Origin of the sequence: Myroides sp. WP-1 (assembly GCF_014145635.1) — a bacterium.
GTDB lineage: Bacteria > Bacteroidota > Bacteroidia > Flavobacteriales > Flavobacteriaceae > Flavobacterium.
On sequence record NZ_JACHTC010000003.1, the window covers coordinates 1 to 56,697 of the forward strand.

The following is a 56,697-nucleotide window of genomic DNA, read 5'->3' on the forward strand; positions in this document are numbered from 1 at the left end:
TTTTTAATATTGTAAAAAGTTAGCTAGTTTATTTCGTGATCCTAAAATCACCTTACTCTCTTTTTTCGTATGCTGTTGTCCAATATGTCTATGATCGTTTCTAATCTCACTTGTTTTTCAAAGCGAGTGCAAAAGTAAAAAACTTTCCTGAATTAGCAAAATGTTTTTGAAAAAATATTTTTTTTCTTTTCGCTAATCCCCAGCCTTTACTGAAGCGGACTGCAAAGATAAGACTCTTTATTCCGATTATCCAAATTTATTTTTTAAAAATATTTTTGAAACAATCTTAAGTCTTTTTCTGTGCTTTTCTATGAACGTCTGCTTGTTTAATGCGGATGCAAAAGTAGTACCTTTTTCGCCACTTCCAAATTATTCTAAACCTTTTTTTTAAAGTATTTTCAAAGTTTTTCGCAACTCGCTTGTAGTACGGGTGTTAGATGTGAAAGTTTTTGTTGGTCGTTCGTTGTTCGTTGTTCGTTGTTCGTTGTTCGTTGAGAAGATTCTCGTTGAAAAAACAATCGTCCTTATTTAGGAATATTCAGTGATTGGTTATCTGCTATCTGTAATCGGTAGTCTTATAATTTTTGTTCGTCGTTTGTTGTTTGTTGTTCGTCGTTTTTGTTTACTGCATCAAGCAAAAGAAAATTACACCTATTATATAAAGAGAAAATAGAATCGATTAACTGTACTTATAGTAGAACGAGATATGTTTATGTTTTATAAGGGGTGAGTCCATAGTGCGTCCATGGTGAGTCCATAGTGTGTCCAATAAAATAGCTGTTTTAATACACGCACTATGGACTCACCATGGATTCATCATTAAGGCACCTCGGAGATAAGCTACACTAAACTCTTATTTAAGGTTATCTTAGATTTTTTGTTTTTTGTCGGTTGTTTGTTGGGAGTTATCAGTGATCTGTTATGAGGTATCGGTAGATTGTCCAGAAATAGAAAGCCCCTTTCTTTAAACGATAATCTTTTACAACCAACGACGAACGACAATCAACATACAACAACCCCCCCCCTTCACAACGAGTAATCACGCAACTTAACAATATATTTCTATCTTTGGATTTCATTTATTTAAACCTTAATTATTATGTATGTGAAAAAAGCTATTGTAGGTACCTTAACGGGGATCACGTTATTCAGTGTTTCATGTAAGCAAAATGCAGATCAAGCGGATGCTAATCCAACTTGGGATGAGAACAATGCATTTTTTGCCGAAAGCACATTACCCTATCAAACTGCAGATTTTGAAAAAATAAAAAACAAAGATTTCAAGCCTGCTATTTTAGAGGGGATGCGTCGTCAAGTGGAATCCATTGACAAAATCACGGCTAATACAGAAGCACCTACTTTTGAAAACACAATTGTGGAGTTAGAAAAATCAAGTGCATTGTTAAATCGTGTTAGTTCTGTATTTCATTTATTAGTTGGAGCACACACTAACGATGAAATCAAGGCGATCAATCAAGAATTATCTCCAAAGTTTGCCGCACATAACGATGCGATCTATTTAAATGATGTTTTATTTCAAAAAGTAAAACAACTACACGATACTCAAGCCACTTTAGGTTTGTCTAGTGAACAAGCACGTGTACTTGATGTGTATTATCAAGAGTTTGTACGATCGGGAGCAAATTTAAAACCGGAGCAAAAAGAAACTTTAAAAGGAATAAACCAAGAACTAGCTTCACTTACGACTAAATTTGGTGATCAACTTTTAGCTGCTACTAAATCGGGGAGTGTTGCATTTACAAAAGAAGAGCTAGATGGAATGAGTGAATCTGAACTAGAAGCTTTCAAACAAGCAGATGGCACTTATTTAATTCCATTAAACAACACAACGCAACAACCTATTGCGGCATCTTTACATAATAAGGAGTCACGTAAAAAACTGTTTGATGCAGGTTGGAGTCGTACAGAAAAAGGAGATGACAACGACACAAGAACAACAGTTATTGCCATTGCTAAGAAAAGAGCAGAAAAAGCAGAATTGTTAGGATATAAAAATTATGCTGAATGGAGTTTACAAGGCAGTATGGCGAACAAACCAGATCAAGCTAAAAAATTAATGGATCAATTAAGTCCTTATGCTGTTGGAGCAGCAAATCAAGAGGCAAAAGAGATTCAAGATTTAATCAATAAAGAGGCGGATCCGTTTACTTTAACGGCAGCTGATTGGGATTATTACGCAGAAAAGATCAGAGAAGAAAAATACGCTTTGAATCTAAATGAGGTAAAACCTTATTTTGAAATGAATGCGGTTTTAGAGCATGGGGTATTCTATATGGCTGAAAAATTATATGGTATTACCTTTCAAGAGCGCAAAGATATTCCTGTTTGGCAAGAAGATGTACGTGTTTTTGAAATTTTCAATGAAGACAAAAGTCCAATTGGTTTATTTTATGTAGATTTTTACGCTCGCGAATCTAAACGCGGTGGTGCATGGATGAGTAATATTGTAACACAATCAAAACTATTAAACCAAGCTCCAGTAGTATACAACGTTTGTAACTATCAAAAACCAGCAGCAGGACAACCTACTCTTTTATCACCTGACGAAGTAATCACAATGTTCCATGAATTTGGACATGGTTTACACGGATTCTTATCTGATGTAACCTATCCTTCTGTTGCAGGAACTAGTGTTTCACGTGATTTTGTTGAACTACCTTCACAGTTTCACGAACATTTTGCCTTTTTACCAGAAGTATTGACCAACTATGCGAAACATTATAAAACAGGAGAAGTTATTCCAGAAAGCTTAATTGCTAAAATGAAAGCTGCTCAAAACTTTAATATCGGGTATGGTTTGACAGAAATTTTAAGTGCTTCTTTATTAGATATGGAGTGGCATACAATTTCGTCAACTACAGAAATTAAAGATGTTGCTGCATTTGAACAACAAGCTTTGACAAAATACGGTATAAATTTAGCTACAGTTCCTCCGAGATATCGTTCTACTTTCTTTAATCACGTATTTGGCGGTGGATATGCGGCAGGTTACTATTCGTACACTTGGGCAGAAACACTAGATAATGACGCATTTCAATGGTTACTTGAAAATGGTGGTATGACACGTAAGAATGGACAAATCTTTAGAGATAAAATTTTGTCGCAAGGGAATACTAAACCTTCAGACGCAATGTATCGCGAGTTTAGAGGAAAAGATGCTACTATCGATGCTTATTTAAAAATGAAAGGGTTTGATCAACAAACTACATTTAAAAACAAGGGAAAACTAGATGCTAAAATCTAAACAAAAAAAGTCTGAGCGAATCGCTCAGACTTTTTTTTATTTCACTTCTTTGAAGCTATTGCTCATTTTATTCATATCTTCTTGATTCTTGTCTTTGTATTCTTTCAAAGTCCAAGTTAATATTTGATAGTAATTTTCTTTTCCTTGAAAAGCAGAGAATTTATAGTAAACATCTAATCCTCCAATTCTCGCTGTAAAGTCGACTGTTTTGGCCGGTAGAGTATGGATTGTGCTTTCTGTTAGTTTTAATTCACTTGGTTCCAACTGATCCAAAGTAGAGGTTAAATACGCTAATGTCGCTTCTGAAAATTGTTGAAATACCTCTCCTCCATCATCTTTTGAATGAAACAGTTGATCAATCTCTTTTTTATTTTCTTTGATCACAATCAAGTAAAGCTCCTCTTGAACGTTTTGTAATTGAAGTGTTGCATCTCCATTTAACCCTCTTGTTTTCTTCATTGTACTAGGCACTTCAACACTAAATGTATTTTCATGCACAATTTCTGTATACGTAGGTTTAGTATTACATCCAACAAGTACAACTAAAAGGAGTAACAAGCTTCCGATTTTTTTCATATCCATTTCTTTAAACAACAAAAATACACACAAAATTACGACTGTCCCAATTCTTTCATTACTTCCGAAAATAATCTCATACTATATTTTCGTTTATCATAATCATAAATTGGTGTTGTAATCATTAATTCATCTACCTCAAGTACTTCACAAAAACGATTAAGCTCGGGTAATACTTCTTCTTTTGTACCAATAAAAGAGCAAGCGGTCATATTGTAAACTGCGGCTTCTTCCTGTACACTCCATATGCCTTGCATGGATTCAATCGGTGGTTGCAGTGGCTTTCTATCATTTCGAATAATTCCCAAGAACATGCGATAAAAAGAAGTAGCCAATTGTTCTGCTTCATGTGTTGAATCAGCTAAGATCGCATTGACACATGGCATAAAATAGGGTTGATCCAACTGAGCAGAAGGTTTAAAATTATTCTTGTATATTTTACCTGCCATCTGAATCTGATCCGGAGCAAAATGACTAGCAAAGGCATAAGGTAGTCCTAGTTCAGCAGCTAAATAAGCACTGTCCGTACTTGAGCCTAAAATCCAAAAAGGAATATCCAAGCCTTCTCCAGGAAAAGCCCTTACTTTTGCTTCTGCATTAGTAGCGCTGAAAAATGTTTTTAGTTCTTGAATCTGTTGTGGAAAAAAACTAGCACTTTGCACATCATTTCTCCTAAGCGCCATAGCTGTTAGTTGATCCGTTCCGGGGGCTCTTCCCAATCCCAAATCAATTCGATTGGGATAAAGTGACTCTAAAGTTCCAAATTGTTCTGCTATAACTAATGGCGGATGATTGGGTAACATAATTCCCCCCGAACCTACGCGAATTTTAGTTGTACCACTAGCGACATATCCAATTAAAACAGCAGTAGCTGAACTGGCAATATGTGGCATATTATGATGTTCAGCTAACCAAAACCGATTATAATCTAAGTCTTCGGCATGTTGAGCTGTAGCCAACACATTATTTAAAGTCTCTTTCGTTGATTTATTTGCTCCAATTACAGCAAGATCCAAGAAAGAATAGTTTATATTTTTAGTCATATTACTTATACTTATAAAACAATTATTATAAGCAATTAAAGTAATCAATAAAAAAAGAAAACACTAATTCTCTAGATATAGTTTAACATTTGAAAAAGTACAGGGTGCTGTATAAAAAAATAGCCCATTCCTTCGAATGGGCTTTATCTTTTATCGTATTGTTATTGTACAATTGGAAAGATCATCAATAATAGCTAAAGACTCTACACGCACGCCTTTTTCTTCTAATAAGTTTCTTCCTTGTTGAAATGCTTTTTCGATAATAAAGCCCATTCCAACTAGATTTGCTCCTGCTTGTTCAATCAAATCTAATACTCCTACAGCTGCATTTCCATACGCCAAGAAGTCATCTACGAATAACACATTGTCTTCTGGTGTTAAGAAATCATTGCTAATCACTACATCATATGTTCTGTCTTTCGTGAACGAATGTATCTGTGTGTGCAACATATTATCCATCGTACTCGGTTTTTTCTTTTTTGCAAATACCACAGGAAGATTGAGTAAATATCCCGTCATAATAGCAGGTGCAATTCCGCTTGCTTCGATAGTCATAATTTTATTGACATTGGTAGCTGCAAAGCGACGAACAAATTCTACGCCAATAGATTTCATTAAAACAGGATCCATTTGGTGATTGATAAAGCTATCTACTTTTAAAATTCCCCCTTCAAAACATCTTCCATCTTGAAGAATACGTTGACGTAATAATTCCATTCTCTTTTGTGTTGTCTATGAATAAATAAAAGGAGATTGTTTAGAATCTCCTTTCTAGTATCTACTGCTGCGAAGGTAAAATAATATCAAGAGGTTTACAAAATTCGCTCCTGTATTCTTTTATAAAATCGGTGAATTGTTTTTATTTCTTTCCTTTTAATACCACGAAAGGTCGAATCACCTTATTTCCCAATTTATCTAATGTATTTTCGATGTATTGCCAACGCTCTATGTGACTGTAACCGATATTCGTCATGATGCGAATCAACCACTCTGTCCTGTAAAAATGAAAGACATCTTCTTTTGCAAAGGGTTGTTGTTGGGCAAAATCTTCACGTATATAAGAAAGAGCTATACTTCCTCCTGGTTTTAAGACGCGATAAATCTCCGTAAAATACTTGACTGGATCACTCCAGAAATAGACTGTATTTACTGAAAAACAATGATTAAAGGCTTTATCTGAATAAGGGAGTGTATTCAATTCTTCTGTAAGTGTAAATTCTATATGCTCATGTTCTAGCGATTCTTTCACTTTAGCAGCCATTTCCATCATCAATGGAGAAATCTCAACTCCGTAATAACTGATGTTTTGAGCTGTGGAAAAAATGTAAGGTAAGTGTTTTGCACTTCCAAAACCAATTTCTAATACGGCATCATTTTGATAAAGCTGCAAACGATCTACTGTTTTGTAAATCATATTGCTATTTGATTTAAACATTATTTCAGCTAACTCCTCGCCTGCTTGTCCTGAAGGACATCGCAATTGATTTGCAACCTCATTTAAATCTAAAATACTCATTCCTTTTAATTTTGCTCAAATATAGCTATTTAGAATAAATCTACATAATATTAAGCTACTTTATTTTCATGTTGTTAGCATAAAAACAAGAACGAAAAACCCCGAAATGCTATTTCGGGGTTTTCCTAACAAAAATAAACTAACAACTCAATAAAGAACAAATACAAAAGCTATTTGCCATTCGATTGAATTCAACATATAGAGTGCGACAACTAATCTCTATATACTTTTAACTATCTTTTATCTCAACAAAGAGTATTCGAATTTTGGATATCCACGATCTCCTTTTTCGTTGAAGAAATCTAACATTCTCATTTTATAATAATGTCCTTTTGCATCTTTGATAACATAGAACACATTTTTATACAGCACTTTTGCATTAGCTACTTCTCTCCATGTCCCGCCAATGATTGTAAAATCGTTAGACAATAAATTTTCTTCTACATTTTGCAAGTTATATGCTTTATAAAAATTCTTATCTCCTGCTGGGATTGTCACTTTATAAGCTTTAACTCCACCATAGCTATTCTGAACAATAAAATCTGAGTACCCGTATGATCCTTTTGGATCTCCAGCTTGATCTACTTTATTTGTGAATACGGTAAAATTTAAATCCCATTTTGTTTTACTTGGTTCTACTTGAACAATCGCATTCGTATTAAAGCTAAAGAAAGTAAAGTTAAAACCTGCTGTTTTAGCAATTAATACTTCTTTGTGTGTCGTGTCATTGATATCGGCGTATTGCAATAAATAACCTCCAGAACGTTTTAAAATTCGGATTTTTTTCCACCCGCGTTCTTTTCCAGTCACTAAAACTGATCCTGGTTCGACTGCATCTGTTCCTGGATCAAAGCCCATATTCACTAGGTATACTTTATTATTGGCATCTACATCAGAAATACTGTGAATCGCAGTTTTATTTGGATCGCCTGATGGATCGTCAATATACTCTAAGTTTAACGGATCGAATGTACCAATCTTTACTAGATTTTTCATTGCTTGAATGGCACTATCGTCGCGAACATCATCAATAGAATTTGCTCCTTTGATTATTCCCGCAGCCATATATACTGAGCCATTTAGACGAACTCTAAATTCATTGCTACTATCAAAAGCTAAATCCCAAGAGTTGCGTTTTACTTCGTACATCGCTTTTCCTCCTAAGTCAACATATACTTGATTGGGTTGTGTAGGCCCTCCTACATTCGGTGTCATAATACCTCCTAGGGAAGTATCAAAACTAATCATCATGACATTATACCCCTGAATTTTTGGAGATTTCACCTCATAATTCACTTTTACAATGGTGAATTGAATTGTTTTATCCATTCGATCATAAGGGAAGATCAAATTCTCAAATGTAAAAGTTGAGCTTTTTGTTCCTTTTACAATTGGAACAATCAATTTGTGCTCCACTGCTGCGGGTACTGTTGCAAAATCAACTCCATATATCGCTTTACTAGGGCTAACTTGTAATTCAATCGTACCATTTCCTTGAGCAATTTCAGAAAAAACTAACTCAACTTCTCTCGTTGTTTCAATCTCTCTATAAGGAATAGACGGATCACTAAAAGCTACAATAAAATCACGAACATCGCTGTTGCCATTATTAGAATCTTTCTCACATGAACTGAAAAAAACAAGTGCAACAATTGCAATCACAAGTTTTCCTAATCTAAAATTCTTCATAATTAAAATCCTAATTTATATTGTAGTTTAAAAAAGATGCTCGTTCCATATCCTATAGGATTTGAAGTAGAACCGCCTGAGTGTCCTGTACCGCTACTAGTTGTTGATCGAATATCTTTAATATCGAATAAATTTCTCACCCCAACAGTTGCGTATAACATATTTTTAAAGAATGGTTGTCTTACGCTAAAATCCAGCCAAGAATAGCTTTCTTGTTTTCCCTTAACATAATACTCCCCAAATTCATCTGATCCTTTTTTATAGCGTTCTTCTTCTCCATTAAACTTATAATACAAAGAGAAGTTGGTACCGGTTTTAGCTAAGCGATAATTAATATTCGCTGTAACTTCAGGAGTATACAAAAACTTATCCGTTCCTTTTGGTGCTTGATAAATTTCTTGAGATACACCTGACATGGTAAAACCAAGACCAAAATCGAAAGAATTCCAACTTAATTGACTCAAGAAAGTTGCTCCAACATTTCTGTACTTATCTGTATTTTCATAAACGAACTTCAATCCTTCAGGATTGATCAATTCGATCAAATCAATTTTATCAGTAACTTCGAGGTAACGTCCTGTTAAGCTATTGCTCAATTCCATATTATCTCCAAGGGTAAATGTTTTTTTAAAGTTTAAAAAAGCAGTTTTTCCCTTTTCTGGATTTAAGTTTTCATTTCCTTGTAGATCGTGATTAACGTCAACAAAATAAGTATATAATTCTTCGTAATTTGGCAAACGAGGAGACGTTCCAACTGTTCCTCTAATTTCATAATCGCCTGGAAGAACGTATTTCAATACTAAACTTAGTGCATGTTGACTCTCAAACGTATTTGAAGTCATTAAACGATACCCTGGACGAACCATTAATCTTGGTAGCACGTTAATTTCAGAAGAAGCATAAAAATCGTAGCTTCCCAATGCTTTTTTCGTTGGGCTTTCTGCTAATTGTTCAGACATCGCAGAATAGCCATTTGTGTAAGCAACTTCATATCCTACTTGAAACTTTGCCTTTTCTAATTTGATAAAGTCACTAAATGTACCTCGAGAAAAGAACACTTCTCTACTTTCGCTTTTAAATGAGCTTCTATCATATTTTTCATCGTACATAATACGATATCTATACTTATCTGTTTCTCTTTCCTGTTTTTGATAAGAAAAGGATAAATCAAATTGAAACAAATCTTCTAACTTTCCAGAAGTATTCAATACATTAGACCAGCGTTTGGTATTCAGAATACGATCATTTGCTACAGGATTAATTGTTTCAAAAACGGGATCTTCATTGATATTAAACAACTTAGCATAGTCTTTCATGCGTTCGTCGAAGAATTCAAACTTGTAATAAACGCGATAAGAATTCTTGTGATAGTTTAAAAAACCTTTGACGTTGTTTTGGTTTTTAGGCAACCATTCATGTCCTCGTTTATTTTCATCTCCATAATAGGTAAATCCTTTTCTTTGATCATACCATCCTTTAAAGTCGGTATGTGTATAGGAAACACTTGCATATAAATTATCATTAATATTGTGTCCCATGGTAATTCCTTGAATATGCTTTCCTTTGTTTTTTAAGTCATATTCATTTCCAACTGTTTCCTCTTGTACAAAAAAGTTTACATTCCAGTCGTTTATATTATTCTTCTTTGTAATGATATTGATGATTCCTGTTACTGCATTAGCACCATAATCCACTCCCATTGCACCTTCAACAATTTCAATTTGTTCAATATCATCTAAATTGATTTGCGTTAAATCGGTATTATTACCAAACCCCTCATCAGAAATCATGGGTACGTTATCAATAAGAATCGTAAAATACTGTGCATCTAAACCAAACATCTTAACGGTAGAACGACCGGTAGTAGCATTGGGTAGAATAGAAATATTCATTACTTGATTTAATGCATCTGCTAAAGTAACCGCTCCTAAGTTTTCAATTCGTTGTCTATTTAGTATGGTAACATTATTAACAGCTTTATTGATTGACTGTGGATTATATTGACCTGAAATAACAATTTCTTCCAATTTTTGTTCCGGCTCTTTGATCGTATCATTTGTTTGAGCAACGACAGTCGAACTTAACGTGAGTAAGGTACCTGTTGCAAGCAGTAGTGAACGTTTCATTTATATGTAAAGTCTTTTATTTAGATAGATTCTTAATTGCAAAGATAAGAAAATATATTATTTAAATTGATTTTAAATAATATATTTTTTATAAAAAAAAGCGAAGTTTTTTACTTCGCTTTTATATTATACGTTGAGCTTCTAGTTTTTAGGTAAAAACACTTCTGCCATCATACATCTTGCACTTCCACCTCCACATGCTTCAATAGTATCCAAACTACTGTGTAGGATTGTTGCATGCTTTTCAAGTGTTTTAATTTGTCCATCAGTCAAGCTATTAAATGCTTGTGTAGACATTACTAGGTATTTTGTATCCTCTGCACCTACTACTTGCAACATATTACCTGCAAAATTATTCACTTGATCTTCTGTGATAAGTACGATCTCTTTTCCAGATTCTTTTAGGCTATTCAAGACAATCTTTCTTTCTTGTTTATCGTCGATTGTATCTGCACAAATAACAGCAAAGGTATCTCCTAAACACATCATTACATTAGTGTGATAGATATTTTTGCGTTCTCCATCCACCGTTTGGAAAGCTTCAAAAATCACAGGATTCATTTCAAAATCTTCACAAAACTCGATAACTAACCCTTCATCTGCACGAGGAGATAAAGCACAGTAAGCGATTTCATTGGTTCTATCCAACAATAAGTTTCCTGTTCCTTCTAAGAATAAGTCATCTTCTTCAGCTGAAGTATAATCCCAAATATCATTGATCACAAAACCTTGCTCTTCAAGAATGTCTAAGATATCTTCTCTACGCTCTAAGCGTCGATTTTCAGCAAACATAGGGTATAAAACCACTTCTCCTGATTCGTGGAAAGAAATCCAGTTGTTTGGGAAGATACTATCTGGAGTATCCGGATCTACGGTATCATCAACTACGGTAACATGTACTCCAACAGCGCGTAATTTTTCGACAAAAGCGTCAAATTCTTGTTGTGCTTTTGCATTTACAGTTGCTGGTGTCAAATTATCTAGTACCTTTTGGTAGTAGTTATTCACTGCAGTTTGCTCATTCATGCGAAAAGCAACCGGACGAATCATCAGAATATTATTTGTTATCTGTTTCATACTATTCAAATTAATCTCTTATTAAAGGTAAAGTAGAGCATCTCAATAGGCCTTCTTGTTTGGCAATTTCGGCATAAGGAATTTCTTCTACTGTTATGTTGTGACTTCTTAACCAATTATTTAAGCGCGTAAAGTTTCTTTCTGAAACTACAACATCTGGCGCAATAGAGAAGATATTCGAATTCATATGATACATTTCTTCTCTAGTAATTTGGAATAAATTAGCTTCACCAAAGATATCAACTAAATATTGATATTCCTTTTCATCATAGAAACCTCCTTTATAAATGATTGCTTTATCCACACCGACTGGTTGAAAGCAACAATCTAGATGTAAAGCATTATCCCTTGGTTCAACTTTTGATTTCACTAAATCAAAACTCTTGATAATTTTATTGGGAAACAACTCTCGAATAAATTCAACACCAAGTTCATTGGTACGAGCAGTAATATAGTTGCGATAATCTGGTCGTTTATAGGATCCAATAAAGATATGATCATTCCACAACATTACATCACCACCTTCGAAATGCATTTCCTCTGGTGCGGATATAATATCGTTTGGATTTATTTGTTCTAAAACGTAGTTAATAGCGGCTAATTCTCTGTCTCGATCCGGAAGTATATTGGCTTTGATAAATTTATTATCGATAACGAATCCAATGTCACGAGTAAAAATTTGATTGTAATCTTCAATGATTTCAGGTCGATATACCTTTACGTCATATTTTTCAAAAACTTGATTAAAGGCATCCATTTCACGTACCATATCAGCTTCAATGGGATACGTTCCTGCTTTTATATGCTCTAATGATTTAGGATCATAGGCTTCTTCGATTGTAGGTGTGGGTCCATTACTAACGGCAGTGCCTAGGACCACAGCCCGCAAGCGAGAGGTTTCATTCTTTACATTTAATTGTAACATATAGTTTCATTTTGTACAAATATAGTAAAACCCCTTTTGATTGGTGTTTGTTTTTCTGGCTTTTTGCTTTTTTGTATCAGGCATTGAAATGGTAGGGCGTTGTGAAGTTCATTCGATTAAAGAAAGAGTAAACTTACATCGAGATTTACTAGCAGATCCCTTTATTTATGATCTATAAAAAAAAGGAAATGAGCCAAACTCATTTCCTTTTATATTTTATACAGACCAGAAAATTACTTTCTTTCGTTCATTGGAACGAATTCTCTTAATGCTTCTCCAACGTATAATTGACGTGGGCGTCCGATAGGTTCTTTATTAATTCTCATTTCTTTCCACTGAGCGATCCATCCTGGTAAACGACCGATAGCGAACATCACGGTAAACATTTCAGTTGGGATACCTAAAGCTCTGTAGATAATTCCAGAGTAGAAGTCTACGTTTGGATATAAGTGACGATCTACGAAGTATGGATCTTTTAATGCTGCTGCTTCTAATTGTTTAGCAATATCAAGAACAGGATCATCTACTCCTAATTTAGCTAATACTTCATCTGCTGCTTTCTTAATGATACGCGCTCTTGGATCAAAGTTTTTGTATACGCGGTGACCGAATCCCATTAAACGGAATGGATCGTCTTTATCTTTTGCTTTGTTAATGTATTTTTCAACGTCTCCACCATCATTTTGGATTGCTTCTAACATTTCTAACACAGCTTGGTTAGCACCACCATGAAGAGGTCCCCAAAGTGCAGAAACACCAGCAGAGATAGACGCGAATAGACCTGCATGAGAAGAACCTACCATTCTTACAGTAGCAGTAGAACAGTTTTGTTCGTGATCTGCGTGTAAGATGAACAATTTATCAATTGCATTCTTGATAATAGGGTCAATTTCATAAGGTTCAGTAGGTAAAGCAAACATCAAGTTCAAGAAATTATCTACATAACTTTTTGTGTTATTGTAGTAATTCAAAGGATATCCTTTTGCTTTTCTGTACGTCCAAGTTGCGATAACTAAGAACTTACTCATTGTTTTACAAACAGCTTCGTATAAACTCTTTTCACATTCTGCATCAACTACTTTTGGATTAAAAGCAGTTAAAGCACTTGTCAAAGATGCTAAAACTCCCATTGGGTGAGCTGTTTTAGGGAAACCATCGATGATATTCTTCATTTCTTCGTTTACCAAAGAATATTTGCGAATATCTTTTTCAAACTGAGTTATTTGCTCTTGCGTTGGTAACTCACCGAAAATAATCAAATAAGAAACTTCTAAAAAGTTAGATTTAGCAGCAAGGTCCTCGATTGAATAGCCTCTATATCTTAAAATTCCTTGTTCCCCATCTAAGAAAGTAATTGCACTTTGGCATGAACCAGAATTTTTATACCCTGGATCTAAAGTGATAGCCCCTGTTAATGCACGTAATTTTAAGATATCAATTGCTACTTCGTTTTCAGTACCAACTAATACTGGTAGTTCGTGTCTTTGACCATCAACTTCTATAAAAGCTGTTTTAGACATATTGTTATTTTTTATTTTTCTTTACTTTTTATTCCTTTAATCAAAACATCGTAAAATGTTTTTTGCAGTTGGAAAGATATGAAATATTATGCTTACATACAAGCTATAAAAGCTAATAATAATCATTGATTCACAACATTTTCAATACAATTTCTATAAAGATATCTTGTTATAAACAATTATATTTCAATCTACAATATACTATTAAAAAAATAATAAATAATCACATTTTTGACAAAAAAAGCCCCAACTTAATAAGTTGGGGCTTTTTTATTAATTTGATAAAATTATCTTACTTTAAATGCTTTCTCTTGTGGATAATAAGCAACATCGCCTAATTCTTCCTCAATACGAAGCAATTGATTGTATTTTGCCATACGATCCGAACGCGAAGCAGAACCTGTTTTAATTTGTCCACAATTCAACGCTACAGCCAAATCAGCAATTGTACTGTCTTCTGTTTCCCCAGAACGGTGTGACATTACAGAAGTATATCCTGCGTTTTTTGCCATATTAACAGCTGCAATTGTCTCTGTTAATGTTCCGATTTGATTTACTTTAATAAGGATAGAGTTACCAATACCTTCGTTGATTCCTCTTTCTAAACGCGTAACATTTGTAACGAATAAATCATCTCCCACTAATTGTACCGTAGTTCCGATTTTATCTGTCAGGTATTTCCAACCTTCCCAGTCATCTTCATGCATACCATCTTCAATAGAGATAATAGGATACTTAGCTGCTAATTCTGCTAAATAATCTGCTTGTTCTTGTGAAGTGCGAACTTTTCCTAAATCACCCTCAAATTTTGTATAATCGTATGAACCGTTTACATAAAATTCAGAAGCTGCGCAGTCTAAAGCAAGCATAATTTCATCACCAAAACGGTATCCCGCGTTTTCAACAGCTACTTTGATTGAATCTAAAGCATCTTCCGTTCCTTTCAACGTTGGAGCAAATCCTCCTTCATCACCAACAGCTGTACTCAACTGTCTGTCGTGTAATACTTTTTTCAAGTGATGGAAAATTTCCGTTCCCATTTGCATTGCATGTGAAAAAGTAATGGCTTTAACAGGCATAATCATAAACTCTTGAAACGCGATAGGCGCGTCAGAGTGAGATCCTCCGTTAATAATATTCATCATTGGAACAGGTAATGTATTAGCCGATACTCCACCTACGTAGCGATATAAAGGCATACCTAATTCTTCAGCTGCTGCTTTTGCTACCGCCAAAGAAACACCCAAAATCGCGTTTGCTCCTAAATTACCTTTATTTGGCGTTCCGTCTAAATCAATCATCAACTGATCGATATAGTTTTGTTCGAATACGCTTAATCCTACAATATTTTCAGCAATTACAGTATTTACGTTCTCAACAGCTTTTAAAACGCCTTTCCCCATAAAAGCTTGTCCTCCATCTCTTAGTTCGACAGCTTCGTGTTCTCCTGTAGATGCTCCTGATGGCACAGCAGCTCTACCTAAACTACCATTACTAGTAATTACATCAACTTCAACAGTTGGATTACCTCTAGAATCTAAAATTTGACGTGCGTGAACGCTTAAAATTGTACTCATAATCAAAGTGTGTGTTATTAATTGGACGATATCTAATGTAGCGTTAGTGTATCGTCCATTGTGTTGTGTATTTATTCTTTTTCAAAGCTTTTTTACTACAGCCAATAAGCTTTTATTTTTTATCCATATTAGCAACGAAATCGTCGAATAGGTATCTTGAATCGTGTGGCCCAGGGCTAGATTCTGGGTGATATTGTACAGAGAAAACTGCTTTGTTCTTCATGCGAACTCCAGCAACAGTCTGATCATTCAAATGTAAATGAGAGATTTCCAACGTTGGATGATTTGTCAATGCTTCTTTAATTACAGCAAATCCGTGGTTTTGAGAGGTGATTTCTCCTTTTCCTGTTAATACATTTAATACAGGGTGGTTTACTCCTCTATGTCCACTAAACATTTTATAAGTACCTACACCTTGGGATAAGCAGATCAATTGATGACCTAAACAAATACCAAATACAGGTAATGTTCCTTCTACCACTTGTTTTACAACGGTTAGAACTCCTTTATCCGCTAAGGCTTGTGGATCTCCAGGTCCATTAGACAAAAAGATACCGTCTGGATTAAAAGAAAGCAAGTCTTCATATGAACTATTATAAGGAAACACTTTCACATAACAATCGCGTTCAGCTAAACAGCGTAAAATATTAGTTTTGATTCCCAAATCTAAAACCGAAACGCGGTATTTACCTTCGGGATTTCCAAAGAAATAAGGTTCTTTTGTAGAAACCACAGATGAAAGCTCTAGTCCTTCCATAGAAGGTACTTCTTTCAATAAAGCTTTTAACTCCTCAACTGTTTTTCCATCCGTACTTAAAACGGCGTTCATCGCACCGTTATCTCTGATATAAGCAGTTAAAGCACGTGTATCAACATCGGAGATTGCTACCAACTGATGCGCTTCAAAATAGTCATATAAGCTACCATCTGCATCTGGGCGAGAGAATTCATAGCTAAAGTTCTTACATACTAATCCAGCGATTTTAATACCATCCGAATCAACTTCATCTGCATTAACCCCATAGTTTCCAATATGTGGATTAGTAGAAAGCATAATTTGTCCGTAGTAAGACGGATCAGTAAATACTTCTTGATACCCTGTCATACCTGTATTAAAGCAGATTTCACCGAAAGCTGTTCCTTTAATACCAATTGATTTCCCATAAAAAACGGTGCCATCTGCTAAAACAATGATACCGTCTTCTTTTCTTTTATATTCCATGTGTAAGTTGTATTGTAGTGATGCAAAAATAAAGCAAAAAAAAGGACATTCTAAAAAGAATGTCCTTTTAATTTTATAATGAAAACATATATAATGAATAAGTATTATTCATTTGTTTCTGTTTCAGTTGTAGTAGCTTCAGCTTGAGGAGCGTCAACAGTTTCAGCTTTCTTCTTCCCTCTACGAGTAGTTTTCTTAGCTTCTTTCTTCGCTACATTGTAGATTTCGTTGAAGTCAACGAATTCAATCATAGCCATATCAGCGTTATCCCCTAAACGGTTACCTAACTTGATGATACGAGTGTATCCTCCTGGACGGTCACCAACTTTTTGAGCAACTTCTCTGAACAATTCAGTAACAGCTTCTTTGCTTCTCAAGTAAGAGAAAACAACACGACGATTATGAGTATCATCAGTTTTAGCTTTAGTTACTAATGGTTCGATATATTGTTTTAATGCTTTTGCTTTAGCTACAGTAGTATTGATACGCTTGTGCTCAATTAAAGAACAAGCCATATTAGCTAACATAGAATTTCTATGTCCAGCTTTTCTACCTAAGTGATTTATTTTTTTTCCGTGTCTCATTGCGTTATCGAATTTAGACTTTAGCGGTCTAGATTATTCTTTATCTAATTTGTATTTTGATAGATCCATACCAAAATTTAATCCTTTCACAGCTACTAATTCTTCTAATTCAGAAAGAGACTTCTTACCGAAGTTTCTGAATTTCATCAAATCGTTTTTGTTAAAAGATACTAAATCTCCTAATGTATCTACTTCAGCCGCCTTTAAACAATTTAACGCTCGAACTGAAAGATCTAAATCTACCAATTTAGTTTTTAGAAGCTGTCTCATATGCAATGATTCTTCATCGTATGATTCAGTTTGAGCAATTTCATCAGCCTCTAAAGTAATTCTCTCGTCTGAGAACAGCATAAAATGATGAATCAATGTTTTAGCTGCTTCTGTTAAGGCGTCTTTTGGATGAATAGAACCGTCTGTGATAATATCAAAAACTAACTTTTCGTAGTCAGTTTTTTGCTCCACACGGTAATTTTCTATAGCATACTTAACGTTCTTAACTGGAGTATAAATCGAGTCTGTGAAGATTGTTCCGATTGGTGCATTAGGTTTTCTATTCTCCTCTGCAGCCACGTAACCTCTACCCTTTTCGATTGTTAAATCCATTGTAATACTTACACTGCTTTCGCAATTGAAGATAACTAACTCCGGATTTAATACTTGGAAATTAGAAATAAACTTCTGGAAATCACCAGCAGTCATTTGTTCTTTCCCTGAAAAAGTGATACTTACAGATTCATTATCTACATCTTCTACCTGACGTTTAAAACGCACTTGCTTAAGGTTAAGGATAATTTCAGTAACATCCTCAACAACACCAGCGATGGTAGAAAACTCGTGATCAACTCCTTCGATACGTACTGAAGTAATAGCATACCCCTCTAACGAAGACAGAAGTACTCTTCTCAATGCATTACCAATAGTCAATCCATATCCCGGTTCTAAAGGTCTAAATTCGAATTTACCTCTAAAATCGGTCGAATCAATCATGATAACTTTATCGGGCTTTTGAAAATTAAATATTGCCATATTTGTTTCGACTGAATGTCAATTATTATTTGTTGTACAACTCTACGATTAACTGTTCTTTGATGTTTTCTGGAACTTGAAGTCTTTGAGGTACAGCAACGAAAGTACCTTGCAAAGTTTCAGGATTCCAAGTAATCCACTCATAAACAGAACTAGAATTAGATAACGAACGTTCGATAACTTCTAAAGATTTAGATTTTTCACGAACAGCAACTTTATCACCAGCTTTTAATTGGTAAGAAGGAATATTTACTACTTCACCGTTAACTGTGATATGTCTGTGAGAAACTATTTGACGTGCAGCTCTACGAGAAGGAGCAATTCCCATTCTGTAAACTACGTTATCTAATCTCGATTCACACAATTGAATCAATACCTCACCAGTAACTCCACGAGCAGCCGCAGCTTTCTTGTAAATATTACGGAATTGCTTTTCTAAGATACCGTATGTGTATTTTGCTTTTTGTTTCTCCATTAACTGAACAGCATATTCAGATTTTTTAGCTCTTTTTTTAGCTAATCCGTGCTGTCCTGGAGGGTAGTTTCTTTTTTCGAATGATTTATCATCTCCGAAAATAGCTTCGCCGAATTTACGAGCGATTTTTGTTTGTGGACCAGTATATCTTGCCATTTTTCAAAATAAAAAAAAGGTAGGGATTATGAATTCAGGTCACTTTCCTCCGATAATCTATCCTACCTTTGGTTATACTATAAATTAAACTCTTCTTCTCTTAGGAGGACGACATCCGTTGTGTGGCATTGGAGTAATATCGATAATCTCAGTTACTTCGATTCCACCATTATGTAAAGATCTGATTGCAGATTCTCTTCCGTTTCCTGGACCTTTAACATAAACTTTTACTTTTTTCAATCCTGCCTCTAGTGCAACTCTACCACAATCTTCAGCAGCCATCTGAGCAGCATACGGAGTGTTCTTTTTAGAACCTCTGAATCCCATTTTACCTGCAGACGACCAAGAGATTACTTCACCTTTCTTGTTAGTCAAAGAAATAATGATATTGTTGAATGTTGCATTAATATGAGCTTCACCTGTTGTTTCTACAACAACTTTACGCTTTTTTGTATTCGCTTTAGCCATATTACTACTTATTATTTAGTTGCTTTTTTCTTGTTAGCAACAGTTTTTCTTTTACCTTTTCTCGTTCTCGAGTTATTTTTCGTTCTTTGTCCTCTTAAAGGAAGTCCAGTTCTGTGACGGATTCCTCTGTAACAACCGATATCCATTAAACGTTTGATGTTTAAAGAAATCTCTGAACGTAATTCACCTTCAATTTTGAAATGACCTACTGCTTCACGGATAGCTCCGATCTCGTCATCATTCCAATCTTGTACTTTCTTATCTTCATCAACATTAGCTGCTGCTAAAATTTCTTTAGCTCTACTAGAACCAATCCCGAAGATATAAGTTAAAGCAATAACTCCTCTTTTGTATTTAGGTATGTCTACCCCTGCGATTCTTGCCATAATTATCCTTGTCTTTGTTTAAATCTAGGATTCTTTTTATTAATAACGTAAAGTCTACCTTTTCTACGTACTATGATGCACTCGGCACTTCTTTTTTTAACTGATGCTCTTACTTTCATTTTAATAGCCTCTTTAATATCTATAAGTAATTCTTGCTTTGGTCAAGTCATATGGACTCATTTCCAGTTTCACTCGATCACCAGGTAACAATTTAATGTAGTGCATACGCATTTTCCCTGAGATGTGCGCGATAACAACGTGACCATTTTCTAATTCTACACGGAACATTGCATTAGACAATGCTTCAATTATTGCTCCGTCTTGTTCTATTGCTGATTGTTTTGCCATAAAAATTAAGCTGTCGCTCTTCTATTTTTACCACTAGTCATCATACTATCGTACTGTTTGTTCAATAAGTATGAGTTAACTTGTTGGATTGTATCAATTACAACGCTCACCATAATTAATAGTGAAGTTCCACCATAAAACATCGCCCATCCTTGTTGTACTCCTAAGATGCTAACAATGATTGCTGGAAAAACAGCAATAATAGCAAGGTAAAGAGACCCTGGGAATGTAATCAACGACATAATTCTATCTAAGAAATCCGCAGTTTCAGAACCTGGTTTAACACCAGGGATAAAACCACCACTTCGCTTCAAGTCGTCTGCCATTTTATTAGTAGGTACTGTAATCGCGGTGTAAAAGTACGTAAAAATAATGATTAATAAAGCAAAAAGTAAATTATACTCCCAACCGAACACATTATGGAATGTATTACTGATTGATTTTGCAGTATCTGAAGTTGATAAACCAGCTACAGCAGCAGGCACAAACATGATCGCTTGAGCGAAGATAATTGGCATAACTCCTGAAGCATTTAGTTTTAAAGGAATCCACTGACGGTTTCCTCCTAACATGGATTGATCATAAGTACCAGAAGCGCTACGACGAGCGTATTGAACTGGTATTCTTCTTACTGCAAGTGTCAAATAGATACAAGCAACGATAATCAATAACCATAAAATTACCTCAATAACAACTAACATTGGTCCTCCGTTATTTTCTGTAATACGCGATTGGAACTCTTGAATGAAAGACATAGGAAGTCTTGCAATAATTCCAACCATGATCAATAACGAGATACCATTTCCAATCCCTTTATCAGTAATTTTTTCACCTAACCACATTGCAAAGATAGTTCCGGCAGTTAGTATCATTACTGAAGAAAACAAGAATGAGAAAGAATTAAAACCTAGCAAAAATGCATCTGACGGCAATTGCACATACAAGTTATAGATATAACTTGGTCCTTGTAACAAGGTAATACCAATGGTTAACCATCTTGTAATTTGATTCATTTTCTTTCTACCGCTTTCTCCATCATTTTGTAATTTTTGCAGATAAGGAACCGCAATTCCCATCAGCTGCACCACAATGGAAGCAGAAATGTAAGGCATAATACCTAAAGCAAAAACAGATGCCTGTGCAAATGCACCACCTGTAAAAACGTTAATTAACCATCCAATTCCTTGATCTGTTTGATCTGTCAACGCTTGCAATTTCGTTGCATCAATACCTGGTAGAGTTACTTGTGTACCAAAACGGTACACAAGTAATAGTCCTAATGTGATTAAGATTTTATTTTTTAACTCTTCAATTTTCCAGATACTGGCTAATGTTTCAAAAAACTTCTTCATCCTGTTCACTAAGATTTTATAACGTTACAACTTCTCCTCCTGCTGCTTCAATAGCTGCTTGGGCAGAAGCTGAAAATTTATGAGCAGAAACTTTTAATTTTGCTTTTAACTCTCCACGTCCTAAAACCTTAACTAAACTGTTTTTAGTAGCTAATCCTAAATCAACTAATTGAGAAAAATCTACAGTATCAGTTACTTTTCCGCTATCAACAAGACCTTGTAAAGCCTCTAAGTTAATTACAGCGTACTCAACTCTGTTAATGTTTTTGAAACCGAATTTAGGTACACGTCTTTGAAGTGGCATTTGCCCTCCTTCAAATCCGATCTTTTTCGAATAACCTGAACGTGATTTAGCACCTTTATGTCCTTTTGTAGAAGTTCCTCCTTTTCCAGAACCTTCACCACGACCAACACGTTTGTTTTGGTTGTGTACTGAACCGTTTGCTGGTTGTAAATTACTTAAATTCATCTATTGCGAATATTATTTAATTTCTTCTACAGAAACTAAGTGTTGAACTTTATTTACCATTCCTAAAATTGCAGTAGAAGCTTCATGTTCAACTACGTGACCAATTTTACGAAGTCCTAAAGCCTCTAATGTTCTCTTTTGGTTAAGAGGACATTTAATTTGGCTTTTTACTTGTTTTATTTTGATTTTCGACATAATCTTTCAAATTAACCTTTAAATACTTTTTCTAAAGAAATTCCTCTTTGTTTCGCAACTGTAGAAGCACTTCTTAATCGTAATAAAGCATCGAAAGTAGCTTTCACCACGTTATGTGGATTCGAAGAACCTTGAGACTTAGATAATAAATCTGTAATTCCTACAGCTTCTACCACCGCTCTCACAGAACCTCCGGCAATAACTCCCGTACCTAATGATGCTGGCATCAACAATACACGTGCTCCACTGAATTTTCCTTTTTGTTCGTGCGGAATAGTATGTCCGTTTAATGGAATTTTAACTAAGTTTTTCTTCGCATCCTCTACTGCTTTAGCAATAGCTTCAGATACATCTTTGGATTTACCTAAACCGTGACCCACTACACCGTTTTCGTCACCTACTACAACAACAGCAGAAAAACCAAAAGCTCTTCCCCCTTTTGTTACTTTAGTAACACGGTTAACACTAACCAAACGATCTTTTAAATCAAGACCGCTTGGTTTTACAAATTCTACGTTTTTATAATTTTGATACATAACTAATTAGAATTTTAATCCAGCTTCTCTAGCGCCCTCTGCTAATGATTTAACACGTCCGTGGTATAAATAACCGTTTCTATCAAAAGATACAGTTTCGATACCTGCTTTTAAAGCTTTCTCTGCGATTAGTTTTCCAACCGATGCAGCAGTTTCAACATTGGTTCCTCTTGTTATCCCAGCTTCTCTTGATGATGCCGAAACTAAAGTTACTCCATTTACGTCATCTATGATTTGTGCATAGATCTCTTTATTACTTCTGAATACAGAAAGTCTAGTTCTAGCAGGTGTACCGCTAACTGTCTTTCTAATTCTGAACTTTATACGTTGTCTTCTTTCAGATTTTGTTAATGACATAGTCTTAATTTTTAAGCTGATTTACCTGCTTTTCTTCTTAATTCCTCACCTACAAACTTAATTCCTTTTCCTTTGTAAGGCTCTGGCTTACGGAAAGAACGGATTTTTGCAGCTACTTGACCTACTAATTGTTTGTCATGAGAAGTTAATTTCACTAAAGGGTTTTTCCCTTTTTCTGATATTGTTTCAACTACAACTTCTGGAGCAACCTCTAACACGATATTGTGAGAGAATCCTAAAGCTAAATCTAACTTTTGCCCTTGGTTTGCAGCACGGTAACCTACCCCTACAAACTCTAAAGTGATAGTAAATCCTTCAGAAACACCAGTAATCATATTGTTAATCAAGCTACGGTATAATCCGTGTTTTGCTCTTTCATCTTTATCGTCAGATGATCTTTCAACAACTACTTGATTATCTTCAACTTTAACACTAACTGTATCGAATTTCTGAGTAAGCTCTCCTAATTTACCTTTAACAACAATAACGCCTTCTTGAACATCAACTGTTACTCCAGCAGGAATTGTTATCGGACTTTTTCCTATTCTTGACATTTCTTAGTCTTTTTAAATTAGTATACGTAACAAACTACTTCTCCACCAACATTTAACTGTTTTGCTTGTTTTCCAGTCATCAATCCTTTTGATGTTGAAACAATCGCAATTCCTAAACCATTTAAGATTCTTGGAAGGTCACTTGCAGAAGCGTATTTACGCAAACCTGGTTTACTAATTCTTTGGATATCTCTAATCACAGACTCTTTTGTGTCTTTGTCGTATTTCAAAGCTATTTTGATTGTACCTTGAACGGTAGTATCATCAAATTTATAGCTTAAGATATATCCTTGATCGAATAAAATTTTCGTGATTTCTTTTTTGAAGTTAGATGCTGGGATCTCTACCACTTTGTGGTTTGCACGCACAGCATTTCTAATTCTTGTAAGGAAATCTGCTATTGGATCTGTATACATTGTTTTTACCTTTAAATCTTAATTACCAACTTGCCTTTTTAACTCCTGGTATCAACCCTTGGTTAGCCATCTCACGGAAAGTAACACGAGAAATACCGAATTGACGCATATACCCTCTAGGTCTTCCAGTTAATTTACATCTGTTGTGTAAACGCACAGGAGAAGCATTTTTAGGTAATTTTTGTAACCCTTCGTAGTCACCAGCTTCTAAAAGAGCTTTTCTTTTGTCTGCATATTTAGCTACTAATGCTTGTCTTTTAACCTCACGGGCTTTCATTGATTCTTTAGCCATAACTCTTAATTCTTTTTAAAAGGTAATCCTAATTCAGCTAGTAAAGATTTCGCTTCTTTATCTGTGTTAGCAGATGTTACAAACGTAATATCGAAACCAGCGATTTTGTTTACTTTATCAATATTGATCTCAGGGAAAATAATTTGCTCAGTTACACCTAAGTTATAATTTCCTCTACCGTCAAATCCTTCAGATTTAATACCAGAGAAATCTCTCACTCGTGGTAAAGCAGAAGTAACTAAACGATCTAAGAATTCATACATTCTTTCTCCACGTAAAGTAACTTTAGCTCCGATCGGCATTCCTTTTCTCAATTTGAAAGAAGCAACGTCTTTCTTAGAAATAGTAGCCACAGCTTTTTGTCCTGTAATTTTAGTTAATTCCTCAACTGCGTAATCAACTAATTTTTTATCAGATACAGCTGCACCTACACCACGGCTAACAACAATTTTCTCAAGTTTAGGAACTTGCATAATGTTCTTGTATCCAAACTCCTCCTTAAGAGCAGAGATCACTCTGCTGCTATATTCTTCTTTAAGTCTTGGTATATAAGCCATAACTATAATACTTGATTTGATTTTTTAGAAACTCTTACATTTTTTCCATTCTCATTTCTTTGGATCGCTACTTTCGTAGTATCGTTAGTTTTAGGATCTACGATCGCTAAATTAGAAATATGGATAGGAGCCTCTTTTTTAACAATACCACCTTGAGGGTTAGTAGCACTAGGCTTAACATGCTTAGAAATGATGTTTACCCCTTCAACAATAGCTTTGTTCTTTTCGCGTAATACACGTACGATTTTTCCTTCTGATCCTTTGTGATCACCAGCAATAACACGTACAGTATCTCCTGTTTTTATCTTTAGCTTAATCATGTTTAGAACGAATTACAACACCTCAGGTGCTAATGATACAATTTTCATGAATTGTTTTTCACGAAGTTCTCTTGCTACTGGTCCAAAAACACGAGTTCCTTTCATCTCACCTGCAGCATTTAATAATACGCAAGCGTTATCATCGAATCTAATGTATGATCCATCAGCTCTTCTAACCTCTTTTTTAGTGCGAACAACTACAGCAGTAGAAACAGCACCTTTCTTAACGCTTCCATTTGGAGTTGCGTCTTTGATACTTACTACAATTTTATCTCCTACTGAAGCGTAACGACGCTTTGTCCCACCTAATACACGGATAGTCAAAACCTCTTTTGCTCCCGTGTTATCTGCTACTTTAAGTCTAGATTCTTGTTGTACCATAATTATTTCGCTCTTTCAATGATTTCAACTAATCTCCAACATTTTGATTTAGATAATGGACGAGTCTCCATAATTCTAACTGTATCACCAATGTTGCAGTTGTTCGTTTCGTCGTGAGCAACATATTTTTTAGTTTGCTTCACGAATTTTCCATATAATGGGTGTTTTACTTTCTTTACTTCAGAAACAACAATAGATTTCTCCATTTTGTTACTAGTAACAACACCTATTCTTTCTTTTCTTTCTTTTCTATTTTCCATCTTTTGGCAGAATACAATTATTGTAACTCTCTTTTGCTTAGCTCAGTATTCACTCTAGCAATTGTTCTTCTAACCTTTCTGATTTGAAGAGGATTCTCGATTGGAGAAATTGCGTGAGTAGCTTTCAAGCTATTTAATGCGTTAGTCAACTCTTTTAATTGCTCTTGTAAATCAGCTACAGATAGGTTTACTATTTCAGATTGTTTCATGATAAATTTCTATTATGCTTCGAAATCTCTAGCAATTATAAATTTTGTTTTCACAGGAAGTTTTTGAGCAGCTAAGCGTAATGCTTCTTTTGCTACAGATAGTGGAACACCACCTACCTCAAACATGATTTTTCCTGGTTTTACCACAGCAACCCAGTATTCTACTGCACCTTTTCCTTTACCCATACGCACTTCAAGAGGCTTCTTAGTGATTGGTTTGTCTGGGAAAATCTTGATCCACAATTGTCCTTCACGTTTCATGAAACGAGTTGCAGCGATACGCGCAGCCTCGATCTGACGAGAAGTGATAAATGCTGAATCTAAAGATTTAATTCCGAACATCCCATTTGAAAGTTCATGCCCTCTTTGGGAAATCCCTTTCATCTTACCTTTCTGTACCTTACGGTATTTTGTTCTTTTAGGCTGTAACATTTTTCTTCAGTTTAAAAATTACTTTCTTTTGCGTTGGTTAGGTCTACCTTTACTAGATCCTGCTGATGCTTTGGATTGTTTTTTATCCATACCAGCTAACGGAGAAAGATCTCTTTTACCATAAACTTCACCTTTCATGATCCACACTTTAATTCCCATTCTACCATAAGTAGTATGAGCTTCAGCAAGTGCGTAATCGATGTCAGCTCTGAAAGTAGATAATGGAATTCTACCATCTTTGAAAGACTCAGAACGTGCCATTTCAGCACCGTTCAAACGACCAGAAATCATTACTTTGATTCCTTCTGCATTCATTCTCATCGCAGCACCAATCGCCATACGGATAGCTCTACGGTAAGAAATTCTGTTTTCGATTTGACGAGCAATACTAGCAGCCACTAAGAATGCGTCAAGTTCAGGTCTTTTAATTTCAAAGATATTGATTTGAACTTCCTTATCAGTAATCTTTTTCAATTCCTCTTTCAACTTGTCTACCTCTTGTCCACCTTTCCCGATAATGATACCAGGTCTAGCAGTAGTGATAGTAACGGTTACAAGTTTTAAAGTTCTCTCAATGATTACTTTTGATACACTAGCTTTTGATAAACGAGCATGGATATACTTTCTGATTTTGTGATCCTCAGCGATTTTATCACCGTAATCATTTCCACCATACCAGTTTGAGTCCCATCCTCTAATAATACCAAGGCGATTCCCGATCGGATTAGTTTTTTGTCCCATACTGTTTATTAATTGCTTTGTGTGTTATTATTAGATCCTAACACGATTGTAACGTGATTAGAACGTTTTCTTATTCTGTGTGCTCTTCCTTGAGGTGCAGGACGAAGTCTTTTCAACATCATTCCTCCATCTACTCTAATTTCTTTTACAAAAAGTCCAGCTTCTTCCATGTTTTCTTCGCTGTTTTTTGCTTGCCAGTTTGCAATTGCAGACAAAAGTAATTTCTCTAAGTTACGAGAAGCATCTTTTGTGCTGAATTTTAATATGTTTAGAGCTTTTTCTACTTTCTGTCCTCTTACTAAATCCGCTACTAAGCGCATTTTTCTTGGAGAAGTAGGGCAATTGTTTAGCTTAGCAAAAGCAACTTGCTTATTAGCTTCTTTAATTTGCTCAGCTCTCTCTCTTTTACGAACTCCCATAGCTTCTTATTATTTTTTACCTTTATTCTTTGCACCAGCGTGACCTCTAAACGATCTTGTTGGTGAAAATTCCCCTAACTTGTGTCCAACCATGTTCTCTGTTACATATACAGGAACAAATTGACGACCATTATGTACTGCGATTGTCTGTCCAACGAAATCTGGAGTAATCATAGAAGCTCTTGACCAAGTTTTGATAACAGCTTTATTTCCAGACTCTACATTTTTAAGAACTTTCTTCTCTAATTTAAAGTGAACATAAGGTCCTTTTTTTAACGAACGTGCCATGTCTTACTCTTTTATTTCTTTCTACGTTCAACGATATACTTGTTACTCGACTTAACTTTAGAACGAGTTCTATAACCTTTAGCAGGCATCCCGTTTCTTGAACGTGGGTGTCCTCCTGAAGAGCGACCTTCTCCACCTCCCATTGGGTGATCTACCGGGTTCATAGCTACTGCTCTAGTTCTTGGTCTTCTACCTAACCATCTAGATCTACCAGCTTTACCAGAAACGATTAATTGGTGATCGTGGTTCGATACAGCTCCAATAGTCGCCATACAAGTTAACAAAATCAAACGCACTTCTCCAGAAGGCATTTTAATTGTTGCATACTTACCATCTCTTGCTACTAATTGAGCGAAAGTACCAGCTGAACGAGCAATTACTGCTCCTTGACCAGGACGTAATTCAATACAAGAAATAACAGTTCCTAAAGGAATTTTACTTAAAGGCATTGCATTACCAACTTCTGGTGATGCATCTGGTCCTGAAACTACAGTTTGTCCAACTTTAAGACCAGCTTGTGCGATAACGTAAGTTTTTGCTCCATCCGCATAAGCAAGTAATGAAATAAATGCTGAACGGTTTGGATCATACTCGATTGTTTTAACAACTGCAGGAACTCCTTCTTTTGTTCTTTTGAAATCGATGATACGATATCTTTGTTTATGACCACCACCTGTGTAGCGCATGGTCATTTTTCCTTGACTATTTCTACCTCCAGATTTTTTTTTCGGTGCTAGTAAACTACGCTCCGGCTTATCAGTTGTTATAGCGTCAAAACTATTTACAACTCTAAAACGCTGACCTGGGGTAATAGGTTTTAATTTTCTAACTGACATTATTTATTAGATATTTGAATAAAAGTCTATATTATCTCCTTCTTTCAATTCAACTATTGCTTTTTTGAAAGCATTAGTTTTAGCGTTAATCATACCGCTTTTTGTATATTTAACAGAACGCTTAGCACCATAGTTCATAGTATTTACGTTAACAACACTAACACCATATGTAGCTTCTACCGCTTTTTTGATCTCAATTTTGTTCGCTTTTCTATCAACTACGAAACCATAACGGCCAAAAACTTCACCGTCTTTTGTTACTTTTTCTGTAATTATAGGCTTAATTAAAACACTCATGTTCCTATTATTTGCTTAAATTTTCAACAATTCCAGCCACAGATCCCTCTGTCAAGACTAAGCTTCCCGCGTTTAAAATCGCGTAAGTACTTAATTCTGAGTTAGTTACAACAGCAGCCTTCTCTAAATTGCGTGATGACAAATATACATTTTTATTTGATTCACCCAACACAAATAGAGATTTTTTATTTTCTAACCCTAAAGCTTTCAATACACTAATGAAATTTTTAGTGCTTGGAGCTTCGAAGTTGAAGTTTTCTAAAACGATTAAGTTCTCTTCACGAACCTTAATTGAAAACGCTGATTTTCTAGCTAAGCGTTTTAAGTTCTTATTCAATTTGAAAGAGTAGTTTCTTGGTCTTGGTCCGAAGATTCTTCCTCCTCCTCTGAATACTGGTGACTTGATGCTACCTGCTCTCGCCGTTCCAGTTCCTTTTTGCTTTTTAATCTTGCGTGTACTTCCTGCAATTTCAGCTCTTTCTTTCGCTTTATGCGTTCCTTGTCTTTGGTTTGCTAAATATTGTTTAACATCAAGGTATACTGCGTGATTATTTGGCTCAATTCCGAATACTGAATCTAAAAGTTCAACTTTTCTTCCAGTATCTTTCCCTGTAATATCTAAAACTTTTACTTCCATTACTTCTGAATGATTACATAAGAGTTTTTGTGTCCTGGAATAGCTCCTTTTACAACAAGTAGGTTCTTATCAGCCACTACTTTTAAAACTCTAAGATTTTGTACTGTTACATTTTCTCCTCCAGTTCTTCCTGCCATGCGCATTCCTTTGAATACTCTAGATGGATAAGAAGAAGCCCCTACAGAACCTGGTGCTCTTAAACGGTTTTTTTGACCGTGAGTAACTTGACCTACTCCGCCAAATCCATGACGTTTAACAACCCCTTGGAAACCTTTTCCTTTAGACACACCTTGAACGTCTACGAATTCTCCTTCAGCGAACAAATCAACAGTGATTACATCACCTAATTTGTACCCTCCATCGAATTCTTTGATTTCAACGACTTTTCTTTTAGCAGATGTTCCCGCTTTCTTAAAGTGACCTAACTCAGCTTTAGTAGCGTGTTTCTCTGTCTTGTCATCGAAACCAAGTTGTAACGCTTCATACCCGTCAACCTCATTGGTTCTGACTTGGGTAACGACACATGGACCAACTTCGATTACTGTACATGGAATGTTTTTTCCATTTTCGTCGAAAATACTAGTCATGCCGATTTTTTTACCAATTAACCCAGACATAAATATTTAATTAAATTATTTGAAACTTATTTAAAAGAATTAAGCATTAGAGCTTTTCAGCTCTAATACTCAATCCCTACTCTTTTATTTTTCTTGAAATTACTTTCGGATTATCACACTTTAATCTCAACTTCTACTCCACTTGGTAACTCTAATTTCATTAAAGCATCAATTGTTTTAGAAGAAGAAGAATAAATATCTAACAATCTTTTGTAAGAACTAACTTCAAATTGCTCTCTTGCTTTCTTGTTTACGTGTGGTGAACGTAAAACAGTAAAGATTTTTTTATGAGTTGGTAACGGAATTGGACCTGTTACTACTGCACCTGTACTTTTTACAGTTTTTACGATTTTCTCAGCTGATTTATCAACCAACATATGATCGTAAGATTTTAATTTTATTCTGATTTTTTGACTCATTTTTCTCTAAAATTAAGCGTTTCCTTTTGCTTTAGTGATTACAGCCTCTGAAATATTTGATGGTGTTTCAGAGTAGTGAGAGAACTCCATTGTAGAAGTAGCTCTACCTGATGATAACGTTCTCAATGTAGTTACATATCCGAACATTTCTGATAATGGCACAGAAGCTTTAACAACTTTTGCTCCATTTCTATCATCCATGCTGTTGATTTGTCCACGACGACGGTTCAAATCCCCAACGATATCACCCATGTTTTCTTCAGGAGTCAATACTTCTAACTTCATGATAGGCTCAAGAATTACAGCACCAGCAGCTTTAGCAGCAGCTTTGTAACCCATTTTCGCTGCTAATTCGAATGATAATGCATCCGAGTCAACCGCGTGGTAAGAACCATCTGTTAGTGTAACTTTCATCGAATCCATTTCGAAACCTGCTAAAGGTCCTTGTTTCATCGCTTCTTTGAATCCTTTTTCTACAGAAGGAATATATTCTTTTGGTACGTTACCACCTTTTACCTCATTTACGAATTGTAATCCAACGAATGGTTTTCCATCAACTTCGTCAGCAGGTCCAATTGTAAATACGATATCCGCGAATTTACCACGTCCACCAGATTGTTTTTTGTAAGATTCTCTGTGGTTAGCAACACGTGTAAGTGTTTCTTTGTACTCAACTTGAGGCTCACCTTGGTTCACTTCAACTTTGAATTCACGTCTCATACGGTCGATTAACACGTCTAAGTGTAACTCTCCCATACCAGAGATTACTGTTTGTCCAGAAGCTTTATCTGTTTTTACAGTAAATGTAGGATCCTCTTCTGCTAATTTAGCTAAAGCAGTACCCATTTTATCCATATCCGCTTTTGTTTTTGGTTCAATAGCGATACCAATTACTGGATCAGGGAATACCATACTTTCTAATACGATAGGATGTTTTTCATCACATAAAGTATCTCCAGTTTTGATATCTTTAAATCCTACAGCAGCTCCAATATCTCCAGCCTCAATATATTCGATTGGATTTTGTTTGTTTGCGTGCATTTGGTAGATACGAGAAATACGCTCTTTGTTTCCTGAACGCGTATTCAATACATAAGAACCAGCGTCTAAGTGTCCTGAATAAGCTCTAAAGAAAGCTAAACGACCTACGAAAGGATCTGTAGCAATTTTAAATGCTAATGCAGCAAACGGTTCAGAAACTGATGGTTTACGTACGATTGGCTCTTCAGTATCAGGATTTGTTCCTTCGATAGCTTCCTTATCCATTGGAGAAGGTAAGTAACGACAAACAGCATCCAACATAAACTGAACACCTTTATTTTTGAATGATGAACCACAAGACATTGGGATGATACTCATATCCAAAGTCGCTGCACGCAACGCTTTGTGAATTTCGTCCTCAGTAATTGAGTTTTCATCTTCCATATATTTCTCAAGAAGGTTTTCGTCATAAGCTGCGATCTCCTCGATTAATTGACCTCTGTATTGTTTAACATCGTCAATCATATCAGCTGGGATTTCAACAACATCAAAAGTAGAACCATGATTTTCATCATGCCATACGATTGCGCGGTTTTTCACTAAGTCAACGATACCTTTGAAATCTGCTTCATCACCAATTGGTAAAACGATTGGCACAGCATTCGATTTCAACATATCTTTAACTTGTTGACACACTGCTAAGAAGTTAGCTCCTTGACGGTCCATTTTATTAACGAACCCCATACGAGGAACTTTATAGTTATCAGCTAATCTCCAGTTAGTTTCAGATTGAGGCTCAACACCATCAACTGCACTAAATAAGAATACTAATCCATCCAATACACGTAAAGAACGGTTCACCTCAACTGTAAAGTCAACGTGTCCCGGAGTATCAATAATATTGAAGTGGTACTCCATAGACTCAGCTATCTTCTCACCTTGTTTAGTTGGGAAATTCCAAGTACAAGTAGTCGCTGCTGAAGTAATAGTAATACCTCTTTCCGCTTCTTGCTCCATCCAGTCCATTGTAGAAGATCCTTCGTGAGTTTCTCCCATTTTATGGTTTTTACCTGTATAGAACAAAATACGTTCTGTAGTAGTTGTTTTACCAGCATCGATGTGAGCAGCGATACCAATATTTCTTGTATATTTTAAATCTCTTGCCATTGTATAATTTTTCTGTATGGATTAAAATCTAAAGTGAGAGAACGCCTTATTAGCTTCAGCCATTTTGTGCGTATCCATTCTCTTTTTAACTGCAGCACCTTCTTCTTTAGCAGCAGCTAAAATTTCAGAAGCTAATCTTGCAGCCATAGATTTCTCATTTCTTCTTCTCGCATACAAAATCATCCACTTCATTGCCATAGAAATTTTTCTATCTGGACGAATTTGCATAGGAATTTGGAATGTAGCTCCACCAACACGACGAGAACGAACCTCTACGTGTGGCATAACGTTAGTTAAAGCGTCTTTCCAAATTTCTAATGAAGTTTTCTCCTCATCTTGTTTTTTCTCTTCAACGATTGCTAAAGCATCATAGAATACTTTAAAAGCTGTAGACTTCTTACCATCCCACATTAAGTTATTCACAAAACGCGTCACTAATTGATCATTAAATTTCGGATCTGGTAAAAGAGGTCTCTTTTTCGCCTGTCTTTTTCTCATGTCTTTTTCTTAAACGTTTAAACGATTATTTTTTGTCTTTAGGGCGTTTTGCACCATATTTAGATCTTCTTTGTGTTCTACCGTTTACTCCAGCAGTATCCAAAGCTCCACGTACGATGTGGTATCTAACACCTGGCAAATCTTTTACCCTTCCTCCTCTAACTAATACTATCGAGTGCTCTTGTAAATTGTGTCCTTCTCCTGGGATGTAAGCGTTTACTTCATTACCATTTGTCAAACGTACCCTTGCAACTTTACGCATTGCAGAGTTAGGTTTTTTAGGTGTAGTAGTATAAACACGCGTACAAACTCCTCTTCTTTGAGGACAAGAATCCAAAGCAACCGATTTACTCTTCTTAGTTAATTGGGTTCTCCCTGTTCTTACTAATTGTTGAATTGTTGGCATAATGTTTATTAATAATTTCTACAATATATTATTCCGCACTATATACGGGGTTGCAAATGTAGAAAGTTTTTTTCTTTTTTCAAAAGACAATCTATTAATTTTCAAGTAATTTATTTATTTTATTCTTTAAGTCTCAGCTTCTTACTTTTTTTATTTTACTTTACACCTAAATATATAGCCCCTGTGTCTAAGTCACTCTTCTTCTTCTTTTTGTTCGCCATGCTACATTTTACTAGCTATGGACAAGATGTGCTCTTTACACTTGACCTAACTGCAACATCTGAAAAAGAGCGAAGTATATTACACGCTATAGAATATCAAAAAACGCATTCCGATCTACAATCTGTCCGTCAAACCATTGACCATGTGGATCAATTACTCTACAAAAAGGGCTATTTGGCATTCACTAAAAGCCAAAAGCAAGAGCAAATGCACTTTACGTACACCTATCAATTAGCCGATCCTATCCGTCAAGTTATTCTATCCAACAATCTTTTATCTCCAAAAATTCAAAAACAAATTGATTTTACTACGGATAGTCTTACACTTTCTTTTGAAGCTCTTTCCTCCACATTACAACAATATACTCAGCAATTGGATCGCGAGGGCTTGGGAATGTCAACCCTACAGCTAATCCATCACCGTATTCAAAATGATACGTTGTATTGTGACTTACAACTCAACCTGACTCAAGGCAGAAAATTAGATCGAATTGAAATTAACAGCATCAATCATGTTCCCGAGAAAATTATTCGACAGTTAACCAAACGCTACCTCAACAAATCTTATAGCGAACAACTCATTGCTGAAATTACTTCTACTGTTAGTTCACTCGATTTTTTAACTTCTTATAAAACGCCAGAAACACTTTTTACAGATGATTCCACCACATTATTCCTTTACTTAGATAAAGCGAATACCAATTCTTTTGATGGATTCATGGGGTTCAGTATGGATGAAAAAGATAAATTTACCTTAGCGGGTTATTTGGATCTCAACTTAAACAATGTCTTAAACAAGGGGGAGTCCCTTTCGTTATACTGGAGAAGTGATGCAAACAAGCAAACTCAATTTGACTTTAAATCATCTTTTGTTTATCTCTTCAATACTCCGTTAAACATCAATGGTCAACTCAATATTCAAAAGCAGGATACCATTTATCAAAACACAAAGCTTGGTTTACAATTGGGGTATGCTATTCAATACAACCGCAATCTTAAAATAGGATATCAAAGCACTTCATCGACAACCAATAGCGTTTTACCTTCAATGGAGAATTTTGACAGTAAGTTTTACACCGTAAACTACACTCAGATTCAAAAGCGAACAAACCTTCCTCTTTTTCCAATAAATTACTCTTTAGATATTTTACTAGGTACGGGTAATCGCACAACAGAAGAGACAAAGCTATCACAATACACAATACAATTACAAGCAAGTAAAAACTTTGAACTAGCCCCTAAGCACTATCTCTATATAAACTGGACCTATTATTCTCTTTTTAGCAAGGATTACTTAATCAATGAATTGTATCGTTTTGGGGGTACACAATCGCTACGTGGTTTTCAAGAAAACAGTTTATTAGCCAACCAGCTTAACCTAATCAATACAGAGTATCGCTTCTTAGTTCATCCTAGTTTGTACCTGCATACGGTTTTTGATTATGCCATTCAAGAATACAAGCCTTTAGAACAAACGAATACCTTATATAGTATAGGTATGGGATTGGGCTTTATTACCTCGTCGAGTTACTTCAACCTGTCTTTTGCAAACGGCAAGCAACCTGGTGTACCTTTTTCTTTTGATAATACAACGATTCACATTGGATTTAAAACACTGTTTTAATTTCCAAAAAGTTTAGTTTCCTCTTTAAAAAACATCTATCGTATAATAAAAATATAACTACCTTTGCTCCATGGATCAGGAGAATCAAATTTTTGGTATTCGTGCGATAATCGAAGCCATTGAAGCAGGTAAAGATATAGACAAGGTATTCTTACAAAAGGATGCACAAGGTGAATTAATGAATGAGTTAATCAAGTCATTAAAGCGAAATAACATTAATTTCTCTTATGTGCCTATTGAGAAACTCAATCGCCTAACAAAGAAAAACCACCAAGGAGCTATTGGAACGATTGCACCTATTACATTTGTTTCACTAGAAGAACTAGTAGAAACAACGTTGGAGAAAAAAGAAAAGCCTCTTTTTGTTGTGTTGGATCAACTATCAGATGCACGTAATTTTGGAGCGATTATACGTACTGCGGTTTGCTGTGGCGCGGATGGAATTATTATCTCTAAGAATGGTGCTGCACCTGTAAATGGTGATACAATTAAAACTTCAGCAGGAGCTGTATTCAATATTCCAATTTGTAAAGTTGACCACATTAAGGATGCCGTGTTTTACTTACAAGGTTCAGGTGTTGTTACTTTAGGAGCTACTGAAAAGGCAGAAAAAGAAATTTACGATGTAGAACTGAATGTTCCATTAGCCATTATTATGGGTAGTGAAGACAGAGGAATCAATCCTTCTGTTTTGAAAATCATAGATGAAAAAGCCAAATTACCTATGTTTAGCACAATTGATTCTTTGAACGTATCAGTTGCTTGTGGAGCATTTTTATATGAAATTATCAGACAACGTAGATAAATGAGTGATCAGTGATGAGTGATCGGTTATGATGGAGAATTATATTCTACATTCATTGGATTTATCTTTCAAAAATAAAAAGGGAAAGGATAGCAACGGCTATCCTTTCCCTTTTTATTTACTATTCTTTGCGATGTGCAATCATCTTGCCAATCGCGTCACCCCATCCTTTTATCGTCGCCTCCTTATTTCCATACACAATTGGCAAAGTTGGTCGATATGGATTTTTTAAATCCATAACCTCTTTCACCTCTTTAGGAATAATAACGAAGTTTCCCTTCTCATCAAAGCACTGCATAAAAGGATCTTGATTTGGGTCGTAGTTTGGCGATTGCCACTCATACTTATATATCTTTTCTGTATATACAGGATTCTTCAATACGAAAGACAACAACATTCCAGTAATAAATCCACTTAAATGTCCTTCCCAAGAGATTCCTTCTTCAATATCGGGAAACACATACCAAATCATACTCCCATACAACATTACAATGAGAAGCGAGAGTGCTACTAATCGAAAGTATTTCGTTTGGATTCCCTTAAAGAACATATAGCTCACCAAGACGTAAATCAATCCACTAGCACCTATGTGATAGCTTTCTCTTGCAATAATCCAGGTTCCCAATCCGGAGAATAAAATACCCCAGCCCAAAATCTGCCATACCTGCTTTTTGTAAAAAAACTGCAACAATAAGAGCAATACAAATAAAGCGACAGAATTGTTATAGATATGTTTTAACCCTCCATGAATAAAAGGACTAAACAAGATTCCTCTCAACCCCTTTAAGGTACGAGGATAAATTCCATATTGATATAATTGCAAATAATCCTTCCAATCCAACCAATATACGGTCCATATCAACATTAAGAAGAGAACAGGGAGGATAATTAAATCGGTGGTTATAACTAGTTGTTTGTCTTTCATTGGGATGTTTCCTGGGTGCGTAAAGCATAAAGATATAAAATAGTAGCTCAATTCAACCACACAAACCACAGCGTTTAGTTACAATTTTACTTGACTTCTTTTTATTCGGCATTATAGGTTGTATTTTTGTATTTCTCAAAATTACATTGTCATGGATGCACCATTAGCAGAAAGAGTACGACCACAGACCTTGGCTGACTATGTTAGTCAAGCTCATTTAGTTGGCGAACAAGGAATCTTAACAAAACAATTACAAACTGGTTTTATTCCCTCTTTGCTTTTTTGGGGACCTCCTGGAACAGGAAAGACAACTTTAGCCGAAATCTTAGCCAAAGAAAGTCAGCGTCCTTTTTACGTTTTAAGTGCGATTAACTCGGGAGTTAAAGATGTGCGAGAAGTAATTGAGAAAGCGAAGTCCAACCATGGATTATTTACGGCTCGCAATCCCATTTTATTTATTGACGAGATTCACCGTTTTAGCAAATCGCAACAAGATTCGCTTTTAGCAGCTGTTGAGCGAGGATGGATTACGTTAATCGGTGCAACGACGGAGAATCCGAGTTTTGAAGTAATTCCGGCATTACTTTCACGTTGTCAAGTCTATACTTTAAATGCGTTTACAAAAGAGGATTTACGTGCTCTACTAGACCGTGCAATCGAAAAAGATACGTTCCTGCGATCTAAACACATCACACTACAAGAAACAGAGGCTCTTTTTCGCGTATCTGGAGGAGACGGTCGAAAGTTATTAAACACTTTTGAACTGATTGTCAATGCTACAACTGGAGATGGTGTTGTTTTGACCAATGATTATGTCATGCAAATCGTCCAAAAAAACACGGTTCTCTATGATAAAACAGGGGAACAACATTATGACATTGTTTCTGCATTTATCAAATCTATTCGCGGTAGTGATCCCAATGGGGCTGTATATTGGTTAGCGCGTATGATTGAAGGTGGAGAAGATGTAAAATTCATTGCCAGACGACTTGTAATAGCCGCTTCAGAAGACATTGGCAACGCCAATCCGACAGCCTTAATCATGGCTACTAACACATTTCAGGCCGTTGCTGTAATTGGCTATCCTGAAAGTAGAATTTTATTAAGCCAATGCGCTATTTACTTAGCTACTTCACCTAAGAGTAATTCCACTTATATGGCTATTGGCAAAGCACAACAACTCGTCAAACAAACAGGAGATCTGTCTGTGCCTATCCACTTGCGCAATGCCCCTACTAAATTAATGAAGGAATTAGGTTATGGCGAGGATTATAAATATTCTCATGATTATCCGAACAATTTTGTAGATCAAGAATTCTTGCCCACAGAATTAAGCGGAACAGTTTTATATGAACCCGGACACAACAGCAGAGAGAATGGCACTCGTGATTTTTTAAAAAACAGATGGCAATTTAAATACAACTATTAAAACAAAAGCCTGCTTTACAGCAGGCTTTTAATATCTAATAAAGTATTTACTTGAGGTAAGGTTGTCGGAACTTCCTTTCGATGTTCATTGTAATAGATCACATCCATTCCTACATTTTGCGCTCCTTCAATATCTGCCAAAAGGTTATCTCCAATCATAACCGTATCTTGTACTTGTACTTTTGCTACTTGTAATGCATAAGTAAAAATTTTAGCGTCTGGTTTTTTTACCCCTGCTAATTCAGAATTCGTTACAGTTTTAAAGAACGGCGCTATTCCTGAATTTTTTATTTTTCGCGTTTGTACCTGATCAAATCCGTTGGTGATGATGTGCAATTTGTATTTCTCATTTAAATACGATAAAATCTCAAGAGCTCCATCAAACAAATAGTTGTAATTAGGTAGATAAGTCAAATATTTATCTCCTACTTCTAGCATTTTTTCTGTTGTAGTTGAATACTCTAACAACTCAAAAGTATCGCGTATTCTTCCGATTCGAAGTTCTGCTTGTGACACTTGGTTTAAACTATAACGATCCCAATAGGCCGCATTAATCCCAACATAATGATGTAAAAATTGCTCAATCGTAAAAGGCAATTGCATTTCATTGAGTACTTGCTCAAAGGCTAAACCGGAATTCTTTTCAAAATCCCATAAAGTGTGATCAAGGTCAAAAAATATATCGGTTTTATGTTCAAACTTTTTTAATGACATATGTACTATTTACATTTAAGCACACAAAAGTAAACAATTTTAAAAAAACCGCTGCTATAATAGTCCGTGATCCGCAAAACTATAGTAGTCATATTCAGTAATAATAAAATGATCTAAAATCGCGATATCCATAATTTTACCTGCTTCTTTTATTTTGTTGGTAATCTGGATATCAGCCTCACTTGGTTGCAACTTGCCAGAAGGGTGATTGTGTGCTAAAATAATAGCTGTTGCGTTCTTTTCAAGCGCTAGTTTGAACAGGATGCGCAAATCTACTAAGGTTCCCGTAACCCCACCTTTACTGATACTAACGGTTTCAATGAGTTGATGATTAACAAAAGGAGTTTCTCTGTTTGTTGCAATCCCTCTCACACAGTTAGAGTTGTTTAAAAAGATTACCCAGAACTCTTCATAGTTCAACTCACCTATTTTTGGTTGCATCAATTCGAAGACATCCCTACTACAGCTGATCTTTGTTCTGGAAGGAAGATCAGCCATTCGCCTGCGTTGCCCTAATTCTAAAGCAGCAACAATTGCTATAGCCTTAGCCTCGCCTATTCCTTTAAAACGCCTTAAATTCTCCACGGACTGTTTGGCCAATTCTGCCAAACTGGATTCTGTATTTTCTAATATTCTTCTGCTCAAATCAATGGCAGATTCGTTTTTATTTCCTGAATTAATTAAAATCGCAATTAACTCTGTATTGCTCAAAGCACTTTTTCCTTTGAGCAATAGTTTTTCTCTTGGTCGATCATCTACCGCCCAAGTGGAGATTGGTTTTCTTACATCAGCCATAGCATTTTGTCTTTTGATTCTCTTTACCACTTCAAAAATCAGTCCTCAATTAAATGCTATTCTCTCTACCCAAGTGTTTATTGTACATCCTAAATAAAAAAATCCTTTCAATGAAAGGATTTTTATTTCTTATTACAGATTTTGAACATAATCGGTTAAATTTAAACCACCATAATCGCCTGAACTCATAAATAACAATACGCTATCTTTTAGATCTAAGTTTTTAATATATGTTTTAAAATCTTCAGCATTTGTATACGTCGTTAAAGTAGGTAATTCGAACGCTTTTTGCATTTGGTCAGCTGTAATCTCAGGCATGCGTTTAATTTTTAAAGCATCCAAAGAATAAAATACGACCGCTTGATCTGCTACATCTAAACTTCCTTTATACTCGGATAAGAAATCTGCATTCAAACTACTATAGGTATGCAACTCCAAACAAGCGACCAACTGCTTATTTGGGTACTGTTCGCGAACGGCTTTCATGGTTGCTTTAACCTTACTTGGTGAATGAGCAAAGTCTTTATATACAACTGTTGTATCTTTATCATATAACTTCTCCAAGCGCTTGGAAGCTCCTTTAAAGCTAGTAATAGCATCGAAGAAATCATCTTCATCTATTCCCATATTTTGACATACCCACTTTGCTCCACTAATATTGTTGATGTTATGTTGTCCAAATACTTCTAAAGGCATAGGTCCTTCTGATGTTACCAAATAAGCAACACCGTCCACAATTTCGTTTTCTAACGTTGTATAAGGTAGCTTGCGAATAGGATTGCTACTTTCTTCCGCAATTTGCTTTACGATTTCATCTTCCTCATTGTAAATTAAGATTCCTCCATTAGTAATCTTATCGATGAAAATACGAAACTGATCTACATAATTTTCAAATGTAGGAAATACGTTAATATGATCCCACGCAACACCACTTAACAAAGCTATATTAGGTTCGTACAAATGAAATTTCGGGCGACGATCAATTGGAGATGACAGATATTCATCTCCTTCAATTAGCATGAAATCATTTTCATCGGTCAAATTGACCATTCGATCAAATCCTTCCAGTTGTGCACCTACTAAATAATCAACGGCAACACCATGATAGTTTAATACATGTAATACCATAGAAGTAATGGTTGTCTTTCCATGTGACCCTCCAATGACTACTCTCGTTTTATTCTTAGCGTGTTCAAAAATAAACTCTGGGTAAGAATAAATCTTCAAACCTAATTCTCTTGCTTTAAGCAATTCGGGATTGTCTTCTTTTGCGTGCATTCCCAAGATCACAGCATCAATGGCTGTGGTAATTTTGTCTGCAAACCAACCTTCTTGCTCTGGCAATAAACCTTGTTTCGCTAATCTAGTTTTTGATGGTTCAAAAATAGCATCGTCACTTCCTGTTACAACATCACCTTTTGCATGCAGGGCAAGGGCCAAATTGTGCATAGCACTCCCACCTATTGCGATAAAATGTATACGCATTCTATATCTTTTTTACGTCAATTCTTATTGGAGGTTAAAATTACGATTTTATTACTAAAAAAACAGGATACTTTCACAAGACGATCAAGAAAAATAACCTGTGTATTTTTATGTATACTCCTATTTTTTCTTTTGTAACTTTTCCTCTATACAACTCCTTCTGCAGATAAACCTTCTTTTCAAATTACCCACTTAACCGTTATTTTACTATTTAAATAATAATTAAGAAAAAATATATCGTATTTTCGTCAAAATTTTTTAACAAAAATCGCCCTATGGACAATTACACTCCACCACCAGTACCGCCACAAAAAAGTGGCAACACACAAGTTTTAGGTATCCTAGCCCTTGTTGCAGGGATTATAGCCTTACCCTCTTCTTTTATCCCTTGTTTTGGACTTGTTGCACTTATTGTTGCAGTTGTAGCCATTGTATTGGGTATTTTAACCATTTCTAGTGCAAAGAAAAACAACGAATCTAAAGGTTTGGGTGTTGCCGGACTAGTTCTTGGTGCTATCAGTTTCATCATCATACTTGCTTGGGGTGCTTTATTCGCTACTGTAACAACAGCTGCGATTAAAAACATCGATGACATGCAAAAGGAAATGGAAAATATGTCAACGGAAGAATATCCTTATTACAACGAAGAAGGTACTGAAGAAGACTCACTTCAAGATCAAGAAGACGTATACCTTTTAGAAGAGCAAGTAACGGAATAAGTCGTGCAGAACTATAGGATCCTTAATTGTATATTTTTTGTTTTTATCTTGTGTTTATTTGGATACATTCTTTTCTTAAACACAACGACTTCAACTGCACTAAGCATTCGTTCTTCTTGTGAAGGATTACCTGAATCGCTCTGTAGAAGTAGAGGTTTAACACGAGACTTTATGTCGCTGTTAAAAGGAAAAAAAGAATTGATTAACCCTTATAGTTACTCTATCTTCTTGTTTTTTGCTTATGTAGGTCTTTCAAGAGGAGCTTTGTTATTACTTCCCTTGCGGCTACATAAAAACTGGATGATATACTTAGACATCGCTATACTGAGCATTTTCTTTTTATACGCCTTTATTCCTTTATTAGGAATAAATTAGAAATAAAAAAACAGCTTAAAGAATATTCTTTAAGCTGTTTTTTTTTATTGGTATCAATTACCTTCATAAAAAAAGCAGTAGTTCTTCAACTACTGCTTTTTCTATTCTTGTTATTTTACTACATTCATTTCTTCAACAATGTGTTTTGCATCAGCAAATTTGTCAATGATGAATAATACATAGCGAATATCAACGTTGATTGTACGTTGTAATTCTGGATCGTAGATAACATCTCCTGCCATTGCTTCAATGTTTCCATCGAAAGCTAAACCGATCAATTCTCCTTTTCCATTTAATACTGGTGAACCTGAGTTTCCTCCTGTAATATCGTGATTAGTTAAGAAGTTTACTGGTAAATGACCTTCTTTATCTGCATATACTCCGTAATCTTTTGCGTTGTATAAATCGATTAATTTTTGAGGTACATCAAACTCTTCATCTCCAGGAACATGCTTAGCAACTGTTCCTTTTAATGTAGTATACCAATTTTCTTTCGCATCATTTACTTTCTCGCCTCTTGGTAGTCCTTTCACAGTACCATAAGTTAAACGCAATGTTGAGTTTGCATCTGGATAGTATTTCCCATTTGGATTACTTTTTCTAACTCCATCAACAAACAAGCGATATGCTTTTTGGTATTTGTCTTCTAATGTTGCTAACTCATCACTTTTTGCACGGTATTGTTCCATGATAGCGATTGATAATTCTAACAAAGGATCATTCTCGAAAGTAGTAGAAGGGTTTGCCAAAAATGCACTGATTCTATCTTTATTAACGAAGATACTTTTTTCAAAAGCTTCGTTTACAAATTTGTCAAAATCTCCATTATATTCTTTCTCAATCTTAGCGATGTAAGGAGCGATTGCATATCCTTTCGCTTTAGTAGCATACAACGACAATTGTTTAGCTAGCATTTCTTTTTCTAACGCTTCATCTTGTCCTTCATAGATCTCACTTACATAAGCCATGAAATCATCGTGCATTTCTGCTCTTTTCTTTGCATCTCCTTTAGCATAACCTTCAATTCCTCCTGATAAACGATAAGGAGTTGCAGCTAAAGCAGATGTACGCAATAACGTCATTAGATAATTATCATGACGTGATTTTTCGTTTGTAGCTTTATAGTATGCATTGATATTAGCGATAACATCTCCATACTTTGCTTTGTTTTCTTTTTTACTTGCCCATTTTTGGAATTCTCCTTCTGCTTTTGTTTTAGTAGCAACCGTTTGATGCTGGTTTAAAGCATCAATCATTCCTTGTCTATTTTTCCAATAGTTAGCTACACCTGCATATTTAGAAGCGTAGTTCAAACGAACTGCGTCATCTTTTGCCATGTATTTTTTCATAACATCCATACCCAATTTAGATCCTTCAACCCAAGCTGGATAAGCATATTTGATATTTTGTTCTACTCCTTGTGCAGGCATCCAACGGTTTGTTCTACCTGGATACCCTAAAATCATAGAAAAATCTCCTTCTTTAATACCTGCAATAGATACTGGTAAAGCGTGTTTCGGTACCATTGGTACGTTAGCAGCATCATATTCTGCTGGGTTTCCTTCTTTATCAGTGTATACACGGAACATTGAGAAATCACCGGTATGACGTGGCCATTCCCAGTTATCAGTATCTCCACCAAATTTACCAATGCTATTAGGCGGTGTCCCTACTAAACGTACATCATTATAATCTTCATATACGAAATAGTAGAATTCATTTCCTTGGAAAAAAGATTTTACAGATACAGTATATCTTCCATTTCCATTGTTTTCTTCCTGAATTTTAGCGATCTCTTTATTAATAGCGATCTCTCTATCTGCTTCAGTCATTTTATCATTAACAACACTCAAGATGCGTTTTGTTACATCGTCCATGCGAACGAAGAAACGAACAGATAGTCCTTTTGCTGGTCTTTCAGAGGCTTTATCCTTTGCCCAAAATCCGTTAGTTAAGATATCATCTTCTGGAGTAGATAAGCTAGCGATCTTATCATATCCACAGTGGTGGTTAGTTAAAACTAAACCTTGATTAGAGATTATTTCTGCAGTACATCCACCGTCAAATTGCACAATTGCATCCTTTAATGAATGGTTGTTAATACTGTAGATTTCCTCAGCAGTAAGCTGTAATCCCATTTTCTCCATATCGCGTTGGTTCAAACGCTCAATGAACATTAAAAACCACATTCCTTCGTCTGCCTTTAATTTGACAGGCGCAACTAGTAAAAATGCGGTCAGTAATAAAACGATTTTTTTCATAATTATTATAGTATGTTACTTAGTTTGCGAAGATAGTTTAATAAACAAAATAATTAATCCTTCTCTTCGTCATTTTTCTCGCAATTTGTTTTTGCGTTTATGTTCTTAGTTTCGATTTCTTTACAATCATCAAAACCATATCTGTCTTTTAATTCGTCAATTACCGATTTGTTCCATAATTTAATCCCTGTCATATATGCCGTTCTAGCGATCAAAAATGCCGCTACTGGAGATGTAATAAACAGGAAAAACACAATAGCAAACACTTTTGTTGTTATTGAAAATTCAGCAAAGTGAATTGCGGCAGCCCCTAAGATGCAACCAATACCTAAAGTAGCTGCTTTAATGGTAATGGATAATCGCGTATAAAAATCGGGCATTCTGAAAATTCCAATGGAAGCAATTAGAATAAAAATTGCACCTAATGTACTTAGGATCATGATAAGTAAATCAGTCATCTCTATCTCTTTTATCAAGGTAAAACGAAAAGGCAACGGTACTCAAGAAAGCGATTAACGCCATAATGACAGCAACGTCTAAAAATATAGGGTTATTGGTAATCAAACTAAATAATCCAATAAATCCAACTCCAACGGTAATAAGCAAATCAATAGCTACTACGCGATCTACCACAGCTGGTCCTTTTAAAAATCGAATGAAGATCAAAATTAAGGACAAGCAGATAATGGGCATTACAACATATATCAAATAATTCTCTACTGTCATCGTAAAATAGCTAATAGTTTCTTTTCTGTTCTTTCTTTCATGCGTTGAATAAACTTGTCTTTATCCTTTAAATACATGGTATGAATAAAAATATGACTTTTATCGTCAGCAATATCGATAACCATGGTTCCTGGTGTCAGGGCAATAATATTAGCTAACATCGTAATTTCGAAATCCGTTTTCGCATCAATTTCATATTTAATAATCCCTGGAGTAGTGTGATAATTTGGCGTGATCACATCAATAGCTACTTGTAAGTTTGCTTGAAGCATATCTACAAAAAAGTAGAGGATGAACACCAAAATTTTGGGCACGCGATAGAAGTATTCTTTATCGGCTTTATTAGAAGACGTTTTAGTCAACATCCAAAGGATAAAGAAACCTGCAACACCGCCAAAAAAGAAGTTTGCATAGTTTAATTGTCCTGTTAGTGCTACCCAAACAAACGTCAATAATATATTAAGTAAAAAGTATTTTAGCATAGTATCCTATTTTATACCTTGTAAAACTGATTCGATGTATATCGAAGGATTCATCATTTCGTGTGCAACACGTTGAGAAACTTCGAATATTAATGGAGCATTTAACCCAATAAACAATGACACTCCTGCTAAAGCAGCAACGGGTAAAATCAAAGCTACTTTCCCTGAACTCACAAAGGGAGCAAAATGGTCAATTTCTTCACTGTTGGGTTTAGGTAAGTCTTTCCAAAACACTTCTGACCAAATACGGGCAACGATAAATAGAGTTACGAAACTAGCAAATATCAATGTTCCTAATAAGACATATTGTTCTAATCGAAATGCTTCTTGAAAGAGCATGATCTTAGGCCAAAATCCAGATAGCGGAGGAATTCCAACTAAAGAAAACAAGATAACAGCAAAGAGAATCGACAATTTGGGATAGTCCTTATACAAACCTCCCAATCGGTTAATATCCTGTGTTTCTCTAATCTTTTGAATCAGTCCGCTCATCATAAATAAATTACTCTTGACGATTACATCGTGAATAAGGTAAAATATAACCCCAACAAAAGCGAGTTCGGTATACAAACCAAAACCTGCAATGAGATACCCGATATGACATACAATAAAGTAAGAGAGAATACGTCGAATATTTCTTTTATTAATTGCACCTAAGGCACCACTGATCATTGTTAGGATGGCAATCACTACAAAGACACCTAATACAAAATCATCGGGTTGAAATACAATCGTAAATACGCGAAACATGGAATACACTCCCATTTTGGTTAATAATCCACCAAATATGGCTCCAATGGCGGATGGCGGTGTATGATAAGAAGAAGGCAACCAAAAATACATGGGAAAAACTGCTGATTTAATACCAAACCCCACAAAGAAAAGCAGAGCAGTTACCGTTACTAATCCACGATTTTCTACAATAGCGACTTGATGTGCTAAATCAGCGATATTTAAACTTCCTGTTATACCATACAAAATTCCGATCGCTGTTAAAAAAATGGTAGAAGCCAACATATTCATTGTTACATATTTGACTGCAGACTCCATTTGTCTTTTCTTCCCTCCTAAAGTTAACAATACAAAAGAAGAAATAATTACAACCTCAAACCAAACATATAGATTAAAGATATCTCCAGTTAAGAAGGCACCTAATAATCCCATGATCAGAAAGTGAAAAATAATAAAATATCCGTATTTGATACGACTAATATTGATAGCGGATGTCGAATAAATCCCCACAGCTAATGCGACCGTTGCGGTTAGGAGAACCATGACAGCGCTTAATGTATCAGCTACGAAAGTTATACCAAAAGGAGCTTTCCAGCTTCCTAATTGCAAAGTAATGGCGCTATGTTCCCAAGTGGCAGTAAACAAATTCCAACACAGGAGAAAAGCAATACTATTCCCAACGATACTTATGATTTTTTGGATTTTCACATTTTTCCAAAAAATCAACAGGACTACCGCTGTAAACATATGAGCAAATATGGGCGCTAATATGAAGTTTGAAATCATATATCTAAATCTTGAATATTAAGGGAATCTAAATCATCTGTTCCGGTTGTGCTGTACACCTTATTTAAGAGCACAATTGCGAAAGCGGTCAAACCAAAACTAATTACAATTGCAGTTAAGATAAGTGCTTGAGGAACGGGATCGGCATAGGCATCAAAGAATTGGGAATGTTCTTCATCAATAATCGGAGCCTTTCCTTTTGTTAGTTCACCCATTAAAAAAATAAGAATATTTGCTCCATTTCCCAACATCATCAACCCAAGGAGCAATTTGACCATACTTCTGCGAAACATTAGATAAATGCCCGCAGAATATAATATACCTACTAAAACGACTAGTAATAATTCCATGTAACGTTTTCTTTAGTCATTAAACATTTTCAGCGATTGTAAACAAGATAGTCAATACAACTCCAATTACAACCAAATAAACTCCTATATCAAAGAACAAAGCAGTTCCTACAGCACCGATAACGGCTACTGATTCTGCAAACCAAACCCCTGTCATAACAGGTAATCCTATAAAAACAGGAATCAATGCACTAATGATAGAGATCGATAAACCGATACCAATTAAGCGCATAGGCGAAAATTGGAACAAGGCTAACGTTTGCTTTGTACTATAAGCGAAGGAGTGTAAGACAAAAGCGATAGAAGCGATCAATCCGCCAACAAACCCACCACCAGAGAGGTAATGCCCTCGCAGTAATACAAACAGTGAGAACAAGATCAACAACGGCAATAAATAATTGGTTGCCGTACGCAAGATCGTAGTATCTAATACATGATGTTTATTCGGAAACTTCTTCATCTTTCGTTCTATATTTTAATAAACCATATACACCCAATGCAGCGATTGACAGTACAATAGTTTCAATTAGGGTATCAAATCCTCTAAAATCTACGAGAATTACGTTTACGACGTTTTTACCTTTTGCTAATACATAAGCATTTTCAGCGTAGTAACGACTTATTTCTTTATCCGCTGGAGATACCAAAGCTTGTAGTGTGATTAATGAAATCAATCCTCCAAAGGCGATCGAAACAACAGCATCTCTAAACTGTATTCGTCGATTACTCAGCTTTAAAAAGCCTGGTAATTTAAACAAGACTAAGACAAAGAGTACGACTGTTAGCGTATCAATAGCAAATTGTGTCATAGCCAAATCTGGTGCTCCGTAAAATACAAAGATCAAACAGATGCAATAACCAACGACTCCAGTAGCTGCAATGGCAGAGAGACGCGATGGTGTATGTATAGCAAAGAAAATGGCGGCAACAGTAATTAGAAACACGACCAATTCGTATACTCTAAACTCTGATAAGTCTTCTGTATTAACGCGCAAAGGCACATCAGCAAATAACTTATATCCTACAAGTCCGATAAAGAAGACGATAATTACCATCAAATAGATACGCAAATATCCGCTTTGAAACAAACGCGTATAGGCATAAGCAAATAACCTAAACTTCTCGATGATATAACCGAGGATATGTTGAGGAGAAAGATTATAAAAACGCGTTACGAACTCTAGTGAACTTTGATAGCCTTTAAAGGCAAAATACAAAGCGGTTCCCAAGACGATTGTACCTGCGCTAAGGGCTACAATTTCATTAAATCCATGCCAAATTGCCAATTCCATTACTATTGGTTTACCACCTACAGCTCTAGCTACAGAAGAAATCAATTCGATATTAATCCATTGGGGCAATACACCAAACACAAGACTTAACACAGCCAGAATAAATGGCGGCAACCACATCTGCAAAGAGGGTTTAGGCACATTTTGACAAGTTTCTTTTACTTTGCCAAAAAAGGGTTTTATTCCAACGAGGAAACCAGAAGCCGTCAAAAAAACATTTGTCAAGACCGCGGCACCTGTAAAAATCAGAGCCCATTGATTAATAGGATAAGTAAATGTGGCTTCATAAATAATTTCCTTCCCAATAAATCCGAAGGTTAAAGGAATCCCTGCACTTGACAAAGCGGCGATTAGCGCAGCAACTGACAATGTAGGCATTGTTTTGCGCAAGCCTCCTAATTGAGAAATATCGCGTGTATGAGTTTGATGGTCAACCGTACCTGTAACCAAGAACAATGTTGCTTTATACAGTGCGTGAACTACGATAAATATACTTGCGGCATAAATTGCTTTTTCTGACCCCACACCTAATAAAAAAACAAGTAAACCCAATGCTGAAATTGTGGTATAGGCTAAAATTCCTTTCATGTCCTTGCGGAATACCGAGTGAATAGCGCCAAACAGCATGGTCAATCCACCTATTATTTGCAACGTAGTATTCCAATACAGGTGATCTCCTAATACGGGTGTAAAACGAGCTAAAAGATAAATTCCCGCTTTCACCATTGTTGCAGAATGCAAATAAGCAGATACAGGAGTTGGAGCTTTCATTGCTCCAGGTAACCAAAAATGAAAGGGAAACTGTGCAGATTTTGTAAAAGCCCCCATAAACAAGAAGAACAACAAGATTCCATAAGAAGCATGCTCCTTTAAAAATTCTGATTGTGTAAGCAATTCGTGGATTGAATAACTACCTACAATACTTCCAACAACAGCGGCAAAAGAAAGCAAGAAAAAGCCTCCTAATCCTGTAATTCCCAAGGCCCAAAGTGCACTTTTACGAGAATCTTCATCTTCATTATTAAAACCAATAAGGAAGAAAGAAGTAATACTTGTTAACTCCCAAAATACGAATAAGGAAATTAAATTATCAGACAATACGACGCCCAACATGGCCCCCATAAAAAGTCCTAAATAGGCAAAAAAACGATGAATATAGACATGCCCTTTTAAATAATAGGAAGCATACCAATAGACAAGTGTTCCGATACCTGTGATCAACAAGGTAAACAACAAGGCTAGTCCATCTAACTTGAAATCAAAAGCGATACCTAAAGAAGGTACCCATTCATTTCTAAACATTATAACTTCCTGTCCCGATTTGATTTGAGGTATAAAGGATAGAAAATAAACGAACAAACCGAATGGCAGTAAAGTTAATAATCCTGTAAACTTAGAACGTCCTAAACCCTTCAAGAAAAGCGTACTAAAAGCTAGTACAAAAGTGAGTAAAATAATTACCAGCATAAATGAGCTTTATTTCTCTTTTTCTAAATATTTCTACTGAGGGTAAATATATAAAAAAATCAAAAAAAAACTAATCAAAGCCAAATAACGCGCTTATTTTTAACAAAACTATAACCAAGTTTACCGAATTATATCCATAAAAAAAGCGAGACTTTAAAATCTCGCTTTTATAGGCTAATTGTTTAACATTTGCCACAATCTATCTTTTAATTCTTGAAGACCTTGATTTGCTACTGCAGATATAAACATATAAGGTACACCTTGCAATTCACTATCTAATTCTTCTTTCATTTCAGCTTTCAACTCGTCGTCCAACATATCGCCTTTCGTTATGACTAAAAGTCGATCTTTGTCTAACATTTCCGGATTGTATCTTCTCAACTCATCCAAGAGAATTTCATATTCCTTTTTGATGTCTTCTGCATCAGCAGGAACCATAAAAAGAAGGGTTGAATTTCTTTCAATATGTCTCAAGAAATAATGTCCTAATCCTTTTCCTTCTGCTGCACCTTCGATAATTCCAGGAATATCCGCGATAACAAAAGACTTAAAATCTCGATAAGCTACGATTCCTAAGTTAGGTTTCAACGTTGTAAAAGGGTAATCTGCAATTTTAGGTTTCGCAGAAGTTAGCACAGATAACAATGTTGATTTACCTGCATTTGGAAAACCTACCAATCCAACATCGGCCAATACTTTTAATTCGAGGATGATATCCAACTCTTCACCTGGCATTCCTGGTTGAGCATAACGCGGAGTTTGATTTGTTGATGTTCTAAAGTGCCAGTTTCCTAACCCTCCTTTTCCACCTTTTCCTAAAATTCGTTTTTCGTTGTGTTCTGTAATTTCAAAAAGAACTTCGCCTGTTTCCTTGTCTTTTACAACAGTTCCTAAAGGTACTTCAATAACTTTATCTTCCCCGTCTGCACCCGTACTTCTAGAGCTTCCTCCATCTCCTCCATGTCCAGCTTTGATGTGACGCATGAACTTTAAATGATACAATGTCCACAATCCTTCATTACCTACAATATAGACATGACCTCCACGTCCACCATCTCCACCATCAGGACCTCCTTTTTCAATAAATTTTTCTCGGTGCAAATGCGTAGAACCTCTTCCACCTTTTCCTGAGGCTACATAAATTTTTACGTAGTCTACAAAATTCCCTTCAGTCATCTTTTATATATTACCTTCTCTTTGATTTGTCTTTTTCGATTTAAAAAAATCGATTAGATTAAACGGTCAATTACACCACTTAATCTCGTTGTAATTTCTTCAACTGTTCCAATACCATCTACAGCATTATAGCAGTCTTTTGCTGTGTAGTAATCAATTAATGGAGCTGTTTTCTCGTTGTATTCTTCATAACGACTTCTGATGATTTTCTCATCTTGATCATCTGCTCTTCCGCTAGTTTTTCCGCGCTCTAGGATACGTTGTACCAACACATCATCATTCGCTTCTAAACCAATTGTTCCTACGAAACGAATATTTTTTTTCTGTAATAAAGCTTCTAAAGCTTCTGCCTGCTGAATTGTACGTGGAAAACCATCAAATAAAAAACCTGCCTTATCCATGTTTTTTTCTACTTCATCTGCAAGCATATCAATTGTAATAGAATCTGGCACCAATTCCGCTCTATCCATAAAAACTTTGGCTTGTTTTCCTAATTCTGTTCCGTTTTTTAAATTATAACGAAACACATCTCCAGTAGAAATATGAGTTAAATTGTATTTTTCTTTAAGGAATTCTGCCTGTGTACCTTTACCTGCACCAGGTTTTCCAAATAAAACTATTGCAATCATGCTACTATACTTTATTTATGCTGTTAATGTTTATTATTCTTTTATTTGATAAATCTCTGGGATATTTCTTCCATGCTTATCGTAATCCATTCCATATCCCACGATGAATTTATTCTCAATTTCAAAAGCCACATAATCCAATTTAATATCCTTGGTATATGCTTCTGGTTTTAAACACAACGTACAAATTTTCACATCCTTTGGACGTTGTTGTTCAAAAAGTTTCTTCAACGCTACAAGTGTATTTCCAGTATCGACAATATCTTCAATGATAATAACTTGGCGATCTGTTACATCAATATCCAATCCCATAAGTTGATTCACCTGATTAGATGATTGGGTACCAATATAAGAAGCCATCTTTACAAAACTCATTTCGCATTGTCCTTTATATTGCTTTACTAAATCGGAAACAACCATAAAAGAACCGTTCAAAACACCTATAAAAATAGGTACTTCACCATTCATATCACGCAAAATATCGCTTGCTATTTCCCCTAAACGTTCTTGAATTTGTTTTTCCGAAATGAAAGGAACAAAAGTCTTGTCTAAAACTTGAATCTCCATACACAATTGAATTGATAATTTGCAAATATACAAAAAAGAAATACCACATCTGTACTCCTTAACAGATGAATTCTAAACATTTTATCTTTGTGTTTGTGATTTTTTCGTTTTGCGTTTTTCAGCCTTTTACTAAAGCGTAATGTTAACAAACATTATCCCATCCATGAAGTAGATGAATTGACCTTCACCGTTTGCAGATTTCAAAAAAAAACGTAGCGCCTTTTGCAAACGCTACGTCTAAAACAAACTAATTCAATCTAACTCTAAAACCAAAGCTAATAAGTTTTATTGTTAAGATTACTTTTTATACACCAGATCAAGGGTATATATTATTTTTTAATACAATATACCTTAATTATATTGCTTCAAATATAAGTTAATTTTTTAACTAAACAAGAAATTCTTTAAGTTTTTTTTCACATTAGTAAAATCACGAACCTCCAAAATACATCATACTTTACAGACAATAAGTAGCAATAGAAACCAATATATGTTAAAATCAATACTTTATACCATACAGAGATCGTCTTTGTAAATTTCACCTTATTTATTTTCTCTACATCGCTTTTTCACAGACAACCTTTACTTTTTTTGTCGCTAATAGATGCACACCATTTGAATTAGTATATCTTTGCACAAACACAATTACAACAACACAATGAATTATTATTCAACTGATTTTCGCTTGGGAATTTTAGGCGGTGGACAATTGGGCAAAATGCTTTTGTATGATACACGTAAGTTTGACATTGCCACTTATATCTTAGATCCAAGTAAAGAAGCACCTGCGCAATATGGCGCGCACCAGTTTTTTCAAGGAGATCTCATGGACTATGAAACGGTTTATCGCTTTGGAAAAAAGGTAAATGTTTTAACCATTGAAATTGAAGGTGTCAATCTCGAAGCTTTAGATCAATTACAAAAAGAAGGAACAAAAGTTTATCCTTCACCTGAAACTTTGCGTTTGATCCAGCATAAAGGAAAACAAAAAGATTACTATACAACACACGGTATTCCGACCGCACCTTATACGCGTTTTACAACTAAAGCAGAGTTAGTAACAGCTGCTACTGAACAACGTGTTGCACTTCCTTTTGTTTGGAAATCCGCTCAATTTGGTTATGATGGTAATGGAGTAAAAGTAGTTCGTACTCTTACTGATTTAAACGCGTTACCTGAAGTAGAATGTATCGCTGAAACGATGATTCCTTTCAAAAATGAGTTAGCTGTAATTGTTGCACGTTCTGCCTCTGGAGAAATTAAAACATTTCCTGTTGTAGAAATGGAATTTCATCCGGAAGCCAATCAAGTTGAGTATGTTATTTGCCCAGCTCGAATTGATACAACTGTTGCTGAAAAAGCAAGAGCCATAGCATTGACTGTTTCCGAAAAATTCAACCACGTCGGATTATTAGCTGTTGAAATGTTTCAAACACAAGAAGACGAAATTTTAGTTAATGAAGTAGCTCCTCGTCCACACAATTCTGGACATTACTCTATCGAGGCAAGTTATACCTCTCAATTTGAACAACACATCCGTGCGATTTTAGATTTACCTCTAGGAAACACAGATAGCAAAGTTGCAGGTGTTATGGTTAATTTAGTGGGTGCAGAAGGCCACACAGGTCAGGTATACTACGAAGGGATGAATGAGATTTTGGCTATTCCTGGTGTTACACCTCATATTTATGGAAAACGAGAAACTAGACCTTTCCGCAAAATGGGACACGTAACCATTGTCAATAGCGATATGGACAAAGCAAGAGAAATTGCTCAAAAAGTAAAAGAAACCATCAAAGTAATTAGTCAATAAAGTATGAAAATAGCAGTAGTAATGGGCAGCATTTCAGATATGCCTATCATGCAAGATGCAATCGATATTATTAAAGAATTCGGAGTTGAAGTTGAAGTTGATATCGTATCAGCACACCGAACCCCAGAAAAATTAGTTGATTTTTCTTCGCATGCACATACCAGAGGAATTCAAGTTATTATCGCTGGTGCAGGTGGAGCAGCTCATCTACCGGGAATGGTTGCATCGATGTCTCCGCTTCCAGTAATTGGAGTTCCTGTAAAATCAAGCAATTCAATTGATGGATGGGATAGTGTACTTTCTATACTACAGATGCCTGGCGGAGTTCCAGTAGCCACTGTTGCTCTAAATGGTGGAAAAAATGCTGGTCTATTGGCCCTACAAATATTAGGAAGCCAAAACGAAGAGATTCGCGCTAAAATGATTGCTTATAAAAATGGCTTGAAAGAAGCTGTATTAAAAGCGGCTGAAAGCTTAAAAAAATAGATTTACTAGCGATATTTCGCCTTGTAATACACAAAACAAGACCAGTAGTTTTTTAAACTGCTGGTTTTTTTTGACTTCTACATTAGATTATTAACGTGAAGTTCTTTTATAAGTCTTAAAAAGTCGATCCCAGACCGTGGTATAAAAACCAAAATTTACTTGTGGTGTAAGATGATGGTGATTGTGAAAACTTGCGGTTCCTAACCAAGTTACCCATCCAGTATTTACTCGTTTACCAACTTTATTAAAGTGCCCTATACTTCCCCATACAACATTAATGATTAAATAAATCCCCACAGCAAGGAAGTGGAAGGGATACAAAAAAAGCACAAAGAGTAACATCATCCCAAAACCAATAGCCTCAAATGGACTTAAAACAAATAAACTAAGAGCATTCACCCCCACATGTTGATGGTGTTTTTGATGAATAAGTGTATAAAATGGTCTTAAATGGGCAAGTTTGTGAAAACAATACATCAGCAAATCAATAATCAAAATTAGACTGAGAACTTGTCCCAACAGCACACCTACCCCTTTTTCAGTGAAGTCTACCCTTAAATAACCTTCTTTCCACAAAAAAGCTCCGAGGAGAAAGACAACTACATTGCAAATCCACGTAGAAATTACAGCCAAAATATCTGCTAACACAATAGGTTGGTATGCATTGACCTGAATGTTATTGCCTTTCAATCGATGCCATATTACATACAACATCAAAGATCCAAGTATCAACACCAAGTTCAATCCCATAGCCCAAAACGAGATGGAAAGATACGTTTGGTTCAACATGCTTTCAATTGAGTTCATATGATTGGGATTAAAACCAGAAAGTCCTTGTTTAGACAAGGACTTTCCGACTGTTATTTTTCTTTTTTAGCTTCGATATATTGGCTAACGGTTTTAATTTCTTGTTCTTTTTTCTTGGGATAAATCAACAATATATCTTCTTTATCCACAACGATGTAGTCATTCAATCCATCAATCACAACGCGCTTTCCTTTATCTGAACGAACAATATTATTCGTTGCATTATTGAAATACACATCTGCATTCACTACAGCGTTATCCGAAATATCTTTGGGAAGTTTCTCATACAACGATCCCCATGTACCTAGATCATTCCAATCAAAAGTAGCGGGTAGTACATATACGTTATTCGCCTTTTCCATGACTGCATAATCAATAGATATATTATCAGCTTTAGAATAGTTTTCATCGATAAAA

At 35.5% G+C, this 56,697-nt stretch carries 68 protein-coding genes (1 of these 68 only partly in view); 8 read left to right on the forward strand and 60 right to left on the reverse strand.

Annotation, left to right across the window (positions count from 1 at the left end):
- The first annotated feature begins 1,099 nt into the window (after positions 1-1,099).
- Positions 1,100-3,265, forward strand: coding sequence for a M3 family metallopeptidase (locus H4K33_RS03420; RefSeq protein ID WP_182647107.1), 2,166 nt, complete (start codon positions 1,100-1,102; stop codon positions 3,263-3,265).
- Positions 3,266-3,301: 36 nt separating this feature from the next.
- Here the strand turns inward: H4K33_RS03420 and H4K33_RS03425 are convergent, their stop codons facing one another.
- From H4K33_RS03425 to rpsL, 43 genes are all read right to left on the reverse strand, one after another.
- Complete coding sequence (locus H4K33_RS03425; RefSeq protein WP_182647108.1) at positions 3,302-3,841, reverse strand: hypothetical protein; 540 nt, start codon at positions 3,839-3,841, stop codon at positions 3,302-3,304.
- Between the two features lie 35 nt (positions 3,842-3,876).
- Positions 3,877-4,884, reverse strand: coding sequence for an LLM class flavin-dependent oxidoreductase (locus H4K33_RS03430; protein ID WP_182647109.1), 1,008 nt, complete (start codon positions 4,882-4,884; stop codon positions 3,877-3,879).
- 150 nt (positions 4,885-5,034) lie between these two features.
- A complete protein-coding gene (gene xpt / locus H4K33_RS03435) occupies positions 5,035-5,601 on the reverse strand; it encodes a xanthine phosphoribosyltransferase (protein ID WP_182647110.1) in 567 nt (188 codons plus the stop codon).
- Positions 5,602-5,743: 142 nt separating this feature from the next.
- Positions 5,744-6,400, reverse strand: coding sequence for a class I SAM-dependent methyltransferase (locus H4K33_RS03440; RefSeq protein WP_182647111.1), 657 nt, complete (start codon positions 6,398-6,400; stop codon positions 5,744-5,746).
- Positions 6,401-6,640: 240 nt separating this feature from the next.
- Positions 6,641-8,089 carry an HmuY family protein gene (locus tag H4K33_RS03445; RefSeq protein ID WP_182647112.1) on the reverse strand — a complete coding sequence of 483 codons (1,449 nt, stop codon included), beginning with the start codon at positions 8,087-8,089 and terminating at the stop codon, positions 6,641-6,643.
- 2 nt (positions 8,090-8,091) lie between these two features.
- Positions 8,092-10,215, reverse strand: a complete 2,124-nt coding sequence (locus H4K33_RS03450) for a TonB-dependent siderophore receptor (RefSeq protein WP_182647113.1) — start codon at positions 10,213-10,215, stop codon at positions 8,092-8,094.
- Between the two features lie 141 nt (positions 10,216-10,356).
- On the reverse strand, positions 10,357-11,292 hold the full coding sequence (gene ctlX / locus H4K33_RS03455; RefSeq protein ID WP_182647114.1) for a citrulline utilization hydrolase CtlX: 936 nt from the start codon (positions 11,290-11,292) through the stop codon (positions 10,357-10,359).
- Positions 11,293-11,302: 10 nt separating this feature from the next.
- Positions 11,303-12,217, reverse strand: a complete 915-nt coding sequence (locus tag H4K33_RS03460) for a dimethylarginine dimethylaminohydrolase family protein (RefSeq protein ID WP_182647115.1) — start codon at positions 12,215-12,217, stop codon at positions 11,303-11,305.
- A 233-nt stretch (positions 12,218-12,450) separates the two neighbouring features.
- A complete protein-coding gene (locus H4K33_RS03465; RefSeq protein WP_182647116.1) occupies positions 12,451-13,737 on the reverse strand; it encodes a citrate synthase in 1,287 nt (428 codons plus the stop codon).
- 287 nt (positions 13,738-14,024) lie between these two features.
- The gene (gene eno, locus H4K33_RS03470) at positions 14,025-15,314 is read right to left on the reverse strand and encodes a phosphopyruvate hydratase (RefSeq protein WP_182647117.1); all 1,290 of its coding nucleotides are present in this window, start codon (positions 15,312-15,314) and stop codon (positions 14,025-14,027) included.
- 112 nt (positions 15,315-15,426) lie between these two features.
- Positions 15,427-16,536 (reverse strand): glutamine-hydrolyzing carbamoyl-phosphate synthase small subunit, encoded by a 1,110-nt coding sequence (gene carA, locus H4K33_RS03475; RefSeq protein ID WP_182647118.1) that lies wholly within the window; start codon positions 16,534-16,536, stop codon positions 15,427-15,429.
- 104 nt (positions 16,537-16,640) lie between these two features.
- Positions 16,641-17,120, reverse strand: coding sequence for a 50S ribosomal protein L17 (gene rplQ / locus H4K33_RS03480; RefSeq protein ID WP_182647119.1), 480 nt, complete (start codon positions 17,118-17,120; stop codon positions 16,641-16,643).
- Between the two features lie 33 nt (positions 17,121-17,153).
- Positions 17,154-18,146, reverse strand: coding sequence for a DNA-directed RNA polymerase subunit alpha (locus H4K33_RS03485; protein ID WP_182647120.1), 993 nt, complete (start codon positions 18,144-18,146; stop codon positions 17,154-17,156).
- Positions 18,147-18,171: 25 nt separating this feature from the next.
- Positions 18,172-18,777 carry a 30S ribosomal protein S4 gene (gene rpsD, locus H4K33_RS03490; protein ID WP_182647121.1) on the reverse strand — a complete coding sequence of 202 codons (606 nt, stop codon included), beginning with the start codon at positions 18,775-18,777 and terminating at the stop codon, positions 18,172-18,174.
- 84 nt (positions 18,778-18,861) lie between these two features.
- On the reverse strand, positions 18,862-19,245 hold the full coding sequence (rpsK, locus tag H4K33_RS03495; RefSeq protein ID WP_158962485.1) for a 30S ribosomal protein S11: 384 nt from the start codon (positions 19,243-19,245) through the stop codon (positions 18,862-18,864).
- Positions 19,246-19,256: 11 nt separating this feature from the next.
- Positions 19,257-19,631 (reverse strand): 30S ribosomal protein S13, encoded by a 375-nt coding sequence (gene rpsM, locus H4K33_RS03500; protein ID WP_115091697.1) that lies wholly within the window; start codon positions 19,629-19,631, stop codon positions 19,257-19,259.
- A gap of 2 nt (positions 19,632-19,633) precedes the next feature.
- Positions 19,634-19,750 carry a type B 50S ribosomal protein L36 gene (gene ykgO / locus H4K33_RS03505; protein WP_002987490.1) on the reverse strand — a complete coding sequence of 39 codons (117 nt, stop codon included), beginning with the start codon at positions 19,748-19,750 and terminating at the stop codon, positions 19,634-19,636.
- Positions 19,751-19,763: 13 nt separating this feature from the next.
- Positions 19,764-19,979 (reverse strand): translation initiation factor IF-1, encoded by a 216-nt coding sequence (gene infA / locus H4K33_RS03510; protein WP_002987492.1) that lies wholly within the window; start codon positions 19,977-19,979, stop codon positions 19,764-19,766.
- Between the two features lie 5 nt (positions 19,980-19,984).
- Positions 19,985-21,331 (reverse strand): preprotein translocase subunit SecY, encoded by a 1,347-nt coding sequence (gene secY, locus H4K33_RS03515; protein WP_002987494.1) that lies wholly within the window; start codon positions 21,329-21,331, stop codon positions 19,985-19,987.
- Between the two features lie 16 nt (positions 21,332-21,347).
- Entirely contained in the window at positions 21,348-21,800 is a 453-nt protein-coding gene (gene rplO, locus H4K33_RS03520) for a 50S ribosomal protein L15 (RefSeq protein WP_002987495.1), read from the reverse strand.
- Positions 21,801-21,812: 12 nt separating this feature from the next.
- Positions 21,813-21,995 (reverse strand): 50S ribosomal protein L30, encoded by a 183-nt coding sequence (gene rpmD, locus H4K33_RS03525; RefSeq protein ID WP_182647122.1) that lies wholly within the window; start codon positions 21,993-21,995, stop codon positions 21,813-21,815.
- An 11-nt stretch (positions 21,996-22,006) separates the two neighbouring features.
- Positions 22,007-22,531 (reverse strand): 30S ribosomal protein S5, encoded by a 525-nt coding sequence (gene rpsE / locus H4K33_RS03530; RefSeq protein ID WP_182647123.1) that lies wholly within the window; start codon positions 22,529-22,531, stop codon positions 22,007-22,009.
- A 6-nt stretch (positions 22,532-22,537) separates the two neighbouring features.
- A complete protein-coding gene (gene rplR / locus H4K33_RS03535; protein WP_182647124.1) occupies positions 22,538-22,888 on the reverse strand; it encodes a 50S ribosomal protein L18 in 351 nt (116 codons plus the stop codon).
- Positions 22,889-22,899: 11 nt separating this feature from the next.
- Positions 22,900-23,442, reverse strand: a complete 543-nt coding sequence (gene rplF / locus H4K33_RS03540) for a 50S ribosomal protein L6 (protein WP_182647125.1) — start codon at positions 23,440-23,442, stop codon at positions 22,900-22,902.
- Positions 23,443-23,459: 17 nt separating this feature from the next.
- Positions 23,460-23,858 (reverse strand): 30S ribosomal protein S8, encoded by a 399-nt coding sequence (gene rpsH, locus H4K33_RS03545; protein WP_182647126.1) that lies wholly within the window; start codon positions 23,856-23,858, stop codon positions 23,460-23,462.
- A 22-nt stretch (positions 23,859-23,880) separates the two neighbouring features.
- On the reverse strand, positions 23,881-24,150 hold the full coding sequence (rpsN, locus tag H4K33_RS03550; protein WP_002987503.1) for a 30S ribosomal protein S14: 270 nt from the start codon (positions 24,148-24,150) through the stop codon (positions 23,881-23,883).
- Positions 24,151-24,155: 5 nt separating this feature from the next.
- Complete coding sequence (gene rplE, locus H4K33_RS03555; RefSeq protein ID WP_182647127.1) at positions 24,156-24,707, reverse strand: 50S ribosomal protein L5; 552 nt, start codon at positions 24,705-24,707, stop codon at positions 24,156-24,158.
- A gap of 2 nt (positions 24,708-24,709) precedes the next feature.
- Positions 24,710-25,027 (reverse strand): 50S ribosomal protein L24, encoded by a 318-nt coding sequence (gene rplX, locus H4K33_RS03560; protein ID WP_060874042.1) that lies wholly within the window; start codon positions 25,025-25,027, stop codon positions 24,710-24,712.
- A 12-nt stretch (positions 25,028-25,039) separates the two neighbouring features.
- Positions 25,040-25,408 (reverse strand): 50S ribosomal protein L14, encoded by a 369-nt coding sequence (gene rplN, locus H4K33_RS03565; RefSeq protein WP_182647128.1) that lies wholly within the window; start codon positions 25,406-25,408, stop codon positions 25,040-25,042.
- A gap of 2 nt (positions 25,409-25,410) precedes the next feature.
- The gene (rpsQ, locus tag H4K33_RS03570; protein ID WP_002987508.1) at positions 25,411-25,668 is read right to left on the reverse strand and encodes a 30S ribosomal protein S17; all 258 of its coding nucleotides are present in this window, start codon (positions 25,666-25,668) and stop codon (positions 25,411-25,413) included.
- Positions 25,669-25,685: 17 nt separating this feature from the next.
- Complete coding sequence (gene rpmC / locus H4K33_RS03575) at positions 25,686-25,877, reverse strand: 50S ribosomal protein L29 (RefSeq protein ID WP_002987509.1); 192 nt, start codon at positions 25,875-25,877, stop codon at positions 25,686-25,688.
- 12 nt (positions 25,878-25,889) lie between these two features.
- Positions 25,890-26,309 carry a 50S ribosomal protein L16 gene (gene rplP, locus H4K33_RS03580; protein ID WP_002987510.1) on the reverse strand — a complete coding sequence of 140 codons (420 nt, stop codon included), beginning with the start codon at positions 26,307-26,309 and terminating at the stop codon, positions 25,890-25,892.
- Positions 26,310-26,327: 18 nt separating this feature from the next.
- Positions 26,328-27,050, reverse strand: coding sequence for a 30S ribosomal protein S3 (rpsC, locus tag H4K33_RS03585; RefSeq protein WP_182647129.1), 723 nt, complete (start codon positions 27,048-27,050; stop codon positions 26,328-26,330).
- Positions 27,051-27,058: 8 nt separating this feature from the next.
- A complete protein-coding gene (gene rplV / locus H4K33_RS03590) occupies positions 27,059-27,469 on the reverse strand; it encodes a 50S ribosomal protein L22 (protein WP_002987512.1) in 411 nt (136 codons plus the stop codon).
- Positions 27,470-27,478: 9 nt separating this feature from the next.
- Positions 27,479-27,757: a 30S ribosomal protein S19 gene (gene rpsS / locus H4K33_RS03595; protein WP_002987514.1), complete on the reverse strand. Its 279-nt coding sequence runs from the start codon at positions 27,755-27,757 to the stop codon at positions 27,479-27,481.
- An 11-nt stretch (positions 27,758-27,768) separates the two neighbouring features.
- The gene (gene rplB, locus H4K33_RS03600) at positions 27,769-28,593 is read right to left on the reverse strand and encodes a 50S ribosomal protein L2 (RefSeq protein ID WP_182647130.1); all 825 of its coding nucleotides are present in this window, start codon (positions 28,591-28,593) and stop codon (positions 27,769-27,771) included.
- A gap of 6 nt (positions 28,594-28,599) precedes the next feature.
- Positions 28,600-28,890 carry a 50S ribosomal protein L23 gene (gene rplW, locus H4K33_RS03605; RefSeq protein ID WP_158962477.1) on the reverse strand — a complete coding sequence of 97 codons (291 nt, stop codon included), beginning with the start codon at positions 28,888-28,890 and terminating at the stop codon, positions 28,600-28,602.
- 7 nt (positions 28,891-28,897) lie between these two features.
- A complete protein-coding gene (gene rplD / locus H4K33_RS03610) occupies positions 28,898-29,527 on the reverse strand; it encodes a 50S ribosomal protein L4 (RefSeq protein ID WP_182626743.1) in 630 nt (209 codons plus the stop codon).
- Positions 29,527-30,144, reverse strand: coding sequence for a 50S ribosomal protein L3 (rplC, locus tag H4K33_RS03615; protein ID WP_182647131.1), 618 nt, complete (start codon positions 30,142-30,144; stop codon positions 29,527-29,529). Before rplC ends, rplD begins: the two co-directional genes overlap by 1 nt.
- A gap of 113 nt (positions 30,145-30,257) precedes the next feature.
- Positions 30,258-30,563, reverse strand: coding sequence for a 30S ribosomal protein S10 (gene rpsJ / locus H4K33_RS03620; protein ID WP_026710316.1), 306 nt, complete (start codon positions 30,561-30,563; stop codon positions 30,258-30,260).
- A 12-nt stretch (positions 30,564-30,575) separates the two neighbouring features.
- Entirely contained in the window at positions 30,576-32,711 is a 2,136-nt protein-coding gene (gene fusA, locus H4K33_RS03625) for an elongation factor G (RefSeq protein WP_182647132.1), read from the reverse strand.
- A 21-nt stretch (positions 32,712-32,732) separates the two neighbouring features.
- On the reverse strand, positions 32,733-33,209 hold the full coding sequence (gene rpsG, locus H4K33_RS03630; protein ID WP_158962473.1) for a 30S ribosomal protein S7: 477 nt from the start codon (positions 33,207-33,209) through the stop codon (positions 32,733-32,735).
- 25 nt (positions 33,210-33,234) lie between these two features.
- Positions 33,235-33,615 (reverse strand): 30S ribosomal protein S12, encoded by a 381-nt coding sequence (gene rpsL / locus H4K33_RS03635; protein ID WP_002987523.1) that lies wholly within the window; start codon positions 33,613-33,615, stop codon positions 33,235-33,237.
- Positions 33,616-33,798: 183 nt separating this feature from the next.
- Between rpsL and H4K33_RS03640 the strand changes: the two genes are divergently transcribed.
- Both H4K33_RS03640 and rlmB read left to right on the forward strand, forming a co-directional pair.
- Complete coding sequence (locus tag H4K33_RS03640) at positions 33,799-35,460, forward strand: hypothetical protein (RefSeq protein WP_370576655.1); 1,662 nt, start codon at positions 33,799-33,801, stop codon at positions 35,458-35,460.
- Between the two features lie 70 nt (positions 35,461-35,530).
- A complete protein-coding gene (gene rlmB / locus H4K33_RS03645; RefSeq protein WP_182647133.1) occupies positions 35,531-36,265 on the forward strand; it encodes a 23S rRNA (guanosine(2251)-2'-O)-methyltransferase RlmB in 735 nt (244 codons plus the stop codon).
- 121 nt (positions 36,266-36,386) lie between these two features.
- Here rlmB and H4K33_RS03650 read toward each other — a convergent pair whose 3' ends face one another.
- Complete coding sequence (locus H4K33_RS03650) at positions 36,387-37,190, reverse strand: rhomboid family intramembrane serine protease (RefSeq protein ID WP_182647134.1); 804 nt, start codon at positions 37,188-37,190, stop codon at positions 36,387-36,389.
- Positions 37,191-37,341: 151 nt separating this feature from the next.
- On the opposite strand from H4K33_RS03650, the gene H4K33_RS03655 reads away from it, so the two are divergent.
- The gene (locus tag H4K33_RS03655; protein WP_182647135.1) at positions 37,342-38,619 is read left to right on the forward strand and encodes a replication-associated recombination protein A; all 1,278 of its coding nucleotides are present in this window, start codon (positions 37,342-37,344) and stop codon (positions 38,617-38,619) included.
- A gap of 14 nt (positions 38,620-38,633) precedes the next feature.
- Here H4K33_RS03655 and H4K33_RS03660 read toward each other — a convergent pair whose 3' ends face one another.
- The 3 genes from H4K33_RS03660 to murC form a co-directional block, all read right to left on the reverse strand.
- Entirely contained in the window at positions 38,634-39,332 is a 699-nt protein-coding gene (locus tag H4K33_RS03660; RefSeq protein ID WP_182647136.1) for a YjjG family noncanonical pyrimidine nucleotidase, read from the reverse strand.
- Positions 39,333-39,386: 54 nt separating this feature from the next.
- Positions 39,387-40,127, reverse strand: a complete 741-nt coding sequence (locus H4K33_RS03665) for a RadC family protein (RefSeq protein WP_182647137.1) — start codon at positions 40,125-40,127, stop codon at positions 39,387-39,389.
- 132 nt (positions 40,128-40,259) lie between these two features.
- On the reverse strand, positions 40,260-41,612 hold the full coding sequence (murC, locus tag H4K33_RS03670) for a UDP-N-acetylmuramate--L-alanine ligase (protein WP_182647138.1): 1,353 nt from the start codon (positions 41,610-41,612) through the stop codon (positions 40,260-40,262).
- 275 nt (positions 41,613-41,887) lie between these two features.
- Between murC and H4K33_RS03675 the strand changes: the two genes are divergently transcribed.
- Both H4K33_RS03675 and H4K33_RS03680 read left to right on the forward strand, forming a co-directional pair.
- Positions 41,888-42,331, forward strand: coding sequence for a DUF4190 domain-containing protein (locus H4K33_RS03675; protein ID WP_182647139.1), 444 nt, complete (start codon positions 41,888-41,890; stop codon positions 42,329-42,331).
- A gap of 171 nt (positions 42,332-42,502) precedes the next feature.
- Complete coding sequence (locus tag H4K33_RS03680; RefSeq protein ID WP_182647140.1) at positions 42,503-42,706, forward strand: hypothetical protein; 204 nt, start codon at positions 42,503-42,505, stop codon at positions 42,704-42,706.
- 110 nt (positions 42,707-42,816) lie between these two features.
- On the opposite strand, the gene H4K33_RS03685 is transcribed toward H4K33_RS03680, so the two are convergent.
- The 11 genes from H4K33_RS03685 to hpt all read right to left on the reverse strand — a co-directional run bounded on the left by H4K33_RS03685 (position 42,817) and on the right by hpt (position 53,174).
- Entirely contained in the window at positions 42,817-44,967 is a 2,151-nt protein-coding gene (locus tag H4K33_RS03685) for a S46 family peptidase (protein ID WP_182647141.1), read from the reverse strand.
- A 53-nt stretch (positions 44,968-45,020) separates the two neighbouring features.
- On the reverse strand, positions 45,021-45,425 hold the full coding sequence (gene mnhG / locus H4K33_RS03690) for a monovalent cation/H(+) antiporter subunit G (RefSeq protein WP_182647142.1): 405 nt from the start codon (positions 45,423-45,425) through the stop codon (positions 45,021-45,023).
- Complete coding sequence (locus H4K33_RS03695; protein ID WP_182647143.1) at positions 45,418-45,693, reverse strand: monovalent cation/H+ antiporter complex subunit F; 276 nt, start codon at positions 45,691-45,693, stop codon at positions 45,418-45,420. The genes mnhG and H4K33_RS03695 overlap by 8 nt, the downstream gene beginning before the upstream one ends.
- A complete protein-coding gene (locus tag H4K33_RS03700) occupies positions 45,690-46,175 on the reverse strand; it encodes a Na+/H+ antiporter subunit E (protein WP_182647144.1) in 486 nt (161 codons plus the stop codon). Before H4K33_RS03700 ends, H4K33_RS03695 begins: the two co-directional genes overlap by 4 nt.
- 6 nt (positions 46,176-46,181) lie before the next feature.
- Complete coding sequence (locus H4K33_RS03705; RefSeq protein WP_182647145.1) at positions 46,182-47,693, reverse strand: proton-conducting transporter membrane subunit; 1,512 nt, start codon at positions 47,691-47,693, stop codon at positions 46,182-46,184.
- The gene (locus H4K33_RS03710; RefSeq protein WP_182647146.1) at positions 47,690-48,043 is read right to left on the reverse strand and encodes a Na+/H+ antiporter subunit C; all 354 of its coding nucleotides are present in this window, start codon (positions 48,041-48,043) and stop codon (positions 47,690-47,692) included. The genes H4K33_RS03705 and H4K33_RS03710 overlap by 4 nt, the downstream gene beginning before the upstream one ends.
- 19 nt (positions 48,044-48,062) lie before the next feature.
- Positions 48,063-48,503, reverse strand: coding sequence for a Na+/H+ antiporter subunit B (locus H4K33_RS03715; protein WP_182647147.1), 441 nt, complete (start codon positions 48,501-48,503; stop codon positions 48,063-48,065).
- Positions 48,484-50,802 carry a putative monovalent cation/H+ antiporter subunit A gene (locus H4K33_RS03720; protein ID WP_182647148.1) on the reverse strand — a complete coding sequence of 773 codons (2,319 nt, stop codon included), beginning with the start codon at positions 50,800-50,802 and terminating at the stop codon, positions 48,484-48,486. Before H4K33_RS03720 ends, H4K33_RS03715 begins: the two co-directional genes overlap by 20 nt.
- A 174-nt stretch (positions 50,803-50,976) precedes the next feature.
- Positions 50,977-51,978, reverse strand: coding sequence for a GTPase ObgE (gene obgE, locus H4K33_RS03725; RefSeq protein ID WP_182647149.1), 1,002 nt, complete (start codon positions 51,976-51,978; stop codon positions 50,977-50,979).
- 53 nt (positions 51,979-52,031) lie between these two features.
- On the reverse strand, positions 52,032-52,607 hold the full coding sequence (locus tag H4K33_RS16510) for an adenylate kinase (protein WP_255493531.1): 576 nt from the start codon (positions 52,605-52,607) through the stop codon (positions 52,032-52,034).
- A gap of 33 nt (positions 52,608-52,640) precedes the next feature.
- Entirely contained in the window at positions 52,641-53,174 is a 534-nt protein-coding gene (gene hpt, locus H4K33_RS16515) for a hypoxanthine phosphoribosyltransferase (protein WP_255493533.1), read from the reverse strand.
- Between the two features lie 658 nt (positions 53,175-53,832).
- Between hpt and H4K33_RS03735 the strand changes: the two genes are divergently transcribed.
- Positions 53,833-54,987: a 5-(carboxyamino)imidazole ribonucleotide synthase gene (locus H4K33_RS03735; RefSeq protein ID WP_182647150.1), complete on the forward strand. Its 1,155-nt coding sequence runs from the start codon at positions 53,833-53,835 to the stop codon at positions 54,985-54,987.
- Between the two features lie 3 nt (positions 54,988-54,990).
- Positions 54,991-55,473, forward strand: coding sequence for a 5-(carboxyamino)imidazole ribonucleotide mutase (gene purE / locus H4K33_RS03740; RefSeq protein WP_182647151.1), 483 nt, complete (start codon positions 54,991-54,993; stop codon positions 55,471-55,473).
- 90 nt (positions 55,474-55,563) lie between these two features.
- On the opposite strand, the gene H4K33_RS03745 is transcribed toward purE, so the two are convergent.
- Both H4K33_RS03745 and H4K33_RS03750 read right to left on the reverse strand, forming a co-directional pair.
- Complete coding sequence (locus H4K33_RS03745) at positions 55,564-56,280, reverse strand: sterol desaturase family protein (protein ID WP_182647152.1); 717 nt, start codon at positions 56,278-56,280, stop codon at positions 55,564-55,566.
- 53 nt (positions 56,281-56,333) lie between these two features.
- Positions 56,334-56,697: the 3' portion of a mannose-1-phosphate guanylyltransferase gene (locus H4K33_RS03750; protein WP_182647153.1), read on the reverse strand. It continues 707 nt past the right edge of the window; 364 of the gene's 1,071 nt are visible here — the last part of the coding sequence; its start codon lies off the right edge, out of view — the gene reads right to left on this strand; it ends in the stop codon at positions 56,334-56,336.

Bases quoted from the DNA above. Each gene is read 5' to 3' on its own strand.
- H4K33_RS03420 (WP_182647107.1), top strand. From the start codon at position 1,100: ATGTATGTGAAAAAAGCTATTGTAGGTACCTTAACGGGGATCACGTTA.
- H4K33_RS03425 (WP_182647108.1), bottom strand. From the start codon at position 3,841: ATGAAAAAAATCGGAAGCTTGTTACTCCTTTTAGTTGTACTTGTTGGA.
- H4K33_RS03430 (WP_182647109.1), bottom strand. From the start codon at position 4,884: ATGACTAAAAATATAAACTATTCTTTCTTGGATCTTGCTGTAATTGGA.
- xpt (WP_182647110.1), bottom strand. From the start codon at position 5,601: ATGGAATTATTACGTCAACGTATTCTTCAAGATGGAAGATGTTTTGAA.
- H4K33_RS03440 (WP_182647111.1), bottom strand. From the start codon at position 6,400: ATGAGTATTTTAGATTTAAATGAGGTTGCAAATCAATTGCGATGTCCT.
- H4K33_RS03445 (WP_182647112.1), bottom strand. From the start codon at position 8,089: ATGAAGAATTTTAGATTAGGAAAACTTGTGATTGCAATTGTTGCACTT.
- H4K33_RS03450 (WP_182647113.1), bottom strand. From the start codon at position 10,215: ATGAAACGTTCACTACTGCTTGCAACAGGTACCTTACTCACGTTAAGT.
- ctlX (WP_182647114.1), bottom strand. From the start codon at position 11,292: ATGAAACAGATAACAAATAATATTCTGATGATTCGTCCGGTTGCTTTT.
- H4K33_RS03460 (WP_182647115.1), bottom strand. From the start codon at position 12,217: ATGTTACAATTAAATGTAAAGAATGAAACCTCTCGCTTGCGGGCTGTG.
- H4K33_RS03465 (WP_182647116.1), bottom strand. From the start codon at position 13,737: ATGTCTAAAACAGCTTTTATAGAAGTTGATGGTCAAAGACACGAACTA.
- eno (WP_182647117.1), bottom strand. From the start codon at position 15,314: ATGAGTACAATTTTAAGCGTTCACGCACGTCAAATTTTAGATTCTAGA.
- carA (WP_182647118.1), bottom strand. From the start codon at position 16,536: ATGGAATATAAAAGAAAAGAAGACGGTATCATTGTTTTAGCAGATGGC.
- rplQ (WP_182647119.1), bottom strand. From the start codon at position 17,120: ATGAGACACGGAAAAAAAATAAATCACTTAGGTAGAAAAGCTGGACAT.
- H4K33_RS03485 (WP_182647120.1), bottom strand. From the start codon at position 18,146: ATGGCAATATTTAATTTTCAAAAGCCCGATAAAGTTATCATGATTGAT.
- rpsD (WP_182647121.1), bottom strand. From the start codon at position 18,777: ATGGCAAGATATACTGGTCCACAAACAAAAATCGCTCGTAAATTCGGC.
- rpsK (WP_158962485.1), bottom strand. From the start codon at position 19,245: ATGGCTAAAGCGAATACAAAAAAGCGTAAAGTTGTTGTAGAAACAACA.
- rpsM (WP_115091697.1), bottom strand. From the start codon at position 19,631: ATGGCAAGAATCGCAGGGGTAGACATACCTAAATACAAAAGAGGAGTT.
- ykgO (WP_002987490.1), bottom strand. From the start codon at position 19,750: ATGAAAGTAAGAGCATCAGTTAAAAAAAGAAGTGCCGAGTGCATCATA.
- infA (WP_002987492.1), bottom strand. From the start codon at position 19,979: ATGGCAAAACAATCAGCAATAGAACAAGACGGAGCAATAATTGAAGCA.
- secY (WP_002987494.1), bottom strand. From the start codon at position 21,331: ATGAAGAAGTTTTTTGAAACATTAGCCAGTATCTGGAAAATTGAAGAG.
- rplO (WP_002987495.1), bottom strand. From the start codon at position 21,800: ATGAATTTAAGTAATTTACAACCAGCAAACGGTTCAGTACACAACCAA.
- rpmD (WP_182647122.1), bottom strand. From the start codon at position 21,995: ATGTCGAAAATCAAAATAAAACAAGTAAAAAGCCAAATTAAATGTCCT.
- rpsE (WP_182647123.1), bottom strand. From the start codon at position 22,531: ATGTATCAAAATTATAAAAACGTAGAATTTGTAAAACCAAGCGGTCTT.
- rplR (WP_182647124.1), bottom strand. From the start codon at position 22,888: ATGTCATTAACAAAATCTGAAAGAAGACAACGTATAAAGTTCAGAATT.
- rplF (WP_182647125.1), bottom strand. From the start codon at position 23,442: ATGTCAAGAATAGGAAAAAGTCCGATAACAATTCCTGCTGGAGTAACA.
- rpsH (WP_182647126.1), bottom strand. From the start codon at position 23,858: ATGTATACAGATCCAATAGCAGATTTCCTTACAAGAATTAGAAATGCT.
- rpsN (WP_002987503.1), bottom strand. From the start codon at position 24,150: ATGGCTAAAGAATCAATGAAAGCCCGTGAGGTTAAAAGACAAGCATTA.
- rplE (WP_182647127.1), bottom strand. From the start codon at position 24,707: ATGGCTTATATACCAAGACTTAAAGAAGAATATAGCAGCAGAGTGATC.
- rplX (WP_060874042.1), bottom strand. From the start codon at position 25,027: ATGATTAAGCTAAAGATAAAAACAGGAGATACTGTACGTGTTATTGCT.
- rplN (WP_182647128.1), bottom strand. From the start codon at position 25,408: ATGGTACAACAAGAATCTAGACTTAAAGTAGCAGATAACACGGGAGCA.
- rpsQ (WP_002987508.1), bottom strand. From the start codon at position 25,668: ATGGAAAATAGAAAAGAAAGAAAAGAAAGAATAGGTGTTGTTACTAGT.
- rpmC (WP_002987509.1), bottom strand. From the start codon at position 25,877: ATGAAACAATCTGAAATAGTAAACCTATCTGTAGCTGATTTACAAGAG.
- rplP (WP_002987510.1), bottom strand. From the start codon at position 26,309: ATGTTACAGCCTAAAAGAACAAAATACCGTAAGGTACAGAAAGGTAAG.
- rpsC (WP_182647129.1), bottom strand. From the start codon at position 27,050: ATGGGACAAAAAACTAATCCGATCGGGAATCGCCTTGGTATTATTAGA.
- rplV (WP_002987512.1), bottom strand. From the start codon at position 27,469: ATGGGAGTTCGTAAAAGAGAGAGAGCTGAGCAAATTAAAGAAGCTAAT.
- rpsS (WP_002987514.1), bottom strand. From the start codon at position 27,757: ATGGCACGTTCGTTAAAAAAAGGACCTTATGTTCACTTTAAATTAGAG.
- rplB (WP_182647130.1), bottom strand. From the start codon at position 28,593: ATGTCAGTTAGAAAATTAAAACCTATTACCCCAGGTCAGCGTTTTAGA.
- rplW (WP_158962477.1), bottom strand. From the start codon at position 28,890: ATGAGTGTTTTAATTAAGCCTATAATTACAGAAAAAGTAACAAAAGAC.
- rplD (WP_182626743.1), bottom strand. From the start codon at position 29,527: ATGGAAGTAAAAGTTTTAGATATTACAGGGAAAGATACTGGAAGAAAA.
- rplC (WP_182647131.1), bottom strand. From the start codon at position 30,144: ATGTCTGGGTTAATTGGTAAAAAAATCGGCATGACTAGTATTTTCGAC.
- rpsJ (WP_026710316.1), bottom strand. From the start codon at position 30,563: ATGAGTCAAAAAATCAGAATAAAATTAAAATCTTACGATCATATGTTG.
- fusA (WP_182647132.1), bottom strand. From the start codon at position 32,711: ATGGCAAGAGATTTAAAATATACAAGAAATATTGGTATCGCTGCTCAC.
- rpsG (WP_158962473.1), bottom strand. From the start codon at position 33,209: ATGAGAAAAAGACAGGCGAAAAAGAGACCTCTTTTACCAGATCCGAAA.
- rpsL (WP_002987523.1), bottom strand. From the start codon at position 33,615: ATGCCAACAATTCAACAATTAGTAAGAACAGGGAGAACCCAATTAACT.
- rlmB (WP_182647133.1), top strand. From the start codon at position 35,531: ATGGATCAGGAGAATCAAATTTTTGGTATTCGTGCGATAATCGAAGCC.
- H4K33_RS03650 (WP_182647134.1), bottom strand. From the start codon at position 37,190: ATGAAAGACAAACAACTAGTTATAACCACCGATTTAATTATCCTCCCT.
- H4K33_RS03655 (WP_182647135.1), top strand. From the start codon at position 37,342: ATGGATGCACCATTAGCAGAAAGAGTACGACCACAGACCTTGGCTGAC.
- H4K33_RS03660 (WP_182647136.1), bottom strand. From the start codon at position 39,332: ATGTCATTAAAAAAGTTTGAACATAAAACCGATATATTTTTTGACCTT.
- H4K33_RS03665 (WP_182647137.1), bottom strand. From the start codon at position 40,127: ATGGCTGATGTAAGAAAACCAATCTCCACTTGGGCGGTAGATGATCGA.
- murC (WP_182647138.1), bottom strand. From the start codon at position 41,612: ATGCGTATACATTTTATCGCAATAGGTGGGAGTGCTATGCACAATTTG.
- H4K33_RS03675 (WP_182647139.1), top strand. From the start codon at position 41,888: ATGGACAATTACACTCCACCACCAGTACCGCCACAAAAAAGTGGCAAC.
- H4K33_RS03680 (WP_182647140.1), top strand. From the start codon at position 42,503: ATGTCGCTGTTAAAAGGAAAAAAAGAATTGATTAACCCTTATAGTTAC.
- H4K33_RS03685 (WP_182647141.1), bottom strand. From the start codon at position 44,967: ATGAAAAAAATCGTTTTATTACTGACCGCATTTTTACTAGTTGCGCCT.
- mnhG (WP_182647142.1), bottom strand. From the start codon at position 45,425: ATGACTGATTTACTTATCATGATCCTAAGTACATTAGGTGCAATTTTT.
- H4K33_RS03695 (WP_182647143.1), bottom strand. From the start codon at position 45,693: ATGACAGTAGAGAATTATTTGATATATGTTGTAATGCCCATTATCTGC.
- H4K33_RS03700 (WP_182647144.1), bottom strand. From the start codon at position 46,175: ATGCTAAAATACTTTTTACTTAATATATTATTGACGTTTGTTTGGGTA.
- H4K33_RS03705 (WP_182647145.1), bottom strand. From the start codon at position 47,693: ATGATTTCAAACTTCATATTAGCGCCCATATTTGCTCATATGTTTACA.
- H4K33_RS03710 (WP_182647146.1), bottom strand. From the start codon at position 48,043: ATGGAATTATTACTAGTCGTTTTAGTAGGTATATTATATTCTGCGGGC.
- H4K33_RS03715 (WP_182647147.1), bottom strand. From the start codon at position 48,503: ATGAAGAAGTTTCCGAATAAACATCATGTATTAGATACTACGATCTTG.
- H4K33_RS03720 (WP_182647148.1), bottom strand. From the start codon at position 50,802: ATGCTGGTAATTATTTTACTCACTTTTGTACTAGCTTTTAGTACGCTT.
- obgE (WP_182647149.1), bottom strand. From the start codon at position 51,978: ATGACTGAAGGGAATTTTGTAGACTACGTAAAAATTTATGTAGCCTCA.
- H4K33_RS16510 (WP_255493531.1), bottom strand. From the start codon at position 52,607: ATGATTGCAATAGTTTTATTTGGAAAACCTGGTGCAGGTAAAGGTACA.
- hpt (WP_255493533.1), bottom strand. From the start codon at position 53,174: ATGGAGATTCAAGTTTTAGACAAGACTTTTGTTCCTTTCATTTCGGAA.
- H4K33_RS03735 (WP_182647150.1), top strand. From the start codon at position 53,833: ATGAATTATTATTCAACTGATTTTCGCTTGGGAATTTTAGGCGGTGGA.
- purE (WP_182647151.1), top strand. From the start codon at position 54,991: ATGAAAATAGCAGTAGTAATGGGCAGCATTTCAGATATGCCTATCATG.
- H4K33_RS03745 (WP_182647152.1), bottom strand. From the start codon at position 56,280: ATGAACTCAATTGAAAGCATGTTGAACCAAACGTATCTTTCCATCTCG.